General features: G+C 66.9%; 54 protein-coding genes and 1 pseudogene (1 of these 55 running past the window's edge). 34 read left to right on the top strand and 21 right to left on the bottom strand.

The features are described from left to right. A pseudogene (locus tag H5395_RS05610) lies at positions 1-380 on the top strand (integrase core domain-containing protein); the annotation flags it as partial. A 190-nt stretch (positions 381-570) separates the two neighbouring features. Here H5395_RS05610 and H5395_RS05605 read toward each other — a convergent pair. The 10 genes from H5395_RS05605 to mdh form a co-directional block, all read right to left on the bottom strand. Then, entirely contained in the window at positions 571-1,053 is a 483-nt protein-coding gene (locus tag H5395_RS05605) for a lytic transglycosylase domain-containing protein (RefSeq protein WP_182791515.1), read from the bottom strand. A 204-nt stretch (positions 1,054-1,257) separates the two neighbouring features. Continuing rightward, positions 1,258-2,646, bottom strand: a complete 1,389-nt coding sequence (gene lpdA, locus H5395_RS05600; protein ID WP_182791514.1) for a dihydrolipoyl dehydrogenase — start codon at positions 2,644-2,646, stop codon at positions 1,258-1,260. 94 nt (positions 2,647-2,740) lie between these two features. Then, positions 2,741-3,139, bottom strand: a complete 399-nt coding sequence (locus H5395_RS05595; RefSeq protein ID WP_182791513.1) for an MAPEG family protein — start codon at positions 3,137-3,139, stop codon at positions 2,741-2,743. Further along, positions 3,136-3,396: a hypothetical protein gene (locus H5395_RS05590; protein WP_182791512.1), complete on the bottom strand. Its 261-nt coding sequence runs from the start codon at positions 3,394-3,396 to the stop codon at positions 3,136-3,138. Before H5395_RS05590 ends, H5395_RS05595 begins: the two co-directional genes overlap by 4 nt. Before the next feature lie 55 nt (positions 3,397-3,451). Beyond that, positions 3,452-5,041 (bottom strand): 2-oxoglutarate dehydrogenase complex dihydrolipoyllysine-residue succinyltransferase, encoded by a 1,590-nt coding sequence (odhB, locus tag H5395_RS05585; RefSeq protein ID WP_182791511.1) that lies wholly within the window; start codon positions 5,039-5,041, stop codon positions 3,452-3,454. 1 nt (position 5,042) lies between these two features. Continuing rightward, positions 5,043-8,009, bottom strand: a complete 2,967-nt coding sequence (locus H5395_RS05580; protein WP_182791510.1) for a 2-oxoglutarate dehydrogenase E1 component — start codon at positions 8,007-8,009, stop codon at positions 5,043-5,045. 109 nt (positions 8,010-8,118) lie between these two features. Next, complete coding sequence (gene sucD / locus H5395_RS05575) at positions 8,119-9,003, bottom strand: succinate--CoA ligase subunit alpha (RefSeq protein ID WP_182791509.1); 885 nt, start codon at positions 9,001-9,003, stop codon at positions 8,119-8,121. An 18-nt stretch (positions 9,004-9,021) separates the two neighbouring features. Then, positions 9,022-9,528, bottom strand: a complete 507-nt coding sequence (locus tag H5395_RS05570; protein WP_182791508.1) for a hypothetical protein — start codon at positions 9,526-9,528, stop codon at positions 9,022-9,024. 23 nt (positions 9,529-9,551) lie between these two features. After that, a complete protein-coding gene (gene sucC, locus H5395_RS05565) occupies positions 9,552-10,745 on the bottom strand; it encodes an ADP-forming succinate--CoA ligase subunit beta (RefSeq protein WP_182791507.1) in 1,194 nt (397 codons plus the stop codon). A 250-nt stretch (positions 10,746-10,995) separates the two neighbouring features. Beyond that, on the bottom strand, positions 10,996-11,958 hold the full coding sequence (mdh, locus tag H5395_RS05560; protein WP_182791506.1) for a malate dehydrogenase: 963 nt from the start codon (positions 11,956-11,958) through the stop codon (positions 10,996-10,998). A gap of 126 nt (positions 11,959-12,084) precedes the next feature. On the opposite strand from mdh, the gene H5395_RS05555 reads away from it, so the two are divergent. After that, the gene (locus H5395_RS05555; protein ID WP_370576390.1) at positions 12,085-12,831 is read left to right on the top strand and encodes a sulfite exporter TauE/SafE family protein; all 747 of its coding nucleotides are present in this window, start codon (positions 12,085-12,087) and stop codon (positions 12,829-12,831) included. A gap of 4 nt (positions 12,832-12,835) precedes the next feature. On the opposite strand, the gene H5395_RS05550 is transcribed toward H5395_RS05555, so the two are convergent. Beyond that, on the bottom strand, positions 12,836-13,363 hold the full coding sequence (locus H5395_RS05550) for a ferritin-like domain-containing protein (RefSeq protein ID WP_200559404.1): 528 nt from the start codon (positions 13,361-13,363) through the stop codon (positions 12,836-12,838). 181 nt (positions 13,364-13,544) lie between these two features. On the opposite strand from H5395_RS05550, the gene H5395_RS05545 reads away from it, so the two are divergent. The 14 genes from H5395_RS05545 to H5395_RS05480 all read left to right on the top strand — a co-directional run bounded on the left by H5395_RS05545 (position 13,545) and on the right by H5395_RS05480 (position 23,145). Continuing rightward, positions 13,545-14,384, top strand: coding sequence for a CoA ester lyase (locus tag H5395_RS05545; protein WP_182791505.1), 840 nt, complete (start codon positions 13,545-13,547; stop codon positions 14,382-14,384). Between the two features lie 39 nt (positions 14,385-14,423). After that, positions 14,424-14,969, top strand: a complete 546-nt coding sequence (locus tag H5395_RS05540) for an NnrU family protein (protein WP_182791504.1) — start codon at positions 14,424-14,426, stop codon at positions 14,967-14,969. Between the two features lie 2 nt (positions 14,970-14,971). Then, positions 14,972-15,178 carry a DUF1737 domain-containing protein gene (locus tag H5395_RS05535; RefSeq protein WP_182791503.1) on the top strand — a complete coding sequence of 69 codons (207 nt, stop codon included), beginning with the start codon at positions 14,972-14,974 and terminating at the stop codon, positions 15,176-15,178. A 5-nt stretch (positions 15,179-15,183) separates the two neighbouring features. Then, complete coding sequence (locus H5395_RS05530) at positions 15,184-16,221, top strand: MaoC family dehydratase (RefSeq protein ID WP_182791502.1); 1,038 nt, start codon at positions 15,184-15,186, stop codon at positions 16,219-16,221. Further along, a complete protein-coding gene (locus tag H5395_RS05525) occupies positions 16,218-17,087 on the top strand; it encodes an endonuclease/exonuclease/phosphatase family protein (RefSeq protein WP_182791501.1) in 870 nt (289 codons plus the stop codon). The genes H5395_RS05530 and H5395_RS05525 overlap by 4 nt, the downstream gene beginning before the upstream one ends. Before the next feature lie 163 nt (positions 17,088-17,250). Next, positions 17,251-17,640, top strand: coding sequence for a succinate dehydrogenase, cytochrome b556 subunit (sdhC, locus tag H5395_RS05520; protein ID WP_182791500.1), 390 nt, complete (start codon positions 17,251-17,253; stop codon positions 17,638-17,640). Between the two features lie 11 nt (positions 17,641-17,651). Next, positions 17,652-18,068, top strand: a complete 417-nt coding sequence (locus tag H5395_RS05515) for a succinate dehydrogenase, hydrophobic membrane anchor protein (protein ID WP_182791499.1) — start codon at positions 17,652-17,654, stop codon at positions 18,066-18,068. 7 nt (positions 18,069-18,075) lie between these two features. Then, positions 18,076-19,878, top strand: a complete 1,803-nt coding sequence (sdhA, locus tag H5395_RS05510; RefSeq protein ID WP_182791498.1) for a succinate dehydrogenase flavoprotein subunit — start codon at positions 18,076-18,078, stop codon at positions 19,876-19,878. A gap of 65 nt (positions 19,879-19,943) precedes the next feature. Beyond that, positions 19,944-20,246 (top strand): hypothetical protein, encoded by a 303-nt coding sequence (locus tag H5395_RS05505; protein ID WP_234450815.1) that lies wholly within the window; start codon positions 19,944-19,946, stop codon positions 20,244-20,246. Positions 20,247-20,269: 23 nt separating this feature from the next. After that, complete coding sequence (locus H5395_RS05500) at positions 20,270-20,578, top strand: hypothetical protein (RefSeq protein WP_182791496.1); 309 nt, start codon at positions 20,270-20,272, stop codon at positions 20,576-20,578. Then, entirely contained in the window at positions 20,575-21,360 is a 786-nt protein-coding gene (locus H5395_RS05495) for a hypothetical protein (protein ID WP_182791495.1), read from the top strand. The genes H5395_RS05500 and H5395_RS05495 overlap by 4 nt, the downstream gene beginning before the upstream one ends. Before the next feature lie 3 nt (positions 21,361-21,363). Continuing rightward, a complete protein-coding gene (locus H5395_RS05490; RefSeq protein ID WP_182791494.1) occupies positions 21,364-21,993 on the top strand; it encodes a hypothetical protein in 630 nt (209 codons plus the stop codon). 27 nt (positions 21,994-22,020) lie between these two features. Beyond that, the gene (locus H5395_RS05485; RefSeq protein ID WP_182791493.1) at positions 22,021-22,800 is read left to right on the top strand and encodes a succinate dehydrogenase iron-sulfur subunit; all 780 of its coding nucleotides are present in this window, start codon (positions 22,021-22,023) and stop codon (positions 22,798-22,800) included. A 165-nt stretch (positions 22,801-22,965) separates the two neighbouring features. Then, positions 22,966-23,145 (top strand): hypothetical protein, encoded by a 180-nt coding sequence (locus H5395_RS05480; protein ID WP_182791492.1) that lies wholly within the window; start codon positions 22,966-22,968, stop codon positions 23,143-23,145. 47 nt (positions 23,146-23,192) lie between these two features. On the opposite strand, the gene H5395_RS05475 is transcribed toward H5395_RS05480, so the two are convergent. After that, positions 23,193-23,540, bottom strand: coding sequence for a helix-turn-helix transcriptional regulator (locus tag H5395_RS05475; RefSeq protein WP_182791491.1), 348 nt, complete (start codon positions 23,538-23,540; stop codon positions 23,193-23,195). A 171-nt stretch (positions 23,541-23,711) separates the two neighbouring features. On the opposite strand from H5395_RS05475, the gene H5395_RS05470 reads away from it, so the two are divergent. The 5 genes from H5395_RS05470 to H5395_RS05450 all read left to right on the top strand — a co-directional run bounded on the left by H5395_RS05470 (position 23,712) and on the right by H5395_RS05450 (position 26,572). Beyond that, positions 23,712-24,101, top strand: coding sequence for an AtpZ/AtpI family protein (locus H5395_RS05470; protein WP_234450816.1), 390 nt, complete (start codon positions 23,712-23,714; stop codon positions 24,099-24,101). Between the two features lie 41 nt (positions 24,102-24,142). Further along, positions 24,143-24,850 (top strand): F0F1 ATP synthase subunit A, encoded by a 708-nt coding sequence (locus H5395_RS05465; protein ID WP_182791551.1) that lies wholly within the window; start codon positions 24,143-24,145, stop codon positions 24,848-24,850. Positions 24,851-24,900: 50 nt separating this feature from the next. Next, entirely contained in the window at positions 24,901-25,143 is a 243-nt protein-coding gene (locus H5395_RS05460; protein ID WP_182791490.1) for a F0F1 ATP synthase subunit C, read from the top strand. A gap of 320 nt (positions 25,144-25,463) precedes the next feature. Then, positions 25,464-26,015 carry a F0F1 ATP synthase subunit B' gene (locus H5395_RS05455; RefSeq protein ID WP_256435050.1) on the top strand — a complete coding sequence of 184 codons (552 nt, stop codon included), beginning with the start codon at positions 25,464-25,466 and terminating at the stop codon, positions 26,013-26,015. Next, positions 26,015-26,572: a F0F1 ATP synthase subunit B gene (locus H5395_RS05450; RefSeq protein ID WP_182791550.1), complete on the top strand. Its 558-nt coding sequence runs from the start codon at positions 26,015-26,017 to the stop codon at positions 26,570-26,572. Before H5395_RS05455 ends, H5395_RS05450 begins: the two co-directional genes overlap by 1 nt. A gap of 76 nt (positions 26,573-26,648) precedes the next feature. Here the strand turns inward: H5395_RS05450 and H5395_RS05445 are convergent, their stop codons facing one another. After that, a complete protein-coding gene (locus H5395_RS05445) occupies positions 26,649-27,311 on the bottom strand; it encodes an OmpA family protein (protein WP_182791489.1) in 663 nt (220 codons plus the stop codon). A gap of 238 nt (positions 27,312-27,549) precedes the next feature. Here H5395_RS05445 and nth point away from each other — a divergent pair, with 238 nt between their 5' ends. Together nth and H5395_RS05435 are read left to right on the top strand one after the other, a co-directional pair. Further along, complete coding sequence (gene nth / locus H5395_RS05440) at positions 27,550-28,203, top strand: endonuclease III (RefSeq protein WP_370576394.1); 654 nt, start codon at positions 27,550-27,552, stop codon at positions 28,201-28,203. A 60-nt stretch (positions 28,204-28,263) separates the two neighbouring features. Then, positions 28,264-29,247: an adenosine kinase gene (locus H5395_RS05435; protein WP_182791487.1), complete on the top strand. Its 984-nt coding sequence runs from the start codon at positions 28,264-28,266 to the stop codon at positions 29,245-29,247. Positions 29,248-29,256: 9 nt separating this feature from the next. On the opposite strand, the gene H5395_RS05430 is transcribed toward H5395_RS05435, so the two are convergent. The 7 genes from H5395_RS05430 to H5395_RS05400 all read right to left on the bottom strand — a co-directional run bounded on the left by H5395_RS05430 (position 29,257) and on the right by H5395_RS05400 (position 37,646). Further along, entirely contained in the window at positions 29,257-30,750 is a 1,494-nt protein-coding gene (locus H5395_RS05430; protein ID WP_220494828.1) for a sorbosone dehydrogenase family protein, read from the bottom strand. Continuing rightward, the gene (locus H5395_RS05425) at positions 30,750-31,181 is read right to left on the bottom strand and encodes a DUF2231 domain-containing protein (protein ID WP_182791486.1); all 432 of its coding nucleotides are present in this window, start codon (positions 31,179-31,181) and stop codon (positions 30,750-30,752) included. The genes H5395_RS05430 and H5395_RS05425 overlap by 1 nt, the downstream gene beginning before the upstream one ends. Positions 31,182-31,310: 129 nt before the next feature. Next, a complete protein-coding gene (locus H5395_RS05420) occupies positions 31,311-33,494 on the bottom strand; it encodes a 3-hydroxyacyl-CoA dehydrogenase NAD-binding domain-containing protein (RefSeq protein WP_182791485.1) in 2,184 nt (727 codons plus the stop codon). 10 nt (positions 33,495-33,504) lie between these two features. Then, a complete protein-coding gene (locus H5395_RS05415) occupies positions 33,505-33,753 on the bottom strand; it encodes a hypothetical protein (RefSeq protein ID WP_182791484.1) in 249 nt (82 codons plus the stop codon). 2 nt (positions 33,754-33,755) lie between these two features. Continuing rightward, on the bottom strand, positions 33,756-34,967 hold the full coding sequence (locus tag H5395_RS05410) for an acetyl-CoA C-acetyltransferase (protein ID WP_182791483.1): 1,212 nt from the start codon (positions 34,965-34,967) through the stop codon (positions 33,756-33,758). 321 nt (positions 34,968-35,288) lie between these two features. After that, positions 35,289-37,064 (bottom strand): acyl-CoA dehydrogenase C-terminal domain-containing protein, encoded by a 1,776-nt coding sequence (locus H5395_RS05405; protein ID WP_182791482.1) that lies wholly within the window; start codon positions 37,062-37,064, stop codon positions 35,289-35,291. 171 nt (positions 37,065-37,235) lie between these two features. Next, on the bottom strand, positions 37,236-37,646 hold the full coding sequence (locus H5395_RS05400; protein ID WP_182791481.1) for a MerR family DNA-binding transcriptional regulator: 411 nt from the start codon (positions 37,644-37,646) through the stop codon (positions 37,236-37,238). A gap of 135 nt (positions 37,647-37,781) precedes the next feature. On the opposite strand from H5395_RS05400, the gene H5395_RS05395 reads away from it, so the two are divergent. From H5395_RS05395 to H5395_RS05385, 3 genes are read left to right on the top strand one after another with little or no spacing between them, the layout of a single operon-like run. Further along, on the top strand, positions 37,782-38,219 hold the full coding sequence (locus H5395_RS05395; protein WP_182791480.1) for a PaaI family thioesterase: 438 nt from the start codon (positions 37,782-37,784) through the stop codon (positions 38,217-38,219). A gap of 1 nt (position 38,220) precedes the next feature. Beyond that, the gene (locus H5395_RS05390) at positions 38,221-38,685 is read left to right on the top strand and encodes a PaaI family thioesterase (RefSeq protein WP_182791479.1); all 465 of its coding nucleotides are present in this window, start codon (positions 38,221-38,223) and stop codon (positions 38,683-38,685) included. A gap of 6 nt (positions 38,686-38,691) precedes the next feature. Continuing rightward, a complete protein-coding gene (locus H5395_RS05385; RefSeq protein ID WP_182791547.1) occupies positions 38,692-39,996 on the top strand; it encodes an MATE family efflux transporter in 1,305 nt (434 codons plus the stop codon). A gap of 152 nt (positions 39,997-40,148) precedes the next feature. On the opposite strand, the gene H5395_RS05380 is transcribed toward H5395_RS05385, so the two are convergent. Then, positions 40,149-40,463: a DUF1476 domain-containing protein gene (locus H5395_RS05380; RefSeq protein WP_182791478.1), complete on the bottom strand. Its 315-nt coding sequence runs from the start codon at positions 40,461-40,463 to the stop codon at positions 40,149-40,151. Positions 40,464-40,614: 151 nt separating this feature from the next. Between H5395_RS05380 and purC the strand changes: the two genes are divergently transcribed. The 8 genes from purC to fdhF all read left to right on the top strand — a co-directional run. Continuing rightward, a complete protein-coding gene (gene purC / locus H5395_RS05375) occupies positions 40,615-41,373 on the top strand; it encodes a phosphoribosylaminoimidazolesuccinocarboxamide synthase (protein WP_182791477.1) in 759 nt (252 codons plus the stop codon). Between the two features lie 14 nt (positions 41,374-41,387). Next, on the top strand, positions 41,388-41,627 hold the full coding sequence (gene purS, locus H5395_RS05370) for a phosphoribosylformylglycinamidine synthase subunit PurS (protein WP_182791476.1): 240 nt from the start codon (positions 41,388-41,390) through the stop codon (positions 41,625-41,627). Further along, a complete protein-coding gene (locus H5395_RS05365) occupies positions 41,624-41,995 on the top strand; it encodes a class I SAM-dependent methyltransferase (RefSeq protein WP_182791475.1) in 372 nt (123 codons plus the stop codon). The genes purS and H5395_RS05365 overlap by 4 nt, the downstream gene beginning before the upstream one ends. After that, positions 41,992-42,339 carry a hypothetical protein gene (locus H5395_RS05360; protein WP_182791474.1) on the top strand — a complete coding sequence of 116 codons (348 nt, stop codon included), beginning with the start codon at positions 41,992-41,994 and terminating at the stop codon, positions 42,337-42,339. The genes H5395_RS05365 and H5395_RS05360 overlap by 4 nt, the downstream gene beginning before the upstream one ends. Continuing rightward, positions 42,336-43,205 (top strand): LysR family transcriptional regulator, encoded by an 870-nt coding sequence (locus H5395_RS05355; protein WP_182791473.1) that lies wholly within the window; start codon positions 42,336-42,338, stop codon positions 43,203-43,205. The genes H5395_RS05360 and H5395_RS05355 overlap by 4 nt, the downstream gene beginning before the upstream one ends. A 90-nt stretch (positions 43,206-43,295) precedes the next feature. Beyond that, the gene (locus H5395_RS05350) at positions 43,296-43,811 is read left to right on the top strand and encodes a formate dehydrogenase subunit gamma (protein ID WP_182791472.1); all 516 of its coding nucleotides are present in this window, start codon (positions 43,296-43,298) and stop codon (positions 43,809-43,811) included. Continuing rightward, the gene (locus H5395_RS05345) at positions 43,811-45,328 is read left to right on the top strand and encodes an NADH-quinone oxidoreductase subunit NuoF (protein WP_182791471.1); all 1,518 of its coding nucleotides are present in this window, start codon (positions 43,811-43,813) and stop codon (positions 45,326-45,328) included. Before H5395_RS05350 ends, H5395_RS05345 begins: the two co-directional genes overlap by 1 nt. Beyond that, positions 45,325-46,718, top strand: the 5' end (the start) of a protein-coding gene (gene fdhF, locus H5395_RS05340) for a formate dehydrogenase subunit alpha (RefSeq protein WP_182791470.1). Its footprint extends 1,486 nt past the window's final position; only the first 1,394 of its 2,880 coding nucleotides appear in the window; its start codon is at positions 45,325-45,327; the stop codon falls past the right edge of the window. The genes H5395_RS05345 and fdhF overlap by 4 nt, the downstream gene beginning before the upstream one ends.

Raw genomic sequence — 46,718 nt, 5'->3', positions numbered from 1 at the left:
CAACGGCCCGGCGTTCGTGGCCACCGCGCTGCGCGACCGGATCGCCGCGGCCGGCGCCGGAACGGCCTCTGTCGAGCCTGGATCCCCCGGGGAGGGAGGAGGATCAGGAAACGGTCCGGGGGACTGTGTGCCCGACGACGGGCCGCTGCGAGAGCTTCACCGCCAAGCTGCGCGACGAGCGGCTCACCGGCGACATCCTCTGCAGCCTCGCCGAGGCGAAGATCGTCCTCGCGGCGGGGCGCCGCCCTTGCACCACAAAGCGCCCGCATTCCTCCCCGGGCGAGCGGCCCCCCGCTCCCGAGGTCCCGCAGGGACCGCCTTCGCCACCCGGAGCCGCTTGCCCGGCCACCCCGAGCATGGCGCCAGGACCCGTCATGCACCAAGTGTCACATGGGATGTTACAACTAATCAAGGGAAATAGAAAACCAGGCCACAACATTCTATTAACGCCAAACCTGAAAATTTTCTGTGGGTATTACAGGCCACAACGCACGATATTTACAAATATTCCGTGAGATATGTGACCAGATATCTCCAGACAAAGATGGGAGCTCACTTGGTCCACAAGCGTCAGCGCAGCCCGGTTGCTTCCAGCAGACCCTTGCGCTTGGCCTCGTAGTAGTAGCCGCGGGAATACCATTTCACGGCGGCATCATGGTTACCGTCGGCGACCATATAGGCGCCGCGCAGGTATTTGACTCCATATTTCAGATTGTTTTCCGCATCCAGCAGCCCCGCGGGCGAGCCCCGATAGCCCATCCCGCGTGCAGTCGCCGGAAGCATCTGCATCAACCCGTAATAGGGACCATTGCGGGCACCGGGGCGATGACGGCTTTCGCGGATCACGATGCGGTGGACCAGTTCCTCGGGAACACCATAAGCAGCCGAGTATTTCTGAATCAGCGCTCGCAGTTCGCGCGTCTCGTTCGGATGTAAGGCGGCTTGGCTGATGCGAGGCTGGACAAGATACATTCTCTCGGGATTGCCCCCGCCGCAAGCCGCAAGCGCCGTGACCAGCGCCAAGGCGCCGATGCGGGTGATCGTAGGGGTCATCACTGTCCTGACGAGTTCTGTTATGGTTGCGCCGGACGATAGCGACCCCCATCCATCGCACCAGCCTCAAAGCGGAACCCCGCCCCTCTAGCAAGCTTCCATCGGCAAGAATTCGCCGAGAAGTTGCAAGCTCCTCGGCTTCTTTCTGGCCCAGATATCCTCGCCGGAGGCCAGGCCGGGCACCGCCCGGCCTTTCCCTTCCGATCAGACGTGAATCGCCCCGTCGCCGCAGGCGAGTGCCGCTTCGCGCACCGCCTCACTGACGGTCGGATGCGCGTGGCAGGTCAGCGCCACATCCTGCGCAGCCGCGCCGAACTCCATTGCCACGCAGATCTCGTGAATCATTTCGCCCGCGCCGGGGCCGATGATGTGGCAGCCGAGGATGCGGTCGGTTTCCGCGTCCGCGATCAGCTTCACGAAGCCTTCCGCCTGCAGCATCGCCTTGGCCCGCGCGTTGCCCATCAGGGGGAACTTGCCGACCTTGATCTTGCGGCCTGTTGCCTTTGCACCTTCCTCGGTCAGACCGATCGAGGCGACCTCGGGCGCGGTATAGATGACGCCGGGGATCACGTCGTAGTTCACATGGCCATGCCTGCCGGCGATGATTTCGGCCACGGCCATGCCCTCGTCCTCGGCCTTGTGGGCGAGCATTGGGCCGGGCACCGCGTCGCCGATGGCGTAGACGCCCGGAACACTGGTGGCGAAGTGGTTGTCGATGGCGATCTCACCGCGGTCGGTCAGTTGCACACCCAACGCGTCGAGGCCGAGGCCGTCGTGATAGGGGCGGCGGCCGGTGGCGACCAGCACCACTTCGGCGTCAAGCGTCTGGGCCTCGCCGCCCTTCTTGGGCGTATAGGTGACGGTTGCACGGCCCTCGGCTGTCTCGACCCCCGAGACAGCGGCGCCAAGGATGAACTTTAGGCCCTGCTTGGACAGGATGCGCTGGAACTGCTTCTGCACCTCGCCGTCCATGCCGGGGGTGATGGCGTCAAGATATTCCACCACCGTGATCTGCGTGCCGAGCCGGCTGAAGACCGAGCCGAGTTCCAGCCCGATCACACCCGCCCCGATCACCACCATGGTTTCGGGGATCTTCTTCAGCGCCAGCGCGCCGGTGGAATCGACGACGATGCCGGCGTCATTGTCCACCTCGACCCCCTTCAGCGCGGTCGAGACGGAACCCGAGGCGATGACGATGTTCTTCGCCTCATGCTCGGCGTCTCCGACCTTGACCTTGCCGGGGGAGGGTATCGAGGCCCAGCCCTTTAGCCAGTCGATCTTGTTCTTCTTGAACAGGAACTCGATGCCCTTAGTGTTGGTGCCGACCGTCTCGGTCTTGTAGCCCTGCATCCGGTCCCAGTCGATGTCGGCTGTCGCGTTCATCAGGCCGAGCTTCTCGAAGTTCTCGTGCATCTCATGGGCCATGTGGCTGGCGTGCAGCAAAGCCTTGGACGGGATGCAGCCGACGTTCAGGCAGGTGCCGCCCAGCGTCTCGCGCCCTTCGACGCAGGCGACCTTCAGCCCCAGTTGGGCGGCGCGGATGGCGCAGACATAGCCTCCGGGGCCGGCGCCGATGACGATCAGATCATACATCACTTTGTCCTTTGTTCATGGCCGCCGGACCGGGGGCTTCGCACCCCCATCGTCGCATAGGACGATCCCGCGGGATATTTGAGACCGCCCGAATTCAGAACAGCGCGGTCAGGATCATCAGCATCGTGGCGAGGAAACCCACCCCGAAGATCAGCGAGCGCCAGGGCGACCAGCCGAGCGCATAGGCCGGGACATAGAGGATGCGGGCGAGCAGGTAGGCCCAGGCGCAGGCAGCGGTGAAGCCGGTGTTCGACTGGGTGAACTGGACCAGCACCACCGCGATGGTGAAGAAGGCCAGCGCCTCGAAGTGGTTGTTCACCGCACGGCGCAAGCGGCTGGTGCGCGCAGAGAACTGCGGCTCGCGGTCACGCGGCGCCACGTTCCACTGCTGCAGCCCGTCCTGGCCCATCGACCATCCGGCCAGCCCGATCTGGACCGCCTGTAGGATGGCGGCGAGGCCGAGGACCAGAAGCTCGGGCGAGGGTGGGATCATGCCGTCTGCACCACGTGATACTCGGCATCCTGCACGCCGGCGCGGCCGTTGAAAACCTGGCCCGCGCCCTGCAGATAGTCGAGCGCGCGCTTGCCGTCCGCGACCTGATATAGCACCCAGACCCGGCCCGTGCCCTCGCGCCAGATCTGCAGCACCGACAGCGAGGCGTTGCCGCGGTCCTCGGCGTCGGCGTCGAACTCGGCCCGGAACTGGGCGTAGTCGGCGATGTCGTAGCGGGCGATGATCTGGTTGGTCATGGCATGGTCCTTTCTTCGGATCGGGGCATTCCCGGCGAGAACGCCCCGGACCGGATCAGAGGTCCATCAGCAGGCGGCGGGGGTCCTCCAGCGCCTCTTTCACGCGCACGAGGAACGTCACCGCGCCCTTGCCGTCCACGATCCGGTGGTCGTAGCTCAGCGCCAGATACATCATCGGGCGGATCACGATCTGGCCGCCGACCACGACCGGGCGGTCCTGGATCTTGTGCATCCCGAGGATCCCCGACTGCGGCGGGTTCAGGATCGGCGAGGACATCAGCGAGCCGTAGACCCCGCCGTTCGAGATGGTGAAGGTGCCGCCCTGCATGTCGGCCATGGTCAGCTTGCCGTCGCGGGCGCGGGCGCCGAGTTCACCGATCTCCTTCTCGATCCCGGCGAAGGACTTCTGGTCGGCGTCGCGCACGACCGGGACCACGAGGCCGTTCGGGGTGCCCACCGCCACGCCCATGTGGACGAAGTTCTTGTAGACGACGTCGCCGCCGTCGATCTCGGCATTGACCTCGGGGACTTCCTTCAGGGCGTGGGAACAGGCCTTCACGAAGAAGGACATGAAGCCGAGCTTGACCTTGTGCTTCTTCTCGAACTGGTCCTTGTACTCGCTGCGGATGTCCATGATCGCCGACATGTCCACCTCGTTGTAGGTGGTCAGCATCGCGGCGGTGTTCTGCGCGTCCTTCAGCCGGCGGGCAATCGTCGCGCGCAGGCGGGTCATCTTCACCCGCTCCTCACGCCGCGAATCCTCGGCCGAGGAGGGCGCGCGGGGGGCAGGGGCAGGCTGCGGCGCCTCGGACCGCTGCGGCGCGGGGGCGGAACCCGCGCGGGCCACGTCTTCCTTCATCACCCGGCCGTCGCGGCCCGAACCCGTGACCTGATCGCGGCTGACGCCGGCTTCGGCCATCGCCTTTTTCGCGGACGGCGCGTCCTCGACATCGCTGCGCAGGACCACCTGCTCGGGACCGTCGCCGGGCGAGCCGACCTTGTCGGCCGCCTCGATCCGCTTGTTCGGATCGCTGACGGGGACATCGCCCGGCCCGGCGATACCAGACGCCCCGGCCGACGCGCCCTCGGTGATGATGGCCAGCCGCGCCTTGGCGTCCACGGTCGCGCCTTCCTCGGCCAGGATCTCGGCCAGCACGCCCGAGGCGGGGGCGGGAACCTCGACCGACACCTTGTCGGTTTCCAGCTCGCAGAGCATCTCGTCCTGCTGCACGGCGTCGCCCGGCTTCTTGAACCAGGTGGCGACCGTCGCCTCGGTCACGCTTTCGCCCAGCGTCGGCACCATCACGTCAACGGATTTCCCGGCCATCTTCGGCTCACCCCTGTCTGCGGTCTGTTGGGCGGGCTGGACCGCCGCGGTTGCATTGTCGCGCGGGGCGGATGCCGCCCCGGCCTCGTCGATTTGCGCCAAGAGCGCGTTCGGCCCCACCGTCTCCCCCTCGGCCGCGACAATCTCGGCCAGAACCCCGGCGGCGGGCGAGGGGACTTCGACCGTCACCTTGTCGGTTTCCAGCTCGCACAGCATCTCGTCCACCGCGACGGCATCGCCGGGCTTCTTGAACCATGTGGCGATGGTCGCCTCGCTGACGCTTTCGCCCAGCGCAGGCACTCGGACTTCGGTGGTCATCTCAGGCTCCGATCGTGATGGCGTCGTGGACCAGCGTGTCCTGTTCGACCTTGTGGCGGCTGGCGAGGCCCGTCGCGACCGAGGCCTGCGCGACCCGGCCGACATAGCGGGCGCGGGGATGGCTGGCGCCGACGCGGTGCAGGACCCATTCAAGGTTCGGTTCCACGAAGCTCCAGGCGCCCTGGTTCTTGGGTTCCTCCTGGCACCAGACGATCTCGGCCTGCTTGAACCGCTCAAGCTCCTTGGACATCGACTGCGCGGGGAAGGGATAGAACTGTTCCAGCCGCAGCAGGTAGACGTCATCCGCCCCCGCCTCGTTCCGGGTGGCCAGCAGGTCGTAATAGACCTTGCCCGAGCAGATCACGACGCGGCGGATCCGGTCGTCCGGGGCAAGCTGGAAGTCCACCTTGCCGCGTTCCGCGTCGTCATGCAGCACCCGGTGGAAGGTCGAGCCGGTCTGGAACTCCTCGGCCGTGGAAACCGCCAGCGGATGGCGCAGCAGCGATTTGGGCGTCATCAGCATCAGCGGCTTGCGGAAGCTGCGGTGCAGCTGCCGCCGCAGGATGTGGAAGTAGTTGGCCGGAGTCGTCAGGTTCGCAACGATCCAGTTGTCCTCGGCCGACATCTGCAGCCAGCGTTCCAGCCGGGCCGAGGAGTGTTCCGGCCCCTGACCCTCGAAGCCATGCGGCATCAGGACGACAAGGCCCGACATCCGCAGCCACTTCTTTTCGCCCGACGAGATGAACTGGTCGAACATGATCTGCGCGCCGTTGGCAAAGTCGCCGAACTGGGCTTCCCACATGACCAGCGCGTTCGGCTCGGACAGCGAATAGCCATATTCGAAGCCCAGAACCGCGTATTCCGACAGCATCGAGTCGATAACCTCGTATCGCGCCTGCCCCTCGCGGATGTGGTTCAGCGGGTAATGGCGGTCCTCGGCCGTCTGGTCGACAAAGGCAGAGTGACGCTGACTGAAGGTGCCGCGCGCTGAATCCTGCCCCGACAGGCGCACCGGATGCCCTTCGGCCAGCAGGCTGCCGAAGGCCAGCGCCTCGCCGGTGGCCCAGTCGAAGCCGCGCCCGGTCTCGAACATCTGCTTCTTGGCTTCCAGCAACCGGCCCACGGTCCTGTGCAGGTCAAAGCCGTCGGGTACCCGCGTCAGCGCCGCGCCCACCGCCGTCATCGTCTCGGCCGGGATGCCGGTCTCGCCGGGGTGATAGTCTTCGCCCTCGGGCTTGAGGCCGGACCACTTGCCGTCGAGCCAGTCGGCCTTGTTGGGCTTGAAGACCTTGCCGGCCTCGAACTCCTCGTTCAGATGGGCCTGGAAGGCGGCCTTCATGTCCTCGATCTCGCCTTCCGGGATCAGGCCGTCCTTGACCAGCCGCTCGGTGTAAAGCTGCAGCGTCGTCTTGTGCGACTTGATCTGCTTGTACATCGCCGGGTTGGTGAACATCGGCTCGTCGCCTTCGTTGTGACCGAAGCGGCGATAGCAGAAGATGTCGAGGACGACGTCCTTGCGGAACTTCTGCCGGAACTCTGTCGCAACGCGGGCGGCATGGACGACGGCCTCGGGGTCGTCACCGTTGACGTGGAAGATCGGCGCCTCGACCATCAGGGCGATGTCGGTCGGATAGGGGCTCGTCCGGCTGAAATGCGGCGCGGTGGTGAAGCCGATCTGGTTGTTGACGATGATGTGGATCGTCCCGCCTGTCCGGTGCCCGCGGATGCCCGACAACTGCAGGCATTCCGCGACGACGCCCTGGCCCGCGAAGGCCGCATCCCCGTGCAGCAGGATCGGGATGACGCTGGTGCGGTCGATGTGGTCGTTATACTGGTCCTGCTTGGCGCGGACCTTGCCCAGCACGACCGGGTTCACCGCCTCGAGGTGCGAAGGGTTCGCGGTCAGCGACAGGTGCACGCTGTTGCCGCCGAACTCTCGGTCCGACGAGGCGCCGAGATGGTATTTCACGTCGCCCGAGCCGTCCACGTCCTCGGGCTTGTAGCTGCCGCCCTGGAATTCGTGGAAGATCGCGCGATAGGGCTTTTCCATCACGTTGGCCAGCACCGACAGGCGGCCGCGGTGGGGCATGCCGATGGCGATCTCCTTCACGCCCAGCGCTCCGCCGCGCTTGATGATCTGTTCCATCGCCGGAATCAGCGCCTCGGCCCCGTCCAGGCCGAAGCGCTTGGTGCCCATGTATTTGACATGGAGGAACTTCTCGAAGCCCTCGGCTTCGACCAGCTTCTTCAGGATCGCCTTGCGGCCCTCCTGGGTGAAAGCGATCTCTTTCCCATAGCCCTCGATCCGCTCTTTCAGCCAGGCGGCCTGCTCGGGGTCCGAGATGTGCATGAACTGCAGTGCGAAGGTGCCGCAATAGGTCCGCTTCATCAGATCGGAGATCTGGCGGATGGATGCGACCTGCAGCCCCAGCACGTTGTCGATGAAGATCGGCCGGTCGAGGTCGCCCGAGGTGAAGCCGTAGGTCGCCGGGTCAAGCTCTCCCAGCGGCGGCACCTCGCGGATGCCCAGCGGGTCCAGATCGGCGTGCAGGTGGCCACGGATGCGATAGGCGCGGATCAGCATGATCGCGCGGACGCTGTCCAGCACGGCGCGGCGCAACTGCTCGTCCGACAGCGACACGCCCTTTTCTTCGGCCTTGGTGGTGATCTTCCTGATCGCGGCCTTGGCCTCGGCCTCGGTCGCCATCGGCCATTCTCCGGTCAGCGCGGCGGTGTTCTCGTCCGAGGGCATCGGCGGCCAGTCGGGGCGTGCCCAGCTTGCGCCGCTGGCGCCGCGGGTGACGGTGGCCTCGCTGTCGCCGAGGCTGCGGAAATATTCATCCCAGGCCTGATCGACGGCGGCCGGATCCTTCGCCCACTGGCCATAGAGCTGTTCCACGTAAGCCGCGTTCGCCCCCTGCAGGAAGGACGAATCGCGGAAGGCGGAGTTCGGGGATTGATCGTTCATGACGGACACCTGACCGGCTTGGCCTTGTGAAGGGCAGGGCCGTTTCGCCGCGCCCGGGGGAAAGTCTTGCCGCCCCAACCTAAGCCGGGGCGGCGCGTTATCAACTGCCTTAGCGGCCCATCGCCTTCAGCACGGCCTCGCCGAGGCCCGCGGGGCTGTCGGCCACGATGATGCCGGCGGCCTTCATGGCCTCGATCTTCGATTCCGCGTCGCCCTTGCCGCCCGAGACGATGGCGCCCGCATGGCCCATGCGGCGGCCGGGGGGCGCGGTACGGCCCGCGATGAAGCCCGCGGTCGGCTTCCAGCGGCCGCGCTTCTTCTCGTCGGCGAGGAACTGCGCCGCCTCTTCCTCGGCCGAACCACCGATTTCGCCGATCATGATGATCGACTCAGTCTCGTCGTCGGCCAGGAACATTTCCAGCACGTCGATATGCTCCATCCCCTTGATCGGGTCGCCGCCGATGCCGACGGCCGAGGACTGGCCGAGGCCCACGTCCGAGGTCTGCTTGACCGCCTCATAGGTCAGCGTGCCGGACCGCGAAACGACGCCCACGCGGCCGCGCTTGAAGATGGAACCGGGCATGATCCCGATCTTGCATTCGTCGGGCGTCATGACGCCGGGGCAGTTCGGCCCGATCAGGCGGCTGGACGAGCCTTCCAGCGCGCGCTTGACCTTCATCATGTCCAGCACCGGGATGCCTTCGGTGATGCAGACGATCAGCGGCACCTGCGCGTCGATCGCCTCAAGGATCGAGTCCGCCGCGAAGGGCGGGGGGACGTAGATCACGCTGGCATTCGCGCCGGTCTGTTCAACGGCCTTGTGGACCGAGTTGAAGACCGGCAGGTTCAGATGCGTCGTGCCGCCCTTTCCGGGGGTCACGCCGCCGACCATCTGCGTGCCATAGGCGATCGCCTGCTCGGTGTGGAAGGTCCCCTGCGAGCCGGTGATGCCCTGGGTGATGACCTTGGTGTTCTTGTCGACGAGAATGGCCATTCCGTGTCCTTGTCGGTCTTACAGCTGGATACGCGCCAGCATGATTTCATTGAAATGGTGGCCGAGGGAATTGCGCGCGGTAGCGATCCCTTCGTTCGGCCCGACCTGCCAGATTTGTTCCGTGCCACTGTCCTTGAGCAGCCGGGCCTGCGGGAACCACGCGGCCATCGACTTGTGGATTTCCGCGTTCTGCCCGGTCTGGGCACGGGCGCGGACGGCGCACAGCCTGCCGTCCCTCGAAATCCGCACCGCAGGGCGCAAGTCGTTGGCCACGAACTGCCGCAGCCCATCGCGCCAGCCGCCATCGGGAACGAAGCCGGCCGCCCGCAGCCGCGCCGCCCGGTCATTCGCATCGGCGCTACCCTTAATGCAGAACCGCTCGAAGTTCCCGGTCAGGCTGCGGCCAGTCGCTTTCGGCACGGCGAGAAGCGGGGATGTATTGGCAAGCTCTTGCCGCTCGGCGAAGTTCGCGTCGTTGTCCGTGGCGCAGGCGGTCAGGCCCGCCAGCGCGACAACTGCGAACATTGCATTGAGAGCGGCAGGTAACATCAGCCCTTGACCGCCTTCACGATCTTCTCGGCCGCGTCCGAAAGATCATCTGCCGGGATCACGTTCAGCCCGCTCTCGCGGATGATCTGCTTGCCGAGGTCCACGTTCGTGCCTTCCAGCCGCACGACCAGCGGGACCTGCAGCCCCACTTCCTTCACCGCGGCGATGATGCCTTCCGCGATGATGTCGCAGCGCATGATGCCGCCGAAGATGTTGACGAGGATGCCCTTCACGTTCGGGTCCGAGGTGATGATCTTGAAGGCCTCGGTGACCTTCTCCTTGGACGCGCCGCCGCCGACGTCCAGGAAGTTCGCCGGTTCCGCGCCATACAGCTTGATGATGTCCATCGTCGCCATCGCCAGCCCGGCGCCGTTCACCATGCAGCCGATCTCGCCGTCCAGCGCGATGTAGTTCAGGTCGTGCTTCGAGGCTTCGAGTTCCTTGGGGTCTTCCTCAGTCTCGTCGCGCAGCGCCATCACGTCCTTCTGACGATACAGCGCGTTGTTGTCGAAGCTGACCTTGGCGTCCAGAACCTTGATCTGCCCCGCTTCCGTCACGATCAGCGGGTTGATCTCCAGCATCTCCATGTCGCGCTCGACGAAGGCTTTATACAGCAGCTTCACCAGCGCCACGCATTGCTTGACCTGATCGCCTTCCAGCCCAAGGGCGAAGGCCACCTTGCGGCCATGGAAGTCCGACAGGCCCGTGGCCGGATCGACCGAGAAGCTGACGATCTTCTCAGGCGTCGAGGCCGCGACTTCCTCGATGTCCATGCCGCCCTCGGTCGAGGCAACAAAGCTGATGCGCGAGGTTGAGCGGTCCACCAGCAGCGCGAGATACAGTTCCCGCGCGATGTCGGAACCGTCCTCGACATAGATGCGGTTCACCTGCTTGCCGGCAGGGCCGGTCTGGTGGGTGACAAGCGTCGAGCCGAGCATGGCGCGGACGTTTTCCACGACCTCGTCCACCGACTTGGCCAGCCGGACGCCGCCCTTTTCGCCGGCTTGCGTCTGCTTGAACCGGCCCTTGCCGCGCCCGCCCGCGTGGATCTGGGACTTGACGACCCAGAGCGGGCCGGGCAGCTCCCGCGCCTTGGCTTCGGCTTCGTCGGCGGAAAGGACCGCGCGGCCCTCGGACACCGGCGCGCCGTATTGCTTCAGCAGCGCCTTGGCCTGGTATTCGTGGATGTTCATCGGGAACCTCGCAGGGAAACTCGCGTTCATGTGCCAGAACGCGCGTGCAAAGCAAAGCCGCGCGTTCCGCTTTTGGTGAAAGGCCGCAGTTTTTCCAAGTTCCGTGATCACATGCCATCGGCGTGTGATCACACTGTTGATGTGCTATTGTATGCAGCCGCTCGGGCAAGCCCTCCCGCTTCGTCCGCGCTAAAAGAAAGGGCCGCCCCGAAAAGGGCGGCCCTTGCCGTTCCGAGGCAGAGGCGAGGGTTCAGGCCAGCGAGTTGTCGATGCCCTTGCAGGCTTCCACGAGGCCCTTCACCGCCTCGATGGACTTCTGCATCATCGCCTGCTCTTCGGCGTTCATCTCGATCTCGATGACCTTCTCGATGCCACCGGCGCCGATCACCGTCGGAACGCCGACATACATCCCGTCAAGCCCGTAGGCGTTCTGGACATAGGCCGCGCAGGGCAGGACGCGCTTCTGGTCCTTGAGATAGGATTCCGCCATCTCGATGGCCGAGGTCGCGGGCGCGTAGAAGGCCGAGCCGGTCTTCAGCAGGCCGACGATTTCGGCCCCCCCGTCGCGGGTGCGCTGGACGATGGCGTCCAGCTTCTCCTGCGTGGTCCAGCCCATCTTCACGAGGTCGGGCAGGGGGATGCCGCCGACGGTGGAATAGCGGACCAGCGGCACCATCGTGTCGCCATGACCGCCCAGAACGAAGGCCGTCACGTCGCGCATGGACACGCCGAATTCGAGGCTCAGGAAGTGGCGGAAGCGGGCCGAATCCAGCACGCCCGCCATGCCCACGACCTTTTCATGCGGCAGGCCGGAAAACTCGCGCAGCGCCCAGACCATCGCGTCCAGCGGGTTGGTGATGCAGATGACGAAGGCGTCGGGCGCATGGGCCTTGATGCCCTCGCCCACGGACTTCATGACCTTGAGGTTGATGCCCAGCAGGTCGTCGCGGCTCATCCCCGGCTTGCGCGGCACGCCCGCGGTCACGATGCAGACGTCGGCGCCCGCGATGTCGGCATAGTCGCTGGTACCCTTGAAGCTGCCGTCGAAGCCTTCGGAGGGGCCGGATTGCGCGATGTCCAGCGCCTTGCCCTGGGGCGTGCCCTCGGCGATGTCGAACAGGACGACGTCGCCCAGTTCCTTGATGGCGGCGAGATGCGCCAGCGTGCCGCCGATCTGTCCGGCGCCGATGAGGGCGATCTTGGGACGGGCCATGGAGTCCTCCGTTTGGCTGATGGGTCGGGGCCGCGATAGACCCTTTGCCCGCCCTCGCGCAAGGCGTAGAGCGGCGCGGACGGCTGCCCGCAGGCCCGGAATGCGGTGAAACGACAGGGGTGGGACGTGGATCTGACGGTCGGGGGCTGGCTGCTTCTGGCGCTTGCTTCGGCGCTGGTGGGGCTGGCAAAGGGCGGGCTGGCGATGGTGGGGATGCTGGCGGTGCCGATCCTGTCGCTGGCGATGTCGCCGGTGCAGGCGGCGGGGCTGCTGCTGCCGGTCTATGTGGTGTCGGACGCCTTCGGGCTGATCGCCTATCGCCGCCACTGGGACCGCCGCGTGGTCACCCGCCTGCTGCCCGGCGCGGTGGCGGGGGTCGCGCTGGGCTGGGCCACGGCGAGCCTTGTGGACGACGCCTGGGTCGGCGGCATCGTGGGGGTGATCGGCGCCTGGTTCGCGGTGATGACCCTGCTGCGCCCTGCGCCCGAGGATGCAGCCCCGCGCGAGCCCGACTGGCTGCGCGGCACCGGCTGGGGGGCGGTCACGGGCTACACCAGCTTCGTCAGCCACTCGGGCGGGCCGCCCTATCAGATCTATGTCCAGCCGCTGCGGCTTGGCCCGCAGACCTATGCCGGCACTGTCACGGTCTTCTTTGCGGTGGTGAATCTGGTGAAGCTGGTCCCCTATGCGGCGCTGGGGCAACTGGGGGCGGCAAATCTGGGAAAGGCCGCGACCATGATCCCGGTCGCGGCCGCAAGCGTCTTCGTAGGTGTCTGGCTGGTGCGGCGGATTCCGCAGCGGGCCTTCTACCTGTTCATCACCTGGGCGCTGCTGGCGGTGTCGCTGAAGCTGATCGCCGACGCGGTGATGTAGCGGCTCACTCGTCGTCCTCGTCATCCTCGGACGAGGTTCCGGCGGCGGTGGGGTTGGCCCGCTCTTCGGCGATCTCGGACAGCAGGTCGTCGGCGGCTTCCTCCTGTTCAAGGATGTCGGACATGATCTCGGCGACCTGCTCCAGCCCCAGAAGCTCGGCATAGGCGCGCAGGCTTCCGTAGCGGGCGATCTCGTAATGCTCGACCGCCTGGCAGGAAAAGATGATCGCCGCGTCGCCCGCCGCCGTGCCGCCGAAATCCTTCAGCAGCGAATCGCCTTCCTTGAGGATGCCGTCCATCGCGTCGCATTTCTCGGACCGTGGCTTTTCGCCCATCGCCTCGAAGGCTTCCTCCAGCATGGTGATCTGCTGAGCCGTCTCTTCCAGGTGCTTTTCCAGTCCGCTCTTGAGTTCCTCGTCCTGCGCCGCCGCGATCATCTTGGGCAGGGCCTTCTGGATGCGCGCCTCGGCGTAATACATGTCCTCAAGCCCGTGCTTGAGCAGGTCGGTCAGTCCCATCTGTTCGGTCGCCATGTTCGTGTCCTCTCGGGTTGATGCGTGGGTGGTCCAGACAGGGGAAAGCCGCGAGGGCGCGATGGGTTTCCCGCCCCTGACAAAATCTAAATTCGCCGCAGTGCAGCATATGGTCTTGCCGCCGGGGGCGTCACGGGGCACTCATTCCCCCGTCATCCAGCAAGTGAGAGAGCCTGCCGTCATGTCGCGCCCCTATCGTTCGGTCCTTTACATCCCCGCCGCCAACCAGCGCGCCATGGAAAAGGCCCGCACGCTGGCCGCCGACGCGATCATCTTCGACCTCGAGGACGCGGTGGCGCCCGCCGAGAAGCCCGGCGCCCGCGATCTGCTGCGTCATGCGCTGGCGCAGGATTACGGCGGGCGGGCGCGGATCGTGCGGATCAACGGCTTCGACACCGAATGGGGCCGCGACGATGCGGCCGCCTTCGCGACCGGCGCCGACGCGGTGCTGGTCCCCAAGGTCAGCCGCCCCGAGGATCTGGACGCGGTCGCCGCGCTGACCGGCGAGACGCCCCTGTGGGCGATGATGGAAACCGCGCTGGGGATGCTGAACGCCGCCGCCATCGCCGCCCATCCGCGGCTTGAGGGCATGGTGATGGGCACCAACGACCTTGCCAAGGAACTGGGCAGCCGCAACCGCCCCGACCGGCTGCCGATGCAGACGGGCCTGGGCCTGTGCCTGCTGGCCGCGCGGGCGCATGGTCTCGTGATCGTGGACGGGGTCTTCAACGCCTTCAAGGACGACGAGGGCCTGCGTGCCGAATGCCAGCAAGGCCGCGACATGGGCTTCGACGGCAAGACCCTGATCCATCCGGCGCAGCTCGACATCGCCAACGCGGCCTTTGCACCCACCGAGGCCGAGGTGGACCTGTCCCGCCGCCAGATCGAGGCCTATGAGGCCGCGATTGCCGAGGGCAAGGCCGTGGCCGTCGTCGATGGCCGCATCGTCGAGAACCTGCATGTGGAAACCGCCCGCAGGACCCTGACGAAAGCGCAGGCGATTGCCGCGCTGGCGGGCTGATGGCAGGGTGGCGCGAACTCGCATGAAGGATGTCCCCGCATGATCCTGCTGATCCTTGGCGTCGCGCTCTGGTGGGGCGCGCATCTTTATAAACGTATGGCGGCGCATCCCTTGCCGGACAGCCGGCGCAAGGGTGTGGTCGCGGGGGCGCTGGTCGTTTCGGTGCTGCTGATGACCATCGGCTACCAGCAGGCCGATGCGACGATCTGGTGGGCGGCAGGCCCGGCGCTGAAGGGAATCAACAACCTTCTGGTGCTGGTGGCCTTCTTCCTCTTCGCCTCGGCGGGGATCAAGAACCGCATTGGCACGCAGATGCGGCATCCGCAACTGACCGGCTTTTCGCTCTGGGCCTTTGCGCATCTTCTGACGAACGGCGACCTGCCGTCCTTCGTGCTGTTCGGCGGCCTGCTGCTGTGGGCGCTGGTCGAGATGGCCGTAATCAACCGGGCCGAGCCGAACTGGGTCCGTCCCCCGCACCGGACCGTGATGCGGAAAGAGGTCATGGCGGCCGTCGGCGCACTGGTCGTCTATCTGGTCGTCGGCCTGATCCATGGCCTCGTCGGCCCCAACCCCTTCGGAGCCTGAGGATGCCAACGATCTACCGCCTGCTGACCGAGGACGACACTTCGGCCTTCTGCCACAAGGTCAGCCTTGCGCTGTCAAAGGGCTGGATGCTGCACGGCGCGCCCTCGATCGCCTTTGATCCCGTCCGGGGCGTCATGCGCTGCGCGCAGGGTGTCACCAAGGAGATCGCGGCCGCCTATCACCCCGGCATGAAGCTGGGCGAGCAGTGATGACGATGGCGACCAAGACCAATCCGGGCCGATTCTTCGAGGATTACCGCGTCGGCGAGGTGATCCGTCACGCCGTCCCCCGCACCGTCTCGGGCGGCGAGCGGGCGCTGTATCACGCGCTTTATCCCGCCCGCCACGCGCTGCATTCCTCGGACGAGTTCGCCCGCGGTTGCGGCCTGCCCGCCGCGCCGATGGACGACCTGATCGCCTTCCATTCCGTCTTCGGCAAGACCGTCCCCGACATCTCGCTGAACGCGGTGGCAAATCTCGGCTATGCCGAGGGGCGCTGGCTGGAACCAGTCTGGCCCGGCGACACGATCCGGGCGGAATCCGAGGTGATCGGGCTCAAGCAGAACTCGAACGGCACCTCGGGCAATGTCTATGTCCGCACCCGCGGCCTGAACCAGCGCGACGTGCCGGTGCTGGAATATGTCCGCTGGGTCATGGTCCGCAAGCGCGAGGCCGCGAGCCCCGCGCCCGACGAGATCGTGCCGCGCCTTGACCGCGTGGTGCTGCCGCAGGCGCTGGTAATCCCGGACGGGCTGGATTTCAGCGACTACGACTTCACCCTTGCCGGAGAGCCGCACCGCTGGGGCGACTATCAGGTGGGCGAGGTTATTGACCACGTGGACGCCGTGACGGTGGAAGAAGCCGAGCACATGCTCGCCACCCGCCTGTGGCAGAACACCGCCAAGGTGCATTTCGACGCGACCTTCCGCGACGATGGCGCCCGGCTGATCTACGGCGGCCATGTCATCAGCCTTGCCCGCGCGCTGTCCTTCAACGGGCTGGCCAACGCGCAGATGATCGTGGCGCTGAACGCGGGCGCCCACGCCAACCCTTGTTTCGCCGGCGACACCGTGCGGGCATGGTCCGAGGTGCTGGACCGCGCGCCGACCAACGCGCCCGGCATCGGCGCCCTGCGCCTGCGGCTGGTCGCCCACAAGGGCGAGCCGGGGAACCTGACGCTGAAGCGCGAGGACGGGCGCTATGCGTCCCATGTCCTGCTGGATCTCGATTACTGGGTGCTGATGCCGCTGTGAGGTGGCGCAGGCTCGGACGCGCCGCGCTGGTCGCGGGGGTGCTGCTGTTGGCCGCCTCTTATGCCGGGCAGCTGCATCCGGCGGGCGATTCGCTGGCGGTCGGGCGGCCGTTCCTTGCGGCGGTGCTGGTGCTTGGCGGTCTTGTCCTGCGCGGGGGTGCGGGCTGGCTTGCGGCCGCCCTGGGGGCGCTGGCGCTGGCGCCGATCCTCTGGGCGATGAGGCCGCTGGCCCCGCTCGTGCCGCAGATCATCGTCTACCAGAAGAACCTGCTGCATTCGGTCGATGATCCTTCGGGCATTGCCGCCGACATCCTGCAGGCCCGCGCCGACGTCGCGCTGCTGCAAGAGGTCAGCCGGACAAACGCGGGCGTGACAATCGCGCTTGCCGGCGAGATGCCGTATCAGGTGGTCTGCCCGGCACCGACGCCGGGCACCGTCGCGATTCTGTCGCGCTGGCCCTTTGCCGCGAAACCCAATTGCGCCACCGGCGTCGGCATGGCCTCGGTCCGCGTGCTTGCACCCGAAGGCGCGGTCACGGTCGTGTCACTCCACCTCGGCTGGCCATGGCCCTATGGTCAGGCCGCGCAGGTGGAGCGTGTTCTGTCGCAGCTCGCCCGTCTGGCAGAGCCGGTGGTGCTTGGAGGCGACTTCAATGCCGTCCCGTGGTCGTACATCGTTTCGCGCGTTGCCACTGCCACCGGGACGGAACGGGCGGGCCCGGTGCGGCCGACATTTCTGCTTGGCGGGCTGCCCATCGCCATTGACCATGTCCTTGCACCCGCCAACTGGTCGGCAGCAGCCATCATGCGGCCATGGTTCGGCTCGGACCATCGCGGGCAGGTGGTGAATCTGAATGGCAGGTTGTGATCACTAGCTATGATCTTGTGATCACAACCGACGCTAACATCGTCCGTGACACGGCGGGACTTGAACAAACCCGTGACACGGACGAAAGGATGTCTAGAGAGACCAGCAGTTTCAAGCCAGCCCGCGCGCCAGCTTGGCCCGCGCTTTTCGGACAGGAGCGCCCATGGCGGACATCCCCCGCGGCAATCGCCCGCTTTCGCCCCATCTCAGCGTCTATCGGCTGCCGATGGCGGCGGTCACCTCGATCATGACCCGCATCACCGGGCAGGCCCTCATGGCCGGGCTGCTGCTGATCGTCTGGTGGCTGGTCGCGGCCGCCACCGGCCCGCGCGCCTTTGCCACCGCCGACTGGGTGCTGCGCAGCTGGATCGGCTACCTGATCCTGTTCGGCTCGGCCTGGGCGCTGTGGTTCCACTTCCTCGCCGGGGTGCGGCACCTCTTCTATGACGCGGGCCTCTTGATGACGCGCGACGACGCGCAGCGGGCAAGCTGGGTCATCATCATCGGCTCGGTGGTGCTGACGCTGATCACCGCTTTCATGTTCGCATTCTGAGGGGATCGTCCATGCGCTACATCACCCCCCGCAAGGCCGCCCGCGGATTGGGCGCGGCAGGTCCAAGCACGGGCACCGCACAGCACTGGTCGATGACCGTCAGCTCGGTCGCGCTGCTGATCCTGACGCCCGCCTTCATCTTCGTGATCGCCTCGGCCATCGGCCTGCCGCATCACGCGGTCTTCGCCTATTTCAGCCAGCCATATCCGGCGATCGTCACGGCGCTGTTCCTGATCGTGGGGATGCTGCACTACATGGGCGGCACCCGCATCATGATCGACGACTATGCCGCCCATACCGAACGCCGGGTCGCGCTGATCGCCGTCCAGCTTTTCGCCTGGGGCGTGATCGCCGCCGCCGTTTATGCGCTGGCCCGCATGGCGCTGTCCCCGGCGGTCGGTTCCATCACCACCGTCGTCGTCCACTGAGGTTCCCATGTCCGCTTACGAATACCAGACGCATGATTACGACGTGGTGGTGGTGGGGGCCGGAGGCGCGGGCCTTCGCGCGACCCTCGGCATGGCCGAGCAGGGCTTCCGCACCGCCTGCGTGACCAAGGTCTTTCCGACCCGCAGTCACACGGTCGCGGCCCAGGGCGGCATCGCCGCCTCGCTGTCGAACATGGGGCCGGACAACTGGCAGTGGCACCTTTACGACACCGTGAAGGGCTCGGACTGGCTGGGCGATACCGATGCGATGGAATACCTCGCGCGCGAGGCGCCCAAGGCCGTCTATGAGTTGGAACATTACGGCGTCCCCTTCAGCCGCACCGAGGAGGGCAAGATCTACCAGCGCCCCTTCGGCGGACATACGACCGAGTTCGGCGAGGGCCCGCCCGTCCAGCGCACCTGCGCTGCCGCCGACCGCACCGGCCACGCGATCCTGCACACGCTGTATGGCCAGAGCCTCAAGGAAAAGGCCGAGTTCTTCATCGAGTATTTCGCGCTCGACCTCATCATCACGGACGGGGCCTGCACCGGCGTCGTCTGCTGGAAGCTGGACGACGGGACCATCCACGTCTTCAACGCCAAGATGGTGGTGCTGGCGACCGGCGGCTACGGCCGCGCCTATTTCAGCGCGACCAGCGCCCATAGCTGCACCGGCGACGGCGGTGGCATGGTCGCCCGCGCGGGCCTGCCCCTGCAGGACATGGAGTTCGTGCAGTTCCACCCGACCGGCATCTACGGTTCCGGCTGCCTGATCACCGAAGGGGCGCGGGGCGAGGGCGGGTATCTCACCAACTCGGAAGGCGAGCGGTTCATGGAACGCTATGCCCCGACCTACAAGGACCTGGCGTCCCGCGACGTGGTCAGCCGCTGCATGACGATGGAGATCCGCGAGGGCAGGGGCGTTGGTTCCGACAAAGACCACATCTTCCTGCACCTGTCGCACCTGCCGCCGGACACGCTGCATGAACGCCTGCCGGGCATCAGCGAATCGGCCAGGATCTTCGCGGGCGTGGACCTGACGCGCGAACCGATCCCGGTGCTGCCGACCGTGCATTACAACATGGGCGGCGTCCCCACGAACTACTGGGGCGAAGTGCTGGCCCCTGAGCAGGGCGACCCCGACCGCGTCTTCCCCGGCCTGATGGCGGTAGGCGAGGCAGGCTGCGCCTCGGTACACGGGGCGAACCGGCTGGGATCGAACTCGCTGATCGACCTCGTGGTCTTCGGCCGCGCTGCAGCGATCCGGGCGGGCGAGGTGATCGACCGCGACTCGGCCATTCCCTCGGTCAACAAGGCCGAGGTGGACCGCGCGCTCGACCGCTTCGACGCGTTGCGCCATGCGAAAGGCGGAACGTCCACGGCGACCTTGCGCGACCGGATGCAGCGCACCATGCAGTCGGATGCGGCCGTGTTCCGCACGGACAAGACACTGGCCGAGGGCGTGGACAAGATGCGCGAGATCGCGCTGGGCCTTGACGACCTGCATGTTACCGACCGCAGCCTGATCTGGAACAGCGACCTGATGGAAACGCTGGAACTGACCAACCTGATGCCGAACGCCCTGGCGACCATCGTGGCCGCCGAGGCGCGCAAGGAATCGCGCGGGGCGCATGCGCATGAGGACTACCCTGATCGGGATGACGCCAACTGGCGCAAGCATTCGCTTGCGTGGGTCGATGGAAATGACGTCAAACTCGCCTATCGGCCCGTCCACCTCGAACCGCTGACGAAGCACGAGGACGGCGGGATCGATCCAAAGAAGATCGCACCGAAAGCGAGGGTCTACTGATGCGTTTCTCTGTTCTTGCCGCTCTTGCAGCCGCTGCCGCCCTGGCGGGCTGCGCGGTTGTTCCGATGACCTCCATCCCCGGGACGGCGGTGGTGTCGCCTCCTCCGGGCGGCACGGTCGTCGTGACCCCGCCACCCGCCGTGCCGAACAATGCCGCCGCCCGCCAGGTCATCAACGCCGAGATGGCGCGCCGCCTGCCAGGGCGCAACGTCGGGCCGCTGACTGACTGCGTGGTGGCCAATGCCACCATGGCGGAACTGGCGGACATCGCTGCGCAGCAAGGGCAGGCGGGCGCCGCCGGGGCCGTGGCCTCGGTCGTGTCGCGCCCCGCCACCTCGCAGTGCATCTCCCGGGCGGCGGTCGCCTGATGCAGCGGCGCGCGCATTCCGGCATGGCCCTGATGCTTCTGCTGGCCTCGGGGATCGCGGCCTGCAGCGGCCCGGTTCCTGTCGCCCGGGCGGAACGTCTCTGCCTTGAGAATGCGCGCGCCGCCACCGGTCCCCGGACCGAGATCGGCCTGGGCCTTGGCACGGACGGCCACAAGGTCCGGACCATGGGCGGCATCAGCGTCTCGCTGTCGTCCGACTACATCAGGGGCCGCGACCCGGCGGTGGCTTTCCACGATTGCGTCCTGCGGCGCTCGGGGCAGGTGCCGACCCGGCCCTTGCACGAACAGCCGGGTTACGGATGGCCGCAGTGACCCGGACGCGTATCTATCGCCGATCAGGCGCCCCCCGCGGCATCGTGCGCGCGCACATGGCGACTTTTCCCGCGCGCGCGGGCATCTTCCGCCGCGTGGTGGACGCGATCCTGCCGCAGGTGGACCGCATGGTCATCGTCTTCAACGAGATGGACGAGGTTCCTGCCGACATCGCCGCGAATGACCGGATCGAGGCGATCACCACCGACCGCGACACCAAGGACCTGGGCCGCTTCTTCATGCCGCCCGAACCGGACGACATCGTCTTCCTGGTTGATGACGATATCCTTTACCCCTCCGATTATGTCCCGCAGTCGATCGAGCGGGCCACCCTGATCGGCTGGGAGGGCAATGTCTTCGGCTATGGGGGCATGAACCACCGTGGCGGCGATCAGCAGGGGACGGGCTGGCAGGCTACCGGCATGTCGCAGGCCCTGCCGTCGGCACGGGGAGTGCGGATGCTGGGCACCGGCTCGGTCGTGGCGCGGGGGGATGCGGTTCCCTCCTTCAGCGAGATGGCGCCTTACTTCGGCCATGCGGACGTGGGCTTCGCGCTGCTGAACCTGCGCGCCGGCCGCAAGGCCTGGATGCTGCCACGGGCCGAGCGGTGGCTGCGAGACGGCATGACCCCCGAGCTTGAGGCGTCGAGCGTGTCGGGAACGCTGCGGACCCGGCCCACGCTGCCGGTGATCGCCGGTATCGGCGAGATCATCGCGGCGCCGCTGGATCACATCGGCATGGCGCCCCGAACCCGCACAAAGACCGCGCAGGAGGCTACCTAGCCCATGTTCGAGGGCGCAGATGACGGCGGGCAGCGCCACGAAGATGCGGAGAAACCCGCATTCCGGCTGACCTTGCCAGATGAGGCGGGCAGGGCCTATGCGGCGGCCTGTTCCTCGGCCCGCGCGGTGCTGGAATATGGCAGCGGCGGCTCGACCTTTCTGGCGCTGCGCGCGGGTGCCGGCTTCGTCATGTCGGTCGAAAGCGACCACGCGTGGTCGCAGCGGATCACCGATGCGCTGGAAACCGAGTTTCCCGCAGAACGCTTTCTGGTGCATCACGCGGATATCGGCCCGACCCTGTCCTGGGGCCGCCCGGCGAAGAATGCGCCCTTCCGGCGGTTTCACCTTTACCCCACCGCGATCTGGGATCATCCGCGCTTCCGGCATCCCGATGTGGTCCTGATCGACGGCCGCTTCCGTGTCGCCTGCTTCCTGACCACGATGATTCGCTGCACCCGCCCTGTCACCGTGCTGTTCGATGACTATATCGACCGCGAGGCTTACCACTGGATCGAGGAACTGGTCCCCCGCGCCGAGATGATCGGCCGCATGGCCCGTTTCACCATCCACCCGCAATCATTGCCGCCCGAGCAGTTGACGCGCTTCGCGGGTGCCTTCACCGACCCGCGCTGAGCCAGCAAGACCCGAAAGGATAGCCCCATGGTCCAGTTCAACCTTCCCAAGAACAGCCGCATCCGGGTCGGAAAGACCTGGCCCCGGCCCGAGGGCGCGACGAACCTGCGCCGCTTCAACATCTATCGCTGGGACCCGGACACCGGGGAAAACCCGCGGCTGGATACCTACTGGATCGACCTCGACAAATGCGGGCCGATGGTGCTGGACGCGCTGATCAAGATCAAGAACGAGATCGACCCGACCCTGACCTTCCGCCGGTCCTGCCGGGAAGGGATCTGCGGCTCCTGCGCCATGAACATCAGTGGCGGCAACCACCTCGCCTGCATCTACGGCATGGACGAGATCGACGGCGACGTGAACATCTATCCGTTGCCGCACATGCCGGTGGTCAAGGACCTGATCCCCGACCTGACGCATTTCTACGCCCAGCACGCGGCGGTGCATCCGTATCTGATCACCGAGACACCCGCCCCCGGCAAGGAATGGCGCCAGTCGATCGAGGACCGCAAGAAGCTGGACGGGCTTTACGAGTGCATCCTCTGCGCCTCGTGTTCCACGGCCTGCCCGTCCTACTGGTGGAACCAGGACCGCTTCATGGGGCCAGCGGCGCTGCTGACCGCCTATCGCTGGATCATCGACTCTCGCGACGAGGCCACGGGCGAGCGGCTGGATGAGCTGGAAGACCCCTTCAAGGTCTATCGCTGTCACACGATCATGAACTGCACCAATACTTGCCCCAAGGGGTTGAACCCGGCGAAAGCAATCGCCGAGATCAAGCACCTGATGGTTGAACGCGCACTCTGAACCGGCGCGTCGGTGCAGGGCCGCCCCCCCACGGGGCGGCCTTTTCGATTCAATCCTTACGGCTTTGCCATGATGACCTGGCGTCACGGGCATAGCGAATGCTGCGTTGCAGCATTATATCATGCTGCAAGGGGGGACGTCCTCTAGTCCAAGGTAAGATCCAGAATGAACCGCACTGAACATGACCGGCCGCAGGGCCTGATGGCCGATCTTGAAAACACCTCGCGCACTGTGCGCTGCCTGCCCAATAGGCGCGCGCTGGAGGTCCTGAACCAGATGTATGCCTATCACGACATCCAAGGGCCTGCGGGGCAGATCGAGTCGTCCTACGACCACGCGGCCTGATCCGCGGCAGTCGCACTTGAAACGGGGCCGGACAACCGGCCCTTTTTTCATGCCTGATCGTCGGCCGGGATGCCCATTTCGGCGGCAAGGAACCGCTCGAAATCATCAAGGTCCAGCGGATCGACCTGACCGAAGACGCGCATCCAGACAGCGGCCGCCCGCATCCCCTCGGGGTCGAGCTTGCACCAGGTGATCCGTCCGCGCCGTTCCTGCTGGATCAGCCCGGCCGCAGCCAGCGTCGCCAGGTGCTTGGAGATCGCGGCAAGGCTGATCCCGAAGGGCGCGGCCACGTCCGTGACCGCCATGTCATCCTCAAGCAGCATCGACAGGATCGCCCGCCGGGTGGGGTCGGCAAGGGCCGCGAAGATCGCGTCGAGGTCGGAGTCGCGGGTCATTTGCCATGTTCAACTGAAAGGTTGAATGATGAACCGCCCATCAGGGCGCGGCAAGCAAAAGGCGCTCGGACGGGAAATCCAGTCAGATCAACCTGGTTGCACTTGCGAGGCCGTGGTTGACTCGGGCCGGGGCAGTCCCTATCAGGCAGCGCAACGCGAAGGGGACAGGGCGTGTCGGACCAAGGCGATGACGGCGTCCAGAAGGCGCGCGACGCCGAACGGCTGAGGGCGCTGGAAGAACGTTTGTCGCAGGCTCGCCGCGACGATCGGCTCGCACCCCCCGGAATGGACAAGTTCGCCCATGCCAACCAGGCATGGCGGATGGTCATCGAGCTTGTCGCCGGCCTCGCCGTGGGATTCGGCGTCGGCTACGGGCTTGACCGGCTGCTCGGCACGACGCCGATCCTGCTGGTGATCTTCATCTTCCTCGGCTTCGCGGCCGGAGTGAAGACAATGCTGCGGACCGCCGCCGAGATGGGCGGGGCCGCTGCCGGAACAGGGCCGGGCAAGCCGGCAGGCGACAAGCCGGCGGGCGATCCGCCGAAGGACGAAAGGGACTGAGCGTGGAGAACGAAGAAAGCACGGGCCTGGTTTTCCACCCGATGGACCAGTTCATCGTCCGTCCGCTGTTCGGCGACGGGCCGGTCCACTGGTACACGCCCACCAACGTGACCCTGTGGCTGATGCTGGCCGTGCTGGTCGTGTGGCTGCTGTTCGTCGCGGGCACCTCGGGCCGGTCGCTGATCCCGTCCCGCGTGCAGTCCGTAGCGGAACTGACCTACGGCATGGTTCACAAGATGGTCGAGGACGTGACCGGTAAAGAGGGGCTGCGCTACTTCCCCTACATCTTCACGATGTTCTGCTTCATCCTGTTTGCGAACCTGCTGGGCCTGATCCCCAAGTCCTTCACCACAACCTCGCATATCGCCGTCACCGGCGTGCTGGCGCTGCTGGTGTTCTTCGGCGTCACCATCCTGGGCTTCGTGCTGAACGGGACGCACTTCCTCGGCCTCTTCTGGGTCAAGTCGGCGCCCTTGGCGCTGCGCCCAGTCTTGGCCGTGATCGAGCTGATCTCGTATTTCGTGCGTCCCGTCAGCCATTCCATCCGACTTGCGGGCAACCTGCTGGCGGGTCACGCCGTCATCAAGGTCTTCGCGGCCTTCGCCGCCATCGCGGTTGTGGCCCCGGTCTCGATCCTTGCCATTGTCGGCATGTATGCCTTCGAGGTCATGGTCTCCGTGATCCAGGCCTATGTCTTCACCATCCTGACCTGCGTGTATCTCAAGGACGCGCTGCATCCGGGCCACTGACGTCCGCAGGATTTTTCAGCAACCGTTTCCAAAGCCTCAAGGAGCATCTCATGGAAAACGTCGCGAACTACGCCGATCTGGGCAAATACCTGGGTGCGGGCTTGGCCTGCATCGGCATGGCGGGTGCCGCCATGGGCGTGGGCAACGTTGCCGGCAACTACCTGGCCGGTGCCCTGCGCAACCCCTCGGCCGCCGCGTCGCAGACCGCCACGCTGTTCATCGGCATGGCCTTTGCCGAAGCCCTTGGCATCTTCTCGTTCCTCGTCGCGCTGCTGCTGCTGTTCGCAGCCTGATCCCGGCGCCACTCCTTGCTTTTGGGCGGGCGCATGACGCGCCCGCCCGATTGCCAACCGCAGGCCAGGGATAGGAAATGTTCAGCCTAATGCAGCAGACCGCCCCGACCGCGGTCGAAACGACCACCACGACGACCGGGGCAGCGACCACCGCACCCGTCGTGTCCACCGCTCCGGTCGCGGCCGCGGAATCGCCCGCGGCCCAGACCCATGCCACCGATTCCATCATCGTGCCGGGCGCCTCGGGCGTCGAGCACGCCCCCGGCATCGCGCAGAACGGGCAGGGACACCTGCCGACCGACAGCCTTGCGGGTGCGGCCGTGCCGGGCACCGACACGACCCATGCCGTCGCGCATGGTGCCGATGCTGCCGCCTCGGCTGGGATGCCGCAGCTCGACTTTGCCAGCTTCGGCAACCAGATCTTCTGGCTGCTGGTGGCGCTGGGGCTGATCTACCTGATCCTGTCGCGCGTCGCGCTGCCCCGCATCGGCCGCATCCTCGGCGACCGGCAGGGGTTGATGACCGCCGACCTCGCCGCGGCCGAGGACTTCAAGCGCAAGGCGCGCGAGGCCGAGTCGGTCTACGACAAGGCGCTGGCCGACGCACGCGCCGAGGCGCAGAAGATCGTGGCCGCCAACAAGGCCGAGATCGACGCGGAACTGTCCGTCGCCATCGCCAAGGCCGATGCCGAGATCGCCGCCCGGACCCAGGAATCCGAGCGCCGGATTTCCGAGATCCGGGACTCCGCCGCAACCGACGCCCGCAGCGTCGCCCGCGATGTCGCGGCCGAGCTGGTGCGGACCTTCGGCGGCAACCCCGATGGCTCGATCGACCAGGCCGTCGATGCCCGCATCAAGGGAGCCGTGCTATGATCGCCCGCCTGACCGCCCTTGTGGCCGCTCTGGCCGCCAGCCCCGCGCTGGCCGCCACGGGGCCGTTCTTCTCGCTGCGCAACACGGATTTCATCGTGCTGCTGGCGTTCCTCGCCTTCATCGGCATCCTGCTGTATTACAAGGTGCCGGGCGCCATCGGCCGGCTGCTGGACCGCCGGGCCGAGGGGATCAAGGCCGACATCTCGGAAGCCCGCCGCCTGCGGGACGAGGCGCAGGAAATCTACGCCAGCTACGAACGCCGCCAGCGCGAGGTTCACACCCAGGCCGGCGAGATCGTCGCCAACGCGCGCCGCGAGGCGATAGCTCAGGCCGAAAAGGCCAAGGTCGATCTGCAGAAATCCATCGAGCGGCGCCTGCAGGCAGCCCAAGACCAGATCACGGCCGCCGAGAACGATGCGGTCCGCGCCGTCCGCAACCAGGCGATCCAGGTCGCCATGGCCGCGGCAACCGAGGTGCTTGGCCGCCAGATGGGGGCGCAGGACCGCAGCGCCGGCATTGACCGCGCCATCGACGACGTGGCCCGCCACCTGAACTGATCCGCCGCTGCTGACGGACGCGGATGAAAAAACCCCCGGTGTCGCCACCGGGGGTTTTCCTTTGCCTGTGCCGATCTCAGCGGTTCGGGCGGATGATGATCTCGACCCGGCGGTTCTGGGCGCGGCCCGCCTCGGTCGCGTTCGAGGCCACGGGCTGGTTCATCCCCAGCCCCTGCGTCGCGATGCGGTTCGGGGATACGCCGCCTGCCGTCAGGATGGAGGCCACCGACCGCGCTCGGCGCTGCGACAGGTCCATGTTGTAGGCGGCAGCCCCGGTCGAGTCGGTATGGCCGATCACCTGCACGGTCGAGTTCGGATATTGCTGCAGGTTCCGCGCCAGCGCGTAAAGGTCGTTCTGCGCCGGGCCGGACACGGCAGAGCTGTCAAAGGCGAACAGCACGCCTTCGGGCAAGGTGACGTTCAGCGTCTGTCCGGTGTTGACCACCTGCACGCCGGGCGTGGTCATCTGGCTTTGCAGCGCGCGTGCCTGCGCGTCCAGCACCGAGCCGATCAGGCCGCCCGCCGCGCCCCCGGCGATCGCGCCCCGCGCGATGTCGCGCCCGCGGTTGTTGCTGTCGTCGTCGCGGACCGCGCCAAGGACCGCGCCGGTCGCGGCGCCGGCGATGATGCCCTGCTGTGTCCTGTTCATGTTGCCGAACTGGCCATAGGGGTCTTGGGCGCAGGCGCCAAGCGCCATGACCCCCACGGAGGCGATCAACAGGTGAACTCGGCGGATCATGGTTCTGTCCTTTCCTTTGCCAAGGCGGCGTGGCGCCCGTCAGGGTCGCCCGTCATGCCGCCGAACGGCGCCAGCCTTTCAGAAGTTCCCCCCGGCTGCCAGCCGAAGCCCCTGAAAGCGCGTCACATTCCCTCGACTTTCCCGAAGGCTTGCGTGTTTCCGCCGATCGAGGCATCACCCTGCCATGGCCCGGACCCCTTCCCCTGCCGACAAGACTCTCGCCCGTGGCAAGGGGCGGGTGCCGCCGCCGCTGCCTTACCGCGATCAGGTCGCCATCTTCGGCATCCTGCAGGCGGCGAACCCGCAGCCGGTGACCGAGCTACAGTATCGCGACGCCTTCACCCTGCTGGTGGCGGTGGCGCTGTCGGCGCAGGCGACGGACGTGGGCGTGAACAAGGCGACGCCTGCGCTGTTCGACGCAGCCCCCACGCCGCAGGCGATCGCCGCCTTGGGGGTCGAGGGCGTGACCGAACTGATCCGCACCATCGGCCTTTACCGGCAGAAGGCGAAGAACGTCGTCGCCCTGTCGCAGCGGCTGGTGGATGACTTCGGGGGCGACGTGCCTACCTCGCGCGCCGCGCTGATGAGCCTGCCGGGGGTGGGGCGCAAGACCGCGAATGTGGTGCTGAACTCGTTCTTCGGCATCCCGGCGCAGGCGGTGGACACCCATATCTTCCGTGTCGGCAACCGCACCCGCATCGCGCCGGGCCGCGACGAGGCCGAGGTCGAGCGCGCCATCGAGGATAATGTCCCCGCCGGGTTCCAGCAGAACGCCCATCACTGGCTGATCCTGCACGGCCGCTACATCTGCCAGGCCCGCCGCCCGCGCTGCACCATCTGCCCGATCCGCGCGCATTGCCCCTATGAGCCGAAGACGACCGATCCGGTCTGACCTCTTGTCCCCGCCGCGTGTCCCCGGTTTAAGCGCCGGGACAGGCACAAGGGGTAGCGCATGGCATATCAGGTGATCGGCATCGGCAATGCCGTGATGGACGTGATCTCCACGGCAAGCGACGCGCGGCTTGCCGAACTGGGCATCCAGAAGGGCATCATGCAACTGATCGAGCGTGACCGCGCCGAGGAACTGACCCATGCCGGGAATGGCGCGCGGCTGGTCCCCGGCGGCTCGGTCGCGAACACGCTGACGGGCTTGGGGAGGATGGGGCTGTCCACCGCCTTCATCGGCCGGGTGGCGGCGGATGATCTGGGCCGGGCCTATGCGCATGAGATGGGAACGGACGGCACGGATTTCGTTAATGCGCCGGTGGAGGCAGGGCTTCCGACCTCGCGATCCATCATCTTCGTGACGCCCGACGGCGAGCGGTCGATGAACACCTATCTCGGCATCTCGGCGGAACTGGATGGGGACGACGTGGACGCGGGTTTGTTCTCGGGCGGAAGCTGGCTGTTTCTCGAAGGTTATCTCTTCGACAAGCCCAAGGGAAAGGCCGCCTTCCTCAAGGCCGCCGAGGCCTGCCATGCGGCGGGGGGACAGGCGGGCATCGCGCTGAGCGATCCTTTCTGCGTGGACCGCCACCGGGCGGATTTCCGGCGGCTGGTGGCGGGGCCGATGGATTACGTCATCGGCAATCTGCACGAATGGCAGGCGCTTTATCAGGTCGAGGATCTGGAGGAGGCGCTGCGCCTCGCCTCGGCCGATTGCGGGACGGTGATCTGCACCCGCTCGGGCGAGGACGCGATCCTGATCCGGGGGGGGGAACGGGTGACGGCTCCGGTCCATCGGGTGACGCCGGTCGATGCGACCGGGGCAGGGGACCAGTTCGCGGCGGGGCTGATCTACGGGCTGGCGACGGGCAAGCCGCTGGCGGTCGCGGGCCGCATGGGCTGCATTGCGGCGGCCGAGGTGATCACCCACCTCGGCGCCCGTCCCGAGGCGGACGTCATGGCGCTGTTCCGGGCCGAAGGGCTGGTCTGAGAGGCAACCTCACTCTTCAGGTGTCAATGGCACCTGCGTCGGCTGGCCGTAGCCGGTCGTGGGGGCCGAAGGTTGTTCCGAGGCCGGCAGCGTCGGCGCGGGGGGCGTGGGCGCCTGTTCCGCACCGGTCGTGGCCGGGCTTGTCCCGGTCTCGCCCGACGTGGGGGCCGGCTGCGTTGCCGCCGCCTGGGCCACCGGCACGGGATTGTCCGGCGTAACCCGCCAGACCGTGTTCGACAGGTCGTCGGCCACGATCAGAGCGCCGCGGGGATCGATCGTCACCCCCACGGGGCGACCGCGAGTGTTGTCCTCGTCCTGCAGGAAGCCGGTCACGAAGTCGATCGGCTCTCCGACGGGGCGTCCGTCCTCGAAGGGGACGAAGATCACCCGGTAGCCGACCGGCGGGTTGCGGTTCCAGCTTCCATGCTCGCCCACGAAGACGCCGTCCGCGAATTCAGCCCCCATCGCCGGGACCGAGAAATCCACGCCCAGCGCCGCCACATGCGAGCCCAGCGCATAATCCGGCACGATTGCTGAAGCGACCAGTTCAGGGTTCTGGGGCTGGGTGCGGATGTCCACGTTCTGGCCCCAGTAGCTGTAGGGCCAACCGTAGAACCCTCCCTCCTGCACCGAGGTGAGATAGTCGGGGACAAGGTTGGGGCCGATCTCGTCCCGTTCGTTCACCACCGCCCAGAGCTGGCCCGTTTCCGGCTGGATCGTCAGCGCGGTCGGGTTGCGAAGGCCCGTGGCGTAAACCCGGCTGGCCCCGGTCTGGGTGTCGATCTGCCAGACCATGGCGCGGTCTTCCTCGATATCCAGCCCGCGTTCGGTGATGTTGCTGTTCGATCCGATGCCGACATACAGGAAGCGCCCGTCCTCGCTGGCGGTCATCGCCTTGGTCCAGTGATGGTTGATCGCCGCCGGAAGGTGGGTCAGGGTCGTGGGCGGGCCGCTCGCCTGCGTCTGGCCGTCGGCATAGTCAAAGCGCACCACCGCATCCTGGTTGGCGACGTAGATGACGCCATCGACATAGGCCAGCCCGTAGGGCGCGTTCAGGTTTTCGGCAAAGATTTCCTGCTGTTCATAGGTGCCGTCGCCGTCCGCATCGCGCAGCAGCGTCAGCCGGTTCCCCGGCTCGACCGAGCTTTTGCCCAGGTTCTTGATATAGGACGCGATGATGTCCTTGGGGCGCAGGGCAGGGGCGTTGCCGCCCGAGCCTTCCGCCACCAGGATGTCCCCGTTCGGCAGGACCAGGGTCTGGCGCGGAATCCGCAGGTCCGTGGCAATGGGCTGGATGGTGTAGCCTTCGGGCACCGTGGGACGCTCGTCGCCCCAGAGGGCGGGACGCGGGATCGTCATAGTCGGCAGCAACCCGCGCTGCGGTTCGGGCAGCGTGGGGTTCGGGCCGTATTCCGGGGGCGGCGTTCCGCCATCCTGCGCCGATGCGCCAGTCGTCAGGGCAGCAACCGCCATGGCGGTGCCGAGAAGAAGAAGCGGGCGCATCAGTTCACCTCGTCGATGGAAAGACCGGAATAGCCGATCCACGCGGCGACAAGCGCCAGAAAGGCCGAGATCGCCGACAGCCAGATCGCCTCGGGCATGATGGCCCAAGCGTCCTTGGCATGGATGAAGGCGTTCATCAGCCCCAGCACCCACATTGCCAGCAGCACGACGAAATAGATGATGGTGCGGCGGCGTCCGCGGGTTTCCCGGCGGAACAGGTTGATCAGCGCCCAGAGCCCGACAAAGGCCCCGACCAGCAGGCCACCTGCATTCAGCCATTGCGCGAAGTTCGCCCACTGGATCTCGTAGGTCGCGCGGTAAGCGAAATCGCTGAGCAGGGTGCCGAGGAACAGGGGGAAAGGGAATGACAGAAGGATCGCGTGGATCGGATGAATCGGTCTGAGGTCGATCGGACCGTAAACTGCTACCATGACCAACTTCCCTGCACTGCCAGAACCCGGAACGCACGAAGCCGTGAGTGGTTCCCCTGCCGGTTGCAGAAGAAAGCGGGCGCGAAAGGTGCCTCGCGCCCGTTGCTGTCGTGGCCCGGCAGGTCTGCGTCAGGCTGCCTGCCGCTCTGCCCCGAAGCGGCCGTAGAAGCTTTCGCCTCTGTCGGCCATGTCGCGCAGCAGCGCGGGCGGGGCGAAGCGGTCGCCGTGCTCCGCCGCAAGCTTCTCGGCGATTTCCACCGCTCCCCCGGCCCCGAGCATGTCCAGCCAGCCGAAGGGCCCGCCGGTCCAGGGCGCGAAGCCCCAGCCCAGAATGGCGCCCACGTCGCCCTCGCGGATGTCGGTCAAGACGCCCTGTTCCAGCGCCCGCACGGCTTCCAGCGCCTGCACGAACATCAGGCGGTGCTGGACTTCGGTCAGTTCGGGCTGGTCCTCGGCACGGGGCCAGTTTGTCCCCAGCCCCGACCAGAGGTCCTGGCGCTTGCCCGCCTCGTCATAGTCGTAGAAGCCCGCTTTCGCCTTGCGGCCCATCCGGTCCTCGTCGGCCAGCTTGAAGATCACGGCGTCCACGTCCTGATCGGTGTAGGCCTCGCCCATCGCGGCCTTCGTCGCCTTGGCGATCTTGACGCCCAGGTCGATCGAGGTCTCGTCCACAAGCTGCAGAGGTCCCAGCGGCATCCCCATCAGCTTGGCCGCGTTCTCGATCAGCGTGGGATTTACCCCTTCGCCGACCATGCGGATGCCTTCGTTGATGTAGGGAATGATGCAGCGGTTGGCGTAGAAGAAGCGCGCGTCGTTCACCACGATGGGCGTCTTGCGGATCTGCCGCACGAAGTCGAGCGCCTTGGCCACCGCGCGGTCGCCGGTCTGCTGGCCGCGGATGATTTCCACCAGCGCCATCTTGTCCACCGGGCTGAAGAAGTGGATGCCGATGAACTGATCGGGTCGCTTGCTGGCCTTCGCCAGATCGCTGATCGGCAGGGTCGAGGTGTTGGTGGCAAAGATTGCATCCTCGGGGATCACCGCCTCGGCCTTTGCGGTCACGTCGGCCTTGACCGAGGGATCCTCGAACACCGCCTCGACGATCAGGTCGCAGCCGTCCAGCGCGGCGTAATCCGTTGTCGCGGTGATCCGGCCCAGAACCTCGGCCTTCTTCTCCTCGGTGACCTTCCTGCGGCTGATGCCCTTGTCCAGAATGCCGGTCGAGTAGGACTTGCCGCGATCCGCCGCCTCCTGCGTCGAGTCGATCAGCACGACCTCGATGCCTGCGTTGGCCGAGACATAGGCGATGCCCGCGCCCATCATGCCCGCGCCGAGGACGCCCAGCTTGCGGACCCGCTGGTCCGGGGCCTCGGGGCGGTTCGCGCCCTTCTCCAGCGCCTCCTTGTTGATGAAGAGGCTGCGGATCATGTTCGTGGACGAGGGGTTCATCAGGACATGGGTGAACCAGCGCGCCTCGATCTTCAGCGCGGTGTCGAAGTCCACCAGCGATCCTTCATAGACCGCGCTCATCAGCCCCTTGGCGGCCGGATAGACGCCCATCGTCCGCCCCATCACCATCGCCGAGGCGCCGAGGAAGGTCATGAAGCCCCCCGGCGTATAGGGCGAGCCGCCGGGCATCTTGTAGCTCTTCTGCTCCCACGGCTTGACCAGGTCGGCGTCGGTGGCCTTCAAGACCCATTCGCGGGCGGCGGCGACGGGATCGTCCACCACCTCGTCGATGACGCCAGAGGCCTTGGCCTTTGCCGGGTCGTTCAGCTTGCCTTCCAGCAGCAGCGGAGCCGCCGCCATCGCGCCCAGCTTGCGGATCAGCCGCGTGGTGCCGCCCGCGCCGGGGAAGATGCCGACCATGATCTCGGGCAGGCCGATCTTTGCCTTCAGATTGTTCGCGGCAAAGATGCGATGGGTCGCCAGCGGCAGCTCCAGCCCGATCCCCAGCGCGGTGCCGGGCAGGGCGGCGGCGATGGGCTTGGCCCCCTTCTGCGTCTTGCGGTCCATGCCCGCGAGTTCGATCTTGCGCAGCAGGTGGTGCAGGCTCATCACGCCGTCGAAGACCGTCTGCGCGCCGCCTTCCTTCATCTGCGCCAGCACGTTCAGGTCCATGCCGGCGGCGAAGTCCGCCTTGCCGCTGGTGATGACGATGCCCTTCACAGCTGCGTCCGCCAGCGCGTCGTCGATCAGGTTGCTGAGTTCACCCGCGCCGTCCATCGACAGCACGTTCATCGACTTGCCGGGCACGTCCCAGGTGATGACGGCGACGCCATCGTCGCCCTTCTGCATGGTGAAATCGGTCATCTCATTCTCCCTATCGGACGATCTGGATTTCGCGGGGCGAAATGAGATTCGTCTGCTTCGTGGCCTGACCCTTCATGCGGAGCGAGAAGCCGTGCTGCTCCACAAGCCGCACGGCTTCTTCCAAAGTGTCAGCCAGCACCTTGTTTTTCGCGTGGTGCTTCTCATTACCGTATTGCGGATTTCCAAGGACGTAGCGTCCAGCGCGATCGGGATGCGGCAGATAAATCTCGCCGTCCGGGCGTTTGCGAAAGACCTGCATGCTCACACCCGCTCGATGATCGTTGCCGCACCCATGCCGGACGCCACGCAGAGGGTCGCGAGACCCGTTTCCTTGTCCTGCCGCTCCAGTTCGTCCAGCAGCGTGCCGATGATGATGGCGCCGGTCGCGCCCAGCGGGTGGCCCATGGCGATGGCGCCGCCATTGACGTTGACCCGCGCGGGATCGACCTGGAAGGCCTGCATGAAGCGCAGGACGACCGAGGAGAAAGCCTCGTTCACCTCGAAGAGGTCGATGTCCGAGATGCTCATGCCCGACTGCTGCAGCACCCGCTCCGTCACCGGGACCGGGCCGGTCAGCATGATCGTCGGATCGGTGCCGATCTTGGCCGTGGCGCGGATGCGGGCGCGGGGCTTCAGGCCGCGGGCCTCGCCCCATTCGCGGCTGCCGATCAGAACCGCCCCCGCGCCGTCCACGATGCCCGAGGAGTTCCCGGCGTGGTGGATATGCTCGATCCGGTCGAGGTGCGGGTATTTCAGCAGCGCGACCTTGTCGAAGCCGGGCATGACCTCGCCCATCTCCTTGAAGGCGGGTTTTAGCTTGGCCAGATCTTCCATCGTTGTGCCCGGGCGCATGTATTCGTCGCGCTCGAGGATCACGACGCCGTTCTGGTCCCGCACCGGGACGATGGACCTGGCGAAGCGCCCTTCCTCCCACGCCTTGGCGGCGCGGCGCTGGGATTCGACCCCGAAGGCGTCGGCTTCCTCGCGGGTGAAGCCGTATTCGGTGGCGATGATGTCGGCGGAAATGCCCTGCGGGACGAAGTAGGTCTTCATGGCAAGGCTGGGGTCCACGGCGATGGCCGCGCCGTCGCTGCCCATCGCCACGCGGCCCATCATCTCGACGCCGCCCGCGATATAGGCCTCGCCCGCGCCGGCCTTGACCTGGTTGGCGGCGAGGTTAACGGCCTCCATGCCGCTCGCGCAGAAGCGGTTGATCGAAAGGCCCGGCACCCGCTCGTCGAGGTCCGAGAGCAGCACGGCGGACCGCGCAAGGCAGCCGCCCTGTTCGCCGACCTGGGTGACGTTGCCCCAGATCACGTCCTCGACCACGTGGTCGCTCAGGCCGTTGCGCTCCTTGACCGCATTCAGCAGGCGCGCGGACAGCGCGACCGCCGTGACTTCGTGCAGGCTGCCGTCCTTGCGGCCCTTGCCGCGCGGCGTGCGGGCGGCGTCATAGATATAGGCGTCGGTCATGCGTCCTCCGATCGAAGCGTTTGCGCGGGTCGCGTGCCGGGGGCTTCGCGCCCCCATCGTCGTATACGACGATCCCGCGGGATATTTGTTCGAAGAAGAATCTCGTGAGCGGTTAACCGTTTCTCAAGGCTTCTGCTTCAGTGTCATTCTCACGGTACAGGCTGGGAAGCCGATGACCGTCGAAGGAGAAGGAAGCCTCGGTCCGCCAGAGATGCCCAAGGGCCGCGCGAACCGAGGCCGCTATTTCGGCCTGCGTTCTTCTTCGTCAAAATATCCCCGCCGGAGGCTCCGGCCCTGCCGCAGGCGGGGAGGGTGGTCATCTCAGAACTGCTCGGCCGCAAGCGCCATCACCGGCTCGGCCCCCGACTGGATGCGGGCCAGATGCGTGCCAGTCATCGGCAATTGCCGCTTCATGTAGTAGCGGCCGGTCATCAGCTTGGCTTCGTAGAAGGCGCGGTCACCGGTGCCCTCGTCCAAAGCCTTCTGGGCTGCGACCGCCATGCGGCCCCACATCAGGCCCAGCGCGGCGTGGCCGAACAGGTGCATGAAGTCATAGCTGCCTGCCAGCGCGTCGTTCGGGTTCTTCATGCCGCGTTCCATGAAGAACATGGCCGCCGCCTGCAGGTCCTTGGATGCGGCCTTCAGCGGGCCGAGAAAATCGGCCTTCAGCGCCGCGTTCCCCTCGTTCTCTCTGATGAAGCCCTTGACCATCTCGAAGAAGGCCATGACGTGCCTGCCGCCGTCGAGCGCCAGCTTTCGGCCCACGAGATCCAGCGCCTGGATGCCGTTCGCACCCTCGTAGATCATGGCGATGCGGGCGTCGCGGACGAACTGCGACATCCCCCATTCCTCGATATAGCCGTGGCCGCCATAGACCTGCTGGGCCTGCACGGTGCCCTCGAACCCCTTGTCGGTCAGGAAGCCCTTGATGACGGGGGTCATCAGCGAGACCAGCCCCTCGGCCGCCGCGTCGCCGTTGTGGCCACGGTCGATCATGTGCGCGCCCCAGAAGGCCAGCGCACGGGCGCCTTCAAGGAAGGACCGCTGGTCCATCAGCGCGCGGCGGATGTCGGGATGCACGATGATCGGGTCGGCGGGGCCTTGGGGGTTCTCGGCCCCCGTGACCGCACGGCCCTGCAGCCGGTCGCGGGCATAGGCGACCGAGTTCTGATAGGCGGCCTCGGCCACAGCATAGCCTTGCAGGCCCACACCCAGCCGCGCCTCGTTCATCATGGTGAACATGGCGCGCATGCCCTTGTGCAGCTCGCCCAAGAGCCACCCTTTCGCCCCGTCATAGTTCATGACGCAGGTGGAATTGCCATGGATGCCCATCTTCTCCTCGATCTTGCCGACCGAGACGGGCTGGCGATCGCCAAGCGAACCGTCCTCGTTCACCAGGAACTTCGGAACGATGAACAGGCTGATGCCCTTGGTGCCCTCGCCCCCGCCCGGAGCCTTGGCCAGAACCAGATGGATCACGTTCTCGGACAGGTCATGGTCGCCGGCCGAGATGAAGATCTTCTGCCCGGTGATCAGGTAGCTGCCGTCCTCCTGCGGTTCGGCCTTGGTCCGCAGCATCCCCAGATCCGTGCCGCAATGCGGCTCGGTCAGGTTCATGGTGCCTGTCCAGTCGCAGGACACCATCTTCGGCAGGTAGGTCCGCTTCTGCGCGTCCGTGCCATGCGCGTGGATCGCGGAATAGGCGCCGTGGGTCAGGCCCTGGTACATGTTGAAGGCCATGTTGGCCGACACGAACATCTCGCCGGTGGCCACACCCATCACATAGGGCATCCCCTGGCCACCATATTCGGGGTCGCAGTCAAGCCCGGTCCAGCCGCCTTCCTTCATCGCCTCGAAAGCCGCCTTGAAGCCCTCGGGCGTGCGGACGGCACCATTTTCCAGAACACAGCCCTGCTGGTCGCCCACGGCGTTCAGCGGGGCCAGCACCTCGCTTGCGATCTGGCCCGCGGCTTCCAGCACGGCCTCGGTGAAGGACGGGTCAAGCTCGGCATGGCCCGGCAGGTCCGAGGCCGAGATTTTCAGCACCTCGTGCAGCAGGAACTGCATGTCGCGGATCGGGGCGGTATAGGCGGTCATGCGGCCTCTCTCAACTTTCGCGCGGCGGCGGGCAGAGGGCTGCGCCGGCGCAAAGCCGGCCGTCGTCGGACATCGCCGAGCCCCCCGCGCCAGCCCTGTGGGGGAAGCATGGCAGGCCCCCCTGCGGTTCGCCAGCACGAACGCTGCGTCAGGGGGCCGGGTGCCGGAAGGTCAGCTGGCCTGCCCCTCGGCCCGCGCCTCGGTGGGCATGTCGGCCAGCAAGTCGATCGTGTCGTCTCGCAGCTTGCGCAGGTCGGTGATCGAGGCGTCCAACTCGGCCCGCTGGTTGGTCAGCACGTCCAGCTGCCGGGTTGCGAATTCGACCCACACCTCGTATTGCGCGCGGGTGCCCTGCTGCTGGTAGATCAGCAGCCACTGGCGGATTTCCTCAAGGCTGAAGCCGAAGCGGCGGCCGCGCATGATCAGCTTCATGCGCGCGATCTCGCGCGGGCCATACCAGCGGGCGCGGCCCTCGCGCCGGGGGCTGAGCAGTTCGATGTATTCGTAGTACCGCAGGGTGCGCGGCGTCACGTCGAAGCGGGCGCACATGTCCTTGAAACTGATCCAAGTGTTCTCTGGCATGGCCCTGCGCCCTGATGAATTGCCGCAACGTAACGCAGTGCCGGGCCGACCTCAACCACTGCGGGTGCGTTCCGCGCCGGCTTGCGGGGAAGCCGCGCCCGTTGCAGTGATCGGAGGCGCGACAGGAGGACAAGGATGGAACTGCTGCCCGGCACCGCGAGCCTGGACGAAAACGCGCTGGCGCGTGCGATGATCGAGGTCATCCCCCACGCCAGCGCCCTGGGGATGGAACTGGTCGAGGCCGGTCCCGGCGTGGTCGAGATCGCCATGCCCTGGCGCGAGGAGTTCGTGGGCGATCCCCGCACCGGCGTCCTGCACGGGGGCGTGATCTCGGCCCTGATGGACACCTGCTGCGGGGCGGCGGTGCTGACCCATCCCGACCGGCCGGCGACGACGGCGACCATCGACCTTCGGATCGACTACCTGCGGTCCGCGACCTCGGGGCAACGGGTGCGGACGCGGGCAGAATGCTTTCACATGACCCGCTCGGTCGCCTTTGTCCGCGCCGTGGCCCATGACGAGGGTGAAAGCCCGGTCGCCACGGCCACCGGCACCTTCACCGTGGGGGTGTGACATGGACCATGTGTTCGCCATCCGCGAATCGACCGTCGAGCGGATGCTGGCCGAGGTTCCCTATGTGCGCTGGCTGGGGGTCCGGGTGGACCGGCGGGGGGACGAGCTGACCGCTGTCCTGCCATTTTCGGACAGGCTGATCGGCAACCCGGTGCTGCCCGCCCTGCATGGCGGGGTCACAGCCGCATTCCTGGAAACCACCGCGGTCCTCGGCCTTGTCTGGGCCGTGCTGGGCGAGGATGGCCGCGAGCTGCATCCCGGACCGGACGGGTTGCCGCGCCTGCCCAAGACCATCGACTTCACCATCGACTACCTGCGCTCGGCCGGCGCCCGCGACGCCTATGCCCGCGCCCGCGTGGTCCGGCTGGGCCGCCGCTATGCCAGCGTGCAGGTCGAGGCCTGGCAGGACAGCCCCGAGCGCCCCTTTGCCCAGGCGAGCGGCCATTTCCTGATGGCGCAGGGCTGAGGATTGATGCCTCCTGACGCGCTGACCCATCGCCGGGTGCTGGCGATCGCGCTGCCGATCGTGCTGGCAAACGCGACCATCCCGATCCTGGGAATGGTGGATACCGGCGTCGTGGGCCAGTTGGGCGAGGCCGCGCCGATCGGCGCGGTGGGGATCGGGGCGGTGATCCTGACCTCGCTTTACTGGATCTTCGGCTTCCTGCGGATGGGCACCTCGGGGCTGGTGGCGCAGGCGCATGGGGCGGGGGACCGGGCGCAGTCGGGGGCGCATCTGCTGCGGGCGCTTTGCGTGGGGCTGGGCGCCGGGCTGCTGCTGGTTCTGCTGCAGGGGCCGCTGATCGGGCTTGCCTTCCGGCTGTCGCCCGCGTCAGTCGAGGTCGAGACGCTGGCGCGGCAATACCTGTCCATCCGCATCTGGGGCGCGCCCGCGACCATCGGGATGTATGCGCTGACCGGATGGATGATCGCGGTCGAGCGGACGCGGGTGATCCTGCTGGTGCAACTGCTGATAAATGCTGTCAACATCGGGCTGGACCTGTGGTTCGTGCTGGGGCTGCACATGGGCGTGCCGGGGGTGGCCTGGGCCACGCTGGCGGCCGAGTGGTCGGGCTTCGCGCTGGCGCTGTGGTTCGCGCGGCACGCGCTGCGGGACGGGCTTCAGGCAGGCGGACTGTGGGCGCGCGAGCATCTGGCGCGGATGGCGGGCGTGAACGGCGACATCATGATCCGCTCGGTGCTGCTGCAGGCGTCCTTCACCACCTTCCTGTTCATGGGAGCGGCGCAGGGCGACGTGACGCTGGCCGCCAACCAGGTTCTGATGCAGTTCCTGCAGATCACCGCCTATTCGCTGGACGGACTGGCCTTCGCCGCCGAGACGCTGGTGGGGCAGGCGGTCGGCGCGCGGCGGCCCGAGCGGGTGCGGCGAGCGGCCCGCCTGACCAGCGCCTGGGCTGCGGCCGGGGCGCTGCTGCTGGCGGCGGTCTTTGCGGGGGCGGGCGGGACGATCATCGACCTGCTGACCACCTCGCCCGAGGTGCGCGAGGTGGCGCGCGTCTACTTGCCCTGGCTGGTGATCGCCCCGCTGGTGGGCGTGGCTAGCTGGATGCTGGATGGCATCTTTATCGGCGCCACGCTGACGCGCGAAATGCGCAACGCCATGGTGCCCTCGGTGGCCGTCTATGTGCTGGCGCTGCTGATCCTGCCGCCGGCTTTCGGCAACCACGGGCTGTGGGCAGCGCTGATGATGCTGAACGCCATGCGCGGGATCATGATGGGGCGGCGCTATCCAAAAGCCGAGGCCGCCGCCGCATGAAGAAGGCGCGCGCATCTTCTTGTCGGTGGAGTTCCCTCGGCCTGACACCAGGGTGCCGGGTTGCAGGGTGAGTGCCTCACCCGATGATCAACCCGGCCGGATCGGCGTCGGCACTGGCGCCGCTTTCTTTTTTCCGGACAGTGGAGGCCTTCTCAGACCTCGTCGACGACCTGGCGGCGGGCCTCGGCGCGCAGTTCGACCATCTTGGAGCGGATGGTCGCCTCGTCGGCCTTGCCGGCAAGGTCCTCGCTGAGCTTGCGGAACACGTCGTCTTCGCCCGGCTCCTCGAAGTCCGAGGTCACGACGGTCAGCGCATAGGTCCGCGCCTCGTCCCCGGTCTTGCCCAGCAGCCCCGCCGCCCATTCGCCCAGCAGGCGGTTGCGCCGCGCCTCGGCCTTGAACCGCAGTTCGGCGTCATGGGCGAACTTGGTTTCATAGGAACGTTCGCGGTCGTCGAAAGTGGTCATTGCGGCCTCCGTCCAAGGGTTGCGTTTGATATGCCTCTGCTACCCTCTTGCCGCAACCCCGTTTCCGGCCCCGCCCGTATTGCCCCCGAAGGTCGAACGGCGCTATGGGTGCGGCGACGTTCAACGCTTTGCCCAGACGAAAGGCGCGATCATGGCCCCGCGGCGCAAGAAGATCTACGAGGGCAAGGCCAAGATCCTTTACGAAGGCACCGAGCCTGGCACCCTGATCCAGTATTTCAAGGACGACGCCACCGCCTTCAACGCCCAGAAGAAAGCCGTGATCGACGGCAAGGGCGTGCTGAACAACCGCCTGTCCGAATATTTCATGCAGGGCTTGGGCAATATCGGCGTCCCCACCCATTTCATCCGCCGCATCAACATGCGCGAGCAACTGATCCGGCAGGTCGAGATCATCCCGCTGGAAGTGATCGTGCGAAACTTTGCCGCCGGATCCATCTCCAAGCGGCTGGGGATGGAGGAAGGGACGCAACTGCCCCGGCCCATCGTCGAATACAGCTACAAGAACGATGAGCTCGGCGATCCGATGGTCAGCGAGGAATACATCATCGCCTTCGGCTGGGCCACGCAGCAGGACATGGACGACATTGTGTCCTTGGCGCTGCGGGTCAACGACTTCCTGTCGGGGGTGTTCTATGGCGTCGGCATCAAGCTGATCGACTTCAAGATCGAGATCGGCCGCATCTGGGACGGCGACTTCATGCGGCTGGTCGTGGCCGACGAGATCAGCCCCGACAGTTGCCGGCTGTGGGACGTGAAAACCGGGCAGAAGCTGGACAAGGACGTGTTCCGCCGCGACCTGGGCAGCCTGACCGACGCCTATACCGAGGTCGCGCGCCGCCTAGGCGTCATGCCTGCCGCCGTTCCGGTCAAGCCGACGCTCATCAACTGAAAGGACCGCCGCGCATGAAAGCCCGAGTCACGATCATGCTGAAGAATGGCGTCCTCGACCCGCAGGGCGAGGCGATCCGCCATGCGCTGCGCACGCTGGGCTTTTCCGGGGTGAACAGCGTCCGGCAGGGTAAGGTGATCGAGTTGGACCTGTCTACCACCGACCGCGCCGAGGCCGAAGCCGAGGTCGGCCGGATGTGCGAGAAGCTGCTGGCCAACACCGTCATCGAAAGCTGGCGGGTCGAGATCCTGTGACCGGCGGCGCGGGCGATTACGCCGAGGCCCGCCCGACCTATCCCCCTGAACTCGCCGCCGCGCTGGCTGCGCTCTGCCCCGGACGCGGGCTGGGGGTGGATGTCGGCTGCGGCTCGGGGCAGTTGACCTTGACGCTGGTAGGTCACTTCGACGCCGTGCCGGGGATCGATGTCAGCCCCGCCCAACTGGCCGAGGCACCCGCGCATCCGTGCATCGACTGGCGCGCGGGCGGGGCGGACGCGCTGCCCGTGGCTGACGGCTCCGCCGATCTGGGGGTCGTGGCGCAGGCCGCGCGCTGGTTCGACCTTTCCGCCCTCTACGCCGAGGTCCGGCGGGTCTTGCGTCCTGGCGGGGTGGTGGGCTGGTGAGCTATGGCCCCGCCGAAGTCGCGGGCGTCCTGGGCGACCGCTTTGCCCGCTTCTACCACGACGAGATCGCGCCCTTCTGGCCGCCCGAGCGCGTTCATGTCGAGAACGGCTACCGCGACCTTCCCTTTCCCTTCCCGCGTCCTGTCGTTCCCCAGCGGGAAATCGCTGCCGAATGGCCGCTGTCGGGCCTGCTCGGCTATGTCCGAAGCTGGTCGGCAGCCCGCGCGTGCGGCACGGAGTCCGCAGTGACAGCCTTTAACGACGACGCGCTGGCGATGCTTCCACCCGGTGCCCTTGTCTTGATCCGCTTTCCCCTGACGGCAATCGCAGGCCGGGTCGCATGATCGACCGGCTGCACGCCTTCATGGTCCTTGCGCGCGAGCGGCATTTCGGCCGCGCCGCCGAGGCGCTGGGGATCACCCAGCCCTCGCTGTCCTCGGCGCTGAAGTCGCTTGAGGATCAACTGGGCGTGCAGCTTGTCCGGCGCGGCTCGCGCTTCCACGGGCTGACCCCGGAAGGCGAGCGGGTGCTGGACTGGGCGCGGCGCATCGTCGGCGACGTGCGGACCATGCAGGCGGAACTGCGGGCGACCCGCAGCGGCGTCTCGGGCCGGCTACGGCTGGGGGTGATCCCCACCGCCATGCCGCGCATCGCGGAACTGACGGCGCCGTTCCTGTCGCGCCATCCCTCGGCCCAGGTCACGATCCTGTCGCGGTCGTCGGACGAGATCCGCGACCAGATCGCCGCGCTGGAACTGGACGCGGGCGTGACCTATCTCGACGGCGAGCATCTGGGCCGGCTGCGGACGGTGCCGCTGTTTCTGGAAACCCTGTGCCTCGTGGACCGGACCGACGACTCGGGGCCTGTGTCCTGGACCGAGGCGGCGACGCGCCCCTTGTGCCTGCTGACCCCCGATATGCAGAATCGTCGAATCGTCTCGGCCCGGCTGGCCGAGGCGGATGCGCCGGCGGTGCCGCGGGTCGAATCGAACTCGATGCTGGCGATCCTGTCCCATGTGACGACCGGCGACTGGGCGGCGATCCTGCCGCAGGCGCTGGCGGACGGCTTGCCGTTGCCGGCGGGCGTGCGGGCGCGCCCGCTGTCGGACGGGCCGGGCAACCGGGTCGGGCTGGTGCTTGCAGAACGCGAGCCGCTGTCGCCACTGGTCGAGGCGCTGATGCAGGTGGCGCGGCAGAGTTTCAATAGATAAACTCTATCAACGAACGATACTTCAGGATTGATGTGCCTATCGCGGCGACCTATGCCTAGGGCGCAAGCGGATTTCCCTCGGAGCCAGCCCATGACAACAAGCGCCAACTCGCCCCATCCTCCGAACAAGCCCAGGGCTGCGGCACTGGACGGGGAAAGCCTTGAAAGGCTGCAGGCGATCATTGTGCGCCATGCGGAAAGCGAAGGGCCGCTGCTGCCGATCCTGCATGATGTGCAGGCGGAATGGGGCATGATCCCCGAGGCCGCGCAGCCGATCATCGGCAATGCGCTGGGGATGAGCCGGGCAGAGGTTTACGGCGTCGTCAGCTTCTACCACGATTTCCGCGAGGCGCCTGCGGGCCGCCATGTGCTGCGGCTGTGCCGCGCCGAGGCCTGCCAGTCGATGGGCGCGGACACGCTGGCCGAGCAGGTGCGGGGCGCGCTGGGCCTCGACTGGCACGAGACGACGGCGGATGGGCGACTGACGCTTGAGCCGGTGTTCTGCCTCGGCCTCTGCGCCTGCGGCCCTGCGGCGCAGATGGATGACCGGCTGGTCGGGCGCGCGACCGCGCAGCGCGTGGTCGCCATGGCAGGGGGGGCGCGCTGATGCGGGTCTGGGTTCCGATCGACGCCGCCGCCCGCGCGCTGGGCGCGGATGAGGTGGCCGAGGCCGTGCGGCGCGAGATGGGGGTGGCCCCCACGCGCAACGGCTCGCGCGGGATGATCTGGCTTGAGCCGCTGATGGAGCTTGAGATTGAGGGCGTGCGGCATGGCTTCGGGCCGGTGGCGCCCGGGGACGTGCCGGCGATCCTCGCCGATCCCAAGGGGCATCCGCTGGCGCTGGGGCTGGTCGAGGATCTGCCCTGGATGAAGCGGCAGACGCGGCTGACCTTTGCCCGCGTGGGCGTGATCGATCCGTTGTCGCTGGAGGAATATCAGGCCCATGGCGGGCTTGAGGGGCTGAAGGCGGCGCTGGCCGCACCCGACAAGATTGTTTCCGAAGTTACGGAGTCCGGCCTGCGCGGCCGGGGCGGGGCGGGCTTCCCGACCGGGATCAAGTGGGCAACCGTCGCCAAGGCCGCCGCCGACCGCAAGTATATCGTCTGCAACGCCGACGAGGGCGACAGCGGCACATTCGCCGACCGGATGGTGATGGAAGGCGACCCCTTCACCCTCATCGAAGGCATGGCTGTCGCGGGCATCGCCGTGGGTGCCGTACAGGGCTATGTCTATATCCGCAGCGAATATCCCGACGCGATCCGCGTCATGCGCGCGGCCACCGACATCGCCCGGGCGGCAGGGGTGCTGGGGCCGTCGGTGCTGGGTTCCGCCCATGCCTTCGACATGGAGGTGCGGGTCGGCGCGGGCGCCTATGTCTGCGGCGAGGAGACCAGCCTGCTGAACAGCCTGGAAGGCAAGCGCGGCGTCGTTCGGGCCAAGCCCCCGATTCCGGCGCTGGAGGGCTTCCTCGGCAAGCCCACGGTCGTCAACAACGTGCTGTCGCTGGCCACCGTGCCGTGGATCATGGCGAATGGCGCGGCGGCTTACGCGGCGCATGGCATCGGCCGGTCTCGCGGGACCATGCCGCTGCAGATCGCGGGCAACGTCAAGCATGGTGGGCTGTTCGAGGTCGCCTTCGGCCTGTCGCTGGGCGAGATCGTGGACGAGATCGGCGGCGGCACCGCCTCGGGCCGCCCGGTCAAGGCGGTGCAGGTGGGTGGCCCCCTGGGCGCCTATTTCCCCCGCGCGCTGTTCGACACGCCCTTCGGCTATGAGGAGTTTGCGGGGAAAGAGGGTCTCGTCGGCCATGCGGGCATCGTCATCTTCGACGACGGCGCCGACATGCTGCCGCTCGCCCGCTTCGCGATGGAGTTCTGCGCCATCGAGTCCTGCGGAAAATGCACGCCCTGCCGCATCGGCTCGACACGGGGCGTCGAAACAATCGACCGGATTGCTGCCGGCGACCTTGAAGCCATCCCGGTCCTTTCCGATCTTTGCAACACGATGAAATGGGGAAGCCTCTGCGCCTTGGGGGGCTTTGCGCCTTATCCAGTCATGTCCGCGCTGACGCATTTTCCCGATGATTTCACCGGCAGGACGCGCCGGGTGGAGGCTGCCGAATGAAGGACTTCATCATCCCCGACGACCGCGACCTCGGCACCCCCGCGTCGCTGTCCGACATCATCGTCACGCTGACGGTGGACGGCATCCCCGTCGCGGTTCCGGCGGGCACCAGCGTCATGCGCGCCGCCGCCATCGCCGGGATCACGGTGCCGAAGCTCTGCGCGACCGACCACCTGACGGCCTTCGGGTCCTGCCGCCTGTGCGTCGTCCAGATCGACGGGATGCGAGGGACGCCCGCCTCCTGCACCACGCCGGTGGCCGAGGGCATGGTCGTCCGCACCCAGACCGACGAAGTCGCGCAGATCCGGCGCGGGGTGATGGAGCTTTACATCTCGGACCACCCGCTCGACTGCCTGACCTGCGCGGCCAACGGCGATTGCGAGTTGCAGGACATGGCCGGCGCCGTGGGCCTGCGCGAGGTCCGCTATGAGCCGGGCAAGAACCATTTCCAGCGCCGCGACAACGGCGAGTCGAACCCGGAATGGCGGGCCAAGGACCATTCCAACCCGTATTTCACCTTCGATCCGGCGAAGTGCATCGTCTGCTCGCGCTGCGTGCGGGCCTGCGAGGAGGTGCAGGGCACCTTCGCCCTGACCATCGACGGCCGCGGCTTTGACAGCCGCGTCAGCGCGGGGATGATGTCCGACAGCTTCCTGTCGTCCGACTGCGTGTCCTGCGGCGCCTGCGTGCAGGTCTGCCCGACCGCCACGCTGATCGAGAACACCGTGATCGAGATCGGCACGCCCGAGCGCATCGTGAAGACAACCTGCGCCTATTGCGGCGTCGGCTGTTCCTTCGACGCCCATATGCGCGGCGAGACGGTCGTGAAGATGGTGCCCAGCAAGGACGGCAAGGCCAACCGCGGGCATTCCTGCGTCAAGGGCCGCTTCGCCTGGGGCTATGCGACCCATGCGGAACGCATCCTGAACCCGATGATCCGCGAGGATTACCGCGACCCGTGGCGGGTGGTGTCCTGGGAGGAGGCGATCCGCTTCGCCGCCGACCGCCTGCGCGCGACGCAGGAGAAGCACGGCCGGGATTCCGTCGGCGTCATCACCTCGTCGCGCTGCACGAACGAGGAAACCTATCTGGTGCAGAAGCTCGCCCGCGCGGTCTTTGGCAACAACAACACCGACACCTGCGCCCGCGTCTGCCACTCGCCCACGGGCTACGGCCTCAAGACCGCTTTCGGCACCTCGGCGGGGACGCATGACTTCGACTCGGTCGAGCATACCGACCTTGCGCTGGTGATCGGGGCGAACCCGACCGAGGGGCACCCGGTCTTCGGCTCTCGCCTGCGCAAGCGGCTGCGCGAAGGGGCGGGGCTGATCGTGCTCGACCCGCGCCACATCGACCTGCTGGACAGCGTGCACCGGAACGAGGCGATCCA

It is taken from the genome of Paracoccus sp. MC1854, assembly GCF_014164635.1.
Lineage (GTDB): Bacteria > Pseudomonadota > Alphaproteobacteria > Rhodobacterales > Rhodobacteraceae > Paracoccus.
Note: the sequence above shows the minus strand (reverse complement) of the source record. Positions and strands in the feature narration are given on the sequence as shown.

What these genes read in the sequence shown, in the direction of transcription:
- H5395_RS05605 (WP_182791515.1), bottom strand. Translation starts at nt 1,053, where the DNA reads ATGACCCCTACGATCACCCGCATCGGCGCCTTGGCGCTGGTCACGGCG.
- lpdA (WP_182791514.1), bottom strand. Translation starts at nt 2,646, where the DNA reads ATGTATGATCTGATCGTCATCGGCGCCGGCCCCGGAGGCTATGTCTGC.
- H5395_RS05595 (WP_182791513.1), bottom strand. Translation starts at nt 3,139, where the DNA reads ATGATCCCACCCTCGCCCGAGCTTCTGGTCCTCGGCCTCGCCGCCATC.
- H5395_RS05590 (WP_182791512.1), bottom strand. Translation starts at nt 3,396, where the DNA reads ATGACCAACCAGATCATCGCCCGCTACGACATCGCCGACTACGCCCAG.
- odhB (WP_182791511.1), bottom strand. Translation starts at nt 5,041, where the DNA reads ATGACCACCGAAGTCCGAGTGCCTGCGCTGGGCGAAAGCGTCAGCGAG.
- H5395_RS05580 (WP_182791510.1), bottom strand. Translation starts at nt 8,009, where the DNA reads ATGAACGATCAATCCCCGAACTCCGCCTTCCGCGATTCGTCCTTCCTG.
- sucD (WP_182791509.1), bottom strand. Translation starts at nt 9,003, where the DNA reads ATGGCCATTCTCGTCGACAAGAACACCAAGGTCATCACCCAGGGCATC.
- H5395_RS05570 (WP_182791508.1), bottom strand. Translation starts at nt 9,528, where the DNA reads ATGTTCGCAGTTGTCGCGCTGGCGGGCCTGACCGCCTGCGCCACGGAC.
- sucC (WP_182791507.1), bottom strand. Translation starts at nt 10,745, where the DNA reads ATGAACATCCACGAATACCAGGCCAAGGCGCTGCTGAAGCAATACGGC.
- mdh (WP_182791506.1), bottom strand. Translation starts at nt 11,958, where the DNA reads ATGGCCCGTCCCAAGATCGCCCTCATCGGCGCCGGACAGATCGGCGGC.
- H5395_RS05550 (WP_200559404.1), bottom strand. Translation starts at nt 13,363, where the DNA reads ATGGCGACCGAACAGATGGGACTGACCGACCTGCTCAAGCACGGGCTT.
- H5395_RS05545 (WP_182791505.1), top strand. Translation starts at nt 13,545, where the DNA reads ATGTCGCGCCCCTATCGTTCGGTCCTTTACATCCCCGCCGCCAACCAG.
- H5395_RS05540 (WP_182791504.1), top strand. Translation starts at nt 14,424, where the DNA reads ATGATCCTGCTGATCCTTGGCGTCGCGCTCTGGTGGGGCGCGCATCTT.
- H5395_RS05535 (WP_182791503.1), top strand. Translation starts at nt 14,972, where the DNA reads ATGCCAACGATCTACCGCCTGCTGACCGAGGACGACACTTCGGCCTTC.
- H5395_RS05530 (WP_182791502.1), top strand. Translation starts at nt 15,184, where the DNA reads ATGGCGACCAAGACCAATCCGGGCCGATTCTTCGAGGATTACCGCGTC.
- sdhC (WP_182791500.1), top strand. Translation starts at nt 17,251, where the DNA reads ATGGCGGACATCCCCCGCGGCAATCGCCCGCTTTCGCCCCATCTCAGC.
- H5395_RS05515 (WP_182791499.1), top strand. Translation starts at nt 17,652, where the DNA reads ATGCGCTACATCACCCCCCGCAAGGCCGCCCGCGGATTGGGCGCGGCA.
- sdhA (WP_182791498.1), top strand. Translation starts at nt 18,076, where the DNA reads ATGTCCGCTTACGAATACCAGACGCATGATTACGACGTGGTGGTGGTG.
- H5395_RS05505 (WP_234450815.1), top strand. Translation starts at nt 19,944, where the DNA reads ATGACCTCCATCCCCGGGACGGCGGTGGTGTCGCCTCCTCCGGGCGGC.
- H5395_RS05500 (WP_182791496.1), top strand. Translation starts at nt 20,270, where the DNA reads ATGGCCCTGATGCTTCTGCTGGCCTCGGGGATCGCGGCCTGCAGCGGC.
- H5395_RS05490 (WP_182791494.1), top strand. Translation starts at nt 21,364, where the DNA reads ATGTTCGAGGGCGCAGATGACGGCGGGCAGCGCCACGAAGATGCGGAG.
- H5395_RS05485 (WP_182791493.1), top strand. Translation starts at nt 22,021, where the DNA reads ATGGTCCAGTTCAACCTTCCCAAGAACAGCCGCATCCGGGTCGGAAAG.
- H5395_RS05480 (WP_182791492.1), top strand. Translation starts at nt 22,966, where the DNA reads ATGAACCGCACTGAACATGACCGGCCGCAGGGCCTGATGGCCGATCTT.
- H5395_RS05475 (WP_182791491.1), bottom strand. Translation starts at nt 23,540, where the DNA reads ATGACCCGCGACTCCGACCTCGACGCGATCTTCGCGGCCCTTGCCGAC.
- H5395_RS05465 (WP_182791551.1), top strand. Translation starts at nt 24,143, where the DNA reads ATGGACCAGTTCATCGTCCGTCCGCTGTTCGGCGACGGGCCGGTCCAC.
- H5395_RS05460 (WP_182791490.1), top strand. Translation starts at nt 24,901, where the DNA reads ATGGAAAACGTCGCGAACTACGCCGATCTGGGCAAATACCTGGGTGCG.
- H5395_RS05445 (WP_182791489.1), bottom strand. Translation starts at nt 27,311, where the DNA reads ATGATCCGCCGAGTTCACCTGTTGATCGCCTCCGTGGGGGTCATGGCG.
- H5395_RS05435 (WP_182791487.1), top strand. Translation starts at nt 28,264, where the DNA reads ATGGCATATCAGGTGATCGGCATCGGCAATGCCGTGATGGACGTGATC.
- H5395_RS05430 (WP_220494828.1), bottom strand. Translation starts at nt 30,750, where the DNA reads ATGCGCCCGCTTCTTCTTCTCGGCACCGCCATGGCGGTTGCTGCCCTG.
- H5395_RS05425 (WP_182791486.1), bottom strand. Translation starts at nt 31,181, where the DNA reads ATGGTAGCAGTTTACGGTCCGATCGACCTCAGACCGATTCATCCGATC.
- H5395_RS05420 (WP_182791485.1), bottom strand. Translation starts at nt 33,494, where the DNA reads ATGACCGATTTCACCATGCAGAAGGGCGACGATGGCGTCGCCGTCATC.
- H5395_RS05415 (WP_182791484.1), bottom strand. Translation starts at nt 33,753, where the DNA reads ATGCAGGTCTTTCGCAAACGCCCGGACGGCGAGATTTATCTGCCGCAT.
- H5395_RS05410 (WP_182791483.1), bottom strand. Translation starts at nt 34,967, where the DNA reads ATGACCGACGCCTATATCTATGACGCCGCCCGCACGCCGCGCGGCAAG.
- H5395_RS05405 (WP_182791482.1), bottom strand. Translation starts at nt 37,064, where the DNA reads ATGACCGCCTATACCGCCCCGATCCGCGACATGCAGTTCCTGCTGCAC.
- H5395_RS05400 (WP_182791481.1), bottom strand. Translation starts at nt 37,646, where the DNA reads ATGCCAGAGAACACTTGGATCAGTTTCAAGGACATGTGCGCCCGCTTC.
- H5395_RS05395 (WP_182791480.1), top strand. Translation starts at nt 37,782, where the DNA reads ATGGAACTGCTGCCCGGCACCGCGAGCCTGGACGAAAACGCGCTGGCG.
- H5395_RS05390 (WP_182791479.1), top strand. Translation starts at nt 38,221, where the DNA reads ATGGACCATGTGTTCGCCATCCGCGAATCGACCGTCGAGCGGATGCTG.
- H5395_RS05385 (WP_182791547.1), top strand. Translation starts at nt 38,692, where the DNA reads ATGCCTCCTGACGCGCTGACCCATCGCCGGGTGCTGGCGATCGCGCTG.
- H5395_RS05380 (WP_182791478.1), bottom strand. Translation starts at nt 40,463, where the DNA reads ATGACCACTTTCGACGACCGCGAACGTTCCTATGAAACCAAGTTCGCC.
- purC (WP_182791477.1), top strand. Translation starts at nt 40,615, where the DNA reads ATGGCCCCGCGGCGCAAGAAGATCTACGAGGGCAAGGCCAAGATCCTT.
- purS (WP_182791476.1), top strand. Translation starts at nt 41,388, where the DNA reads ATGAAAGCCCGAGTCACGATCATGCTGAAGAATGGCGTCCTCGACCCG.
- H5395_RS05355 (WP_182791473.1), top strand. Translation starts at nt 42,336, where the DNA reads ATGATCGACCGGCTGCACGCCTTCATGGTCCTTGCGCGCGAGCGGCAT.
- H5395_RS05350 (WP_182791472.1), top strand. Translation starts at nt 43,296, where the DNA reads ATGACAACAAGCGCCAACTCGCCCCATCCTCCGAACAAGCCCAGGGCT.
- H5395_RS05345 (WP_182791471.1), top strand. Translation starts at nt 43,811, where the DNA reads ATGCGGGTCTGGGTTCCGATCGACGCCGCCGCCCGCGCGCTGGGCGCG.